The sequence below is a fragment of the Collinsella sp. UBA1693 genome, from assembly GCF_002320115.1.
GTDB lineage: Bacteria > Actinomycetota > Coriobacteriia > Coriobacteriales > Coriobacteriaceae > Collinsella > Collinsella tanakaei.
The window spans coordinates 1-57,671 of sequence record NZ_DCJT01000011.1; the positions used below are offsets into that span (position 1 = coordinate 1).

Annotated in this window: 51 protein-coding genes, 1 tRNA gene, 1 pseudogene and 1 riboswitch (1 of these 54 running past the window's edge); of the genes and pseudogenes, 44 read left to right on the forward strand and 9 right to left on the reverse strand. The window is 59.2% G+C overall.

Annotated features, from left to right (window positions below; all coding sequences use genetic code 11):
• Both ettA and B3H65_RS07500 read left to right on the forward strand, forming a co-directional pair.
• Positions 1 to 1,554: energy-dependent translational throttle protein EttA (ettA, locus tag B3H65_RS07495; protein WP_286684761.1), on the forward strand; the 1,554-nt coding region annotated here is incomplete at its 5' end.
• 44 nt (positions 1,555 to 1,598) lie between these two features.
• Positions 1,599 to 1,739 (forward strand): annotated as a pseudogene (locus B3H65_RS07500) (DUF2200 family protein); the annotation flags it as partial.
• Between the two features lie 132 nt (positions 1,740 to 1,871).
• Here the strand turns inward: B3H65_RS07500 and B3H65_RS07505 are convergent.
• Positions 1,872 to 3,485 (reverse strand): hypothetical protein, encoded by a 1,614-nt coding sequence (locus tag B3H65_RS07505; protein ID WP_286684762.1) that lies wholly within the window; start codon positions 3,483 to 3,485, stop codon positions 1,872 to 1,874.
• A 125-nt stretch (positions 3,486 to 3,610) separates the two neighbouring features.
• A complete protein-coding gene (locus B3H65_RS07510) occupies positions 3,611 to 4,573 on the reverse strand; it encodes a hypothetical protein (protein WP_286684763.1) in 963 nt (320 codons plus the stop codon).
• Between the two features lie 216 nt (positions 4,574 to 4,789).
• Here B3H65_RS07510 and B3H65_RS07515 point away from each other — a divergent pair, with 216 nt between their 5' ends.
• Positions 4,790 to 6,871 (forward strand): NAD(+) synthase, encoded by a 2,082-nt coding sequence (locus B3H65_RS07515; protein ID WP_286684764.1) that lies wholly within the window; start codon positions 4,790 to 4,792, stop codon positions 6,869 to 6,871.
• A 4-nt stretch (positions 6,872 to 6,875) separates the two neighbouring features.
• Here the strand turns inward: B3H65_RS07515 and B3H65_RS07520 are convergent, their stop codons facing one another.
• Positions 6,876 to 7,739, reverse strand: coding sequence for a MurR/RpiR family transcriptional regulator (locus B3H65_RS07520; protein WP_286684765.1), 864 nt, complete (start codon positions 7,737 to 7,739; stop codon positions 6,876 to 6,878).
• 211 nt (positions 7,740 to 7,950) lie between these two features.
• On the opposite strand from B3H65_RS07520, the gene B3H65_RS07525 reads away from it, so the two are divergent.
• The 8 genes from B3H65_RS07525 to B3H65_RS07560 all read left to right on the forward strand — a co-directional run bounded on the left by B3H65_RS07525 (position 7,951) and on the right by B3H65_RS07560 (position 16,258).
• The gene (locus tag B3H65_RS07525) at positions 7,951 to 10,014 is read left to right on the forward strand and encodes a fructose-specific PTS transporter subunit EIIC (protein WP_286684766.1); all 2,064 of its coding nucleotides are present in this window, start codon (positions 7,951 to 7,953) and stop codon (positions 10,012 to 10,014) included.
• Between the two features lie 109 nt (positions 10,015 to 10,123).
• Entirely contained in the window at positions 10,124 to 11,056 is a 933-nt protein-coding gene (locus B3H65_RS07530; RefSeq protein WP_286684767.1) for a 1-phosphofructokinase family hexose kinase, read from the forward strand.
• 134 nt (positions 11,057 to 11,190) lie between these two features.
• The gene (locus B3H65_RS07535; RefSeq protein WP_286684768.1) at positions 11,191 to 12,357 is read left to right on the forward strand and encodes a pyridoxal phosphate-dependent aminotransferase; all 1,167 of its coding nucleotides are present in this window, start codon (positions 11,191 to 11,193) and stop codon (positions 12,355 to 12,357) included.
• A gap of 169 nt (positions 12,358 to 12,526) precedes the next feature.
• The gene (locus B3H65_RS07540; protein WP_009140202.1) at positions 12,527 to 13,477 is read left to right on the forward strand and encodes an L-lactate dehydrogenase; all 951 of its coding nucleotides are present in this window, start codon (positions 12,527 to 12,529) and stop codon (positions 13,475 to 13,477) included.
• Between the two features lie 224 nt (positions 13,478 to 13,701).
• Complete coding sequence (locus tag B3H65_RS07545) at positions 13,702 to 14,262, forward strand: PTS sugar transporter subunit IIA (RefSeq protein ID WP_009140205.1); 561 nt, start codon at positions 13,702 to 13,704, stop codon at positions 14,260 to 14,262.
• A gap of 114 nt (positions 14,263 to 14,376) precedes the next feature.
• A complete protein-coding gene (locus tag B3H65_RS07550) occupies positions 14,377 to 15,381 on the forward strand; it encodes a nucleoid-associated protein (protein ID WP_286684769.1) in 1,005 nt (334 codons plus the stop codon).
• A 33-nt stretch (positions 15,382 to 15,414) separates the two neighbouring features.
• Positions 15,415 to 16,035: an SOS response-associated peptidase family protein gene (locus tag B3H65_RS07555; protein ID WP_286684770.1), complete on the forward strand. Its 621-nt coding sequence runs from the start codon at positions 15,415 to 15,417 to the stop codon at positions 16,033 to 16,035.
• A 19-nt stretch (positions 16,036 to 16,054) separates the two neighbouring features.
• On the forward strand, positions 16,055 to 16,258 hold the full coding sequence (locus B3H65_RS07560) for a hypothetical protein (RefSeq protein ID WP_117680236.1): 204 nt from the start codon (positions 16,055 to 16,057) through the stop codon (positions 16,256 to 16,258).
• Between the two features lie 138 nt (positions 16,259 to 16,396).
• Here the strand turns inward: B3H65_RS07560 and dapD are convergent, their stop codons facing one another.
• From dapD to B3H65_RS07580, 4 genes are all read right to left on the reverse strand, one after another.
• Positions 16,397 to 17,113, reverse strand: coding sequence for a 2,3,4,5-tetrahydropyridine-2,6-dicarboxylate N-acetyltransferase (dapD, locus tag B3H65_RS07565; protein ID WP_117680237.1), 717 nt, complete (start codon positions 17,111 to 17,113; stop codon positions 16,397 to 16,399).
• Between the two features lie 100 nt (positions 17,114 to 17,213).
• Positions 17,214 to 17,966 carry a 4-hydroxy-tetrahydrodipicolinate reductase gene (gene dapB, locus B3H65_RS07570; protein ID WP_286684771.1) on the reverse strand — a complete coding sequence of 251 codons (753 nt, stop codon included), beginning with the start codon at positions 17,964 to 17,966 and terminating at the stop codon, positions 17,214 to 17,216.
• A complete protein-coding gene (gene dapA / locus B3H65_RS07575; protein ID WP_286684772.1) occupies positions 17,956 to 18,846 on the reverse strand; it encodes a 4-hydroxy-tetrahydrodipicolinate synthase in 891 nt (296 codons plus the stop codon). Before dapA ends, dapB begins: the two co-directional genes overlap by 11 nt.
• Before the next feature lie 2 nt (positions 18,847 to 18,848).
• Positions 18,849 to 20,213, reverse strand: coding sequence for a diaminopimelate decarboxylase (locus tag B3H65_RS07580; protein ID WP_286684773.1), 1,365 nt, complete (start codon positions 20,211 to 20,213; stop codon positions 18,849 to 18,851).
• Positions 20,214 to 20,303: 90 nt separating this feature from the next.
• Positions 20,304 to 20,470: riboswitch (Lysine riboswitch) on the reverse strand.
• A gap of 275 nt (positions 20,471 to 20,745) precedes the next feature.
• Between B3H65_RS07580 and B3H65_RS07585 the strand changes: the two genes are divergently transcribed.
• The 20 genes from B3H65_RS07585 to rsfS all read left to right on the forward strand — a co-directional run bounded on the left by B3H65_RS07585 (position 20,746) and on the right by rsfS (position 42,591).
• Positions 20,746 to 22,038, forward strand: a complete 1,293-nt coding sequence (locus tag B3H65_RS07585) for a M20/M25/M40 family metallo-hydrolase (RefSeq protein WP_286684774.1) — start codon at positions 20,746 to 20,748, stop codon at positions 22,036 to 22,038.
• Positions 22,039 to 22,542: 504 nt separating this feature from the next.
• Positions 22,543 to 22,619, forward strand: a tRNA-Arg gene (locus B3H65_RS07590).
• A 41-nt stretch (positions 22,620 to 22,660) separates the two neighbouring features.
• A complete protein-coding gene (locus B3H65_RS07595) occupies positions 22,661 to 25,561 on the forward strand; it encodes an HAD-IC family P-type ATPase (RefSeq protein ID WP_286684775.1) in 2,901 nt (966 codons plus the stop codon).
• 96 nt (positions 25,562 to 25,657) lie between these two features.
• The gene (locus tag B3H65_RS07600) at positions 25,658 to 26,761 is read left to right on the forward strand and encodes a zinc ribbon domain-containing protein (RefSeq protein ID WP_278562308.1); all 1,104 of its coding nucleotides are present in this window, start codon (positions 25,658 to 25,660) and stop codon (positions 26,759 to 26,761) included.
• An 87-nt stretch (positions 26,762 to 26,848) separates the two neighbouring features.
• Positions 26,849 to 27,391, forward strand: coding sequence for a peptidylprolyl isomerase (locus B3H65_RS07605; protein ID WP_286684776.1), 543 nt, complete (start codon positions 26,849 to 26,851; stop codon positions 27,389 to 27,391).
• A gap of 39 nt (positions 27,392 to 27,430) precedes the next feature.
• Complete coding sequence (locus B3H65_RS07610; RefSeq protein ID WP_286684777.1) at positions 27,431 to 28,717, forward strand: tetratricopeptide repeat protein; 1,287 nt, start codon at positions 27,431 to 27,433, stop codon at positions 28,715 to 28,717.
• A gap of 102 nt (positions 28,718 to 28,819) precedes the next feature.
• A complete protein-coding gene (locus tag B3H65_RS07615) occupies positions 28,820 to 29,851 on the forward strand; it encodes a rod shape-determining protein (RefSeq protein WP_040362080.1) in 1,032 nt (343 codons plus the stop codon).
• 78 nt (positions 29,852 to 29,929) lie between these two features.
• Positions 29,930 to 30,853 carry a rod shape-determining protein MreC gene (gene mreC / locus B3H65_RS07620; RefSeq protein WP_117680244.1) on the forward strand — a complete coding sequence of 308 codons (924 nt, stop codon included), beginning with the start codon at positions 29,930 to 29,932 and terminating at the stop codon, positions 30,851 to 30,853.
• A 9-nt stretch (positions 30,854 to 30,862) separates the two neighbouring features.
• On the forward strand, positions 30,863 to 31,417 hold the full coding sequence (gene mreD / locus B3H65_RS07625; protein WP_286684778.1) for a rod shape-determining protein MreD: 555 nt from the start codon (positions 30,863 to 30,865) through the stop codon (positions 31,415 to 31,417).
• 17 nt (positions 31,418 to 31,434) lie between these two features.
• Positions 31,435 to 33,486, forward strand: a complete 2,052-nt coding sequence (mrdA, locus tag B3H65_RS07630; protein WP_286684779.1) for a penicillin-binding protein 2 — start codon at positions 31,435 to 31,437, stop codon at positions 33,484 to 33,486.
• Between the two features lie 17 nt (positions 33,487 to 33,503).
• Positions 33,504 to 34,712: an FtsW/RodA/SpoVE family cell cycle protein gene (locus tag B3H65_RS07635; protein WP_286684780.1), complete on the forward strand. Its 1,209-nt coding sequence runs from the start codon at positions 33,504 to 33,506 to the stop codon at positions 34,710 to 34,712.
• A gap of 26 nt (positions 34,713 to 34,738) precedes the next feature.
• Positions 34,739 to 35,635: a hypothetical protein gene (locus tag B3H65_RS07640; protein ID WP_286684781.1), complete on the forward strand. Its 897-nt coding sequence runs from the start codon at positions 34,739 to 34,741 to the stop codon at positions 35,633 to 35,635.
• Positions 35,636 to 35,709: 74 nt separating this feature from the next.
• Complete coding sequence (locus tag B3H65_RS07645; protein WP_117680248.1) at positions 35,710 to 37,587, forward strand: TIGR03960 family B12-binding radical SAM protein; 1,878 nt, start codon at positions 35,710 to 35,712, stop codon at positions 37,585 to 37,587.
• Positions 37,584 to 38,369: a TIGR03936 family radical SAM-associated protein gene (locus tag B3H65_RS07650; protein ID WP_286684782.1), complete on the forward strand. Its 786-nt coding sequence runs from the start codon at positions 37,584 to 37,586 to the stop codon at positions 38,367 to 38,369. The genes B3H65_RS07645 and B3H65_RS07650 overlap by 4 nt, the downstream gene beginning before the upstream one ends.
• A gap of 274 nt (positions 38,370 to 38,643) precedes the next feature.
• On the forward strand, positions 38,644 to 39,006 hold the full coding sequence (rplU, locus tag B3H65_RS07655) for a 50S ribosomal protein L21 (protein ID WP_009140226.1): 363 nt from the start codon (positions 38,644 to 38,646) through the stop codon (positions 39,004 to 39,006).
• 35 nt (positions 39,007 to 39,041) lie between these two features.
• Positions 39,042 to 39,299 carry a 50S ribosomal protein L27 gene (rpmA, locus tag B3H65_RS07660; RefSeq protein ID WP_009140227.1) on the forward strand — a complete coding sequence of 86 codons (258 nt, stop codon included), beginning with the start codon at positions 39,042 to 39,044 and terminating at the stop codon, positions 39,297 to 39,299.
• A gap of 102 nt (positions 39,300 to 39,401) precedes the next feature.
• A complete protein-coding gene (obgE, locus tag B3H65_RS07665; protein WP_286684783.1) occupies positions 39,402 to 40,799 on the forward strand; it encodes a GTPase ObgE in 1,398 nt (465 codons plus the stop codon).
• 1 nt (position 40,800) lies between these two features.
• The gene (nadD, locus tag B3H65_RS07670) at positions 40,801 to 41,454 is read left to right on the forward strand and encodes a nicotinate-nucleotide adenylyltransferase (RefSeq protein WP_009140229.1); all 654 of its coding nucleotides are present in this window, start codon (positions 40,801 to 40,803) and stop codon (positions 41,452 to 41,454) included.
• Positions 41,455 to 41,516: 62 nt separating this feature from the next.
• Positions 41,517 to 42,113 (forward strand): bis(5'-nucleosyl)-tetraphosphatase (symmetrical) YqeK, encoded by a 597-nt coding sequence (yqeK, locus tag B3H65_RS07675; protein WP_270480620.1) that lies wholly within the window; start codon positions 41,517 to 41,519, stop codon positions 42,111 to 42,113.
• Positions 42,114 to 42,123: 10 nt separating this feature from the next.
• A complete protein-coding gene (rsfS, locus tag B3H65_RS07680) occupies positions 42,124 to 42,591 on the forward strand; it encodes a ribosome silencing factor (RefSeq protein WP_286684784.1) in 468 nt (155 codons plus the stop codon).
• A gap of 53 nt (positions 42,592 to 42,644) precedes the next feature.
• Here rsfS and dinB read toward each other — a convergent pair whose 3' ends face one another.
• A complete protein-coding gene (dinB, locus tag B3H65_RS07685; protein WP_270480618.1) occupies positions 42,645 to 43,940 on the reverse strand; it encodes a DNA polymerase IV in 1,296 nt (431 codons plus the stop codon).
• Between the two features lie 190 nt (positions 43,941 to 44,130).
• Here dinB and rpsP point away from each other — a divergent pair, with 190 nt between their 5' ends.
• From rpsP to ppdK, 9 genes are all read left to right on the forward strand, one after another.
• Positions 44,131 to 44,475 carry a 30S ribosomal protein S16 gene (gene rpsP, locus B3H65_RS07690; RefSeq protein ID WP_009140233.1) on the forward strand — a complete coding sequence of 115 codons (345 nt, stop codon included), beginning with the start codon at positions 44,131 to 44,133 and terminating at the stop codon, positions 44,473 to 44,475.
• Positions 44,476 to 44,481: 6 nt separating this feature from the next.
• The gene (locus tag B3H65_RS07695; protein ID WP_009140234.1) at positions 44,482 to 44,787 is read left to right on the forward strand and encodes a KH domain-containing protein; all 306 of its coding nucleotides are present in this window, start codon (positions 44,482 to 44,484) and stop codon (positions 44,785 to 44,787) included.
• A gap of 4 nt (positions 44,788 to 44,791) precedes the next feature.
• Entirely contained in the window at positions 44,792 to 45,307 is a 516-nt protein-coding gene (gene rimM, locus B3H65_RS07700) for a ribosome maturation factor RimM (RefSeq protein ID WP_286684785.1), read from the forward strand.
• Positions 45,308 to 45,329: 22 nt separating this feature from the next.
• Positions 45,330 to 46,097, forward strand: coding sequence for a tRNA (guanosine(37)-N1)-methyltransferase TrmD (gene trmD, locus B3H65_RS07705; protein WP_286684880.1), 768 nt, complete (start codon positions 45,330 to 45,332; stop codon positions 46,095 to 46,097).
• 2 nt (positions 46,098 to 46,099) lie between these two features.
• Positions 46,100 to 46,657 carry a signal peptidase I gene (gene lepB, locus B3H65_RS07710; RefSeq protein WP_009140237.1) on the forward strand — a complete coding sequence of 186 codons (558 nt, stop codon included), beginning with the start codon at positions 46,100 to 46,102 and terminating at the stop codon, positions 46,655 to 46,657.
• 173 nt (positions 46,658 to 46,830) lie between these two features.
• On the forward strand, positions 46,831 to 47,724 hold the full coding sequence (locus tag B3H65_RS07715) for a glycine--tRNA ligase subunit alpha (protein ID WP_009140238.1): 894 nt from the start codon (positions 46,831 to 46,833) through the stop codon (positions 47,722 to 47,724).
• Entirely contained in the window at positions 47,724 to 49,811 is a 2,088-nt protein-coding gene (glyS, locus tag B3H65_RS07720) for a glycine--tRNA ligase subunit beta (RefSeq protein ID WP_286684881.1), read from the forward strand. The genes B3H65_RS07715 and glyS overlap by 1 nt, the downstream gene beginning before the upstream one ends.
• Before the next feature lie 160 nt (positions 49,812 to 49,971).
• The gene (locus tag B3H65_RS07725; protein ID WP_286684786.1) at positions 49,972 to 50,829 is read left to right on the forward strand and encodes a pyruvate, water dikinase regulatory protein; all 858 of its coding nucleotides are present in this window, start codon (positions 49,972 to 49,974) and stop codon (positions 50,827 to 50,829) included.
• A gap of 197 nt (positions 50,830 to 51,026) precedes the next feature.
• A complete protein-coding gene (gene ppdK, locus B3H65_RS07730) occupies positions 51,027 to 53,771 on the forward strand; it encodes a pyruvate, phosphate dikinase (protein ID WP_286684787.1) in 2,745 nt (914 codons plus the stop codon).
• A gap of 121 nt (positions 53,772 to 53,892) precedes the next feature.
• On the opposite strand, the gene B3H65_RS07735 is transcribed toward ppdK, so the two are convergent.
• Positions 53,893 to 54,453, reverse strand: coding sequence for a hypothetical protein (locus B3H65_RS07735; RefSeq protein WP_286684788.1), 561 nt, complete (start codon positions 54,451 to 54,453; stop codon positions 53,893 to 53,895).
• Positions 54,454 to 54,734: 281 nt separating this feature from the next.
• Here B3H65_RS07735 and rplS point away from each other — a divergent pair, with 281 nt between their 5' ends.
• From rplS to B3H65_RS07755, 4 genes are all read left to right on the forward strand, one after another.
• Complete coding sequence (rplS, locus tag B3H65_RS07740) at positions 54,735 to 55,076, forward strand: 50S ribosomal protein L19 (protein WP_009140243.1); 342 nt, start codon at positions 54,735 to 54,737, stop codon at positions 55,074 to 55,076.
• 132 nt (positions 55,077 to 55,208) lie between these two features.
• Positions 55,209 to 55,997: a ribonuclease HII gene (locus B3H65_RS07745; protein WP_117680259.1), complete on the forward strand. Its 789-nt coding sequence runs from the start codon at positions 55,209 to 55,211 to the stop codon at positions 55,995 to 55,997.
• Between the two features lie 173 nt (positions 55,998 to 56,170).
• Positions 56,171 to 56,653 (forward strand): YraN family protein, encoded by a 483-nt coding sequence (locus B3H65_RS07750; RefSeq protein WP_009140245.1) that lies wholly within the window; start codon positions 56,171 to 56,173, stop codon positions 56,651 to 56,653.
• Positions 56,650 to 57,671, forward strand: the 5' portion of a protein-coding gene (locus B3H65_RS07755) for a YifB family Mg chelatase-like AAA ATPase (protein ID WP_286684789.1). 508 nt of this gene lie beyond the right edge of the window; 1,022 of the gene's 1,530 nt are visible here — the first part of the coding sequence; its start codon is at positions 56,650 to 56,652; the stop codon falls past the right edge of the window. The genes B3H65_RS07750 and B3H65_RS07755 overlap by 4 nt, the downstream gene beginning before the upstream one ends.

Here is a 57,671-nt window from a genome sequence, read left to right on the forward strand (position 1 = left end):
GGCAAGTCAACCTTGCTCAAGATCATGGCAGGCATCGAGGAAGTCTCCAATGGCGATGCCCGTCTTACCCCCGGCTACACCGTGGGCATCCTTCAGCAGGAGCCCCCGCTGGACGATGACAAGACCGTGATTGAAAACGTCCGCATGGCGTTTGGCGACATCCTTGCCAAGGTCGACCGCTTCAACAAGATCGGCGAGGAGATGTGCGATCCCGATGCCGATATGGACGCCCTGATGGCCGAGATGGGCCGCCTGCAGGACGAGATCGATACCGCCGACGGCTGGGATATCGACTCCAAGTTGGGCGTCGCCATGGACGCGCTGCAGCTGCCCGATTCGGATATGCCCGTCAACGTCCTTTCCGGCGGCGAGCGCCGTCGCGTCGCGCTGTGCAAGCTGCTCCTCGAGGCTCCCGACCTGTTGCTTTTGGACGAGCCCACCAACCACCTGGACGCCGAGTCCGTACTGTGGCTGGAGCACTTCTTGAAGAACTACCCCGGCGCTGTACTCGCCGTCACCCATGACCGCTACTTCTTGGATAACGTCGCCGAGTGGATCTGCGAGGTAGACCGCGGCCATCTGTATCCCTACAAGGGCAACTACTCCACCTACCTGGAGACCAAGGCAGCCCGTATCGCCGCCCAGGGCCAGCGCGACGAGCGCCTGGCAAAGCGCATGGCTGCCGAAATCGAATGGGTGCGCTCCAGCCCCAAGGCTCGCCAGGCCAAGAACAAGGCCCGTCTTGCCCGCTACGAGGAGATGGAAGCGGAGGCTCGCGCCAGCCAGAAACTCGATTACACCGATATCCGTATTCCCGTGGGTCCGCGCCTGGGCGCCAAGGTCCTGGTTGCCGAGCATCTGCACAAGGAGTTCGACGGCCGCGTGCTGATCGACGACCTCTCCTTCACCCTGCCGCGCAACGGCATCGTGGGCGTCATCGGCCCCAACGGCGTCGGCAAGTCCACGCTGTTCAAGTGCATCGTTGGGCTCGAGGAGCTATCCGGCGGCAACCTGGAGATCGGTGAGACCGTAAAGATTTCCTACGTCGACCAGAACCGCTCTGGCATCGATCCCGATAAGAACCTGTGGGAGGTTGTCTCCGACGGTCTGGACATCATGCAGGTTGGCGAGAGCGAGGTGCCCAGCCGCGCCTACGTTGCCAGCTTCGGCTTCAAGGGTTCCGACCAGCAGAAGCGCGCCGGTGTTCTCTCTGGTGGCGAGCGCAACCGCCTGAACCTCGCCCTCACCCTCAAGCAGGGCGGCAACCTGCTGCTTTTGGACGAGCCTACCAACGACTTGGACGTCGAGACCCTGTCCTCCCTGGAGTCCGCGCTGCTTGAGTTCCCCGGTTGCTCCGTGGTCATCAGCCACGACCGCATGTTCCTCGACCGCGTCGCCACGCATATCCTGGCGTGGGAGGGCACGGATGAAAATCCGGGTAACTGGTATTGGTTCGAGGGCAACTTCGAGGCGTACCAGGAGAACCGCGTCGCGCGCTTGGGCGAGGACGCCGCTCAGCCCCATCGCATTCGTCGCAAGCTCACCCGCGACTAGCGCTTTATTCGCGAGAGATTCGCTAAGACAAAACGGCTCCCAACCGCGCTCTCATTACTGGCAAGGTCTGTGGGGTCGCGGTGGAATCGATTGAGGACCCCCTTATGCGGGAGCTGCGCTATCTCGACAAGCTTGTGGACGAGTTAGCAAAAGGGCGCCCCCTGGAGAAGATCTGCCGTGCATAAAGATTGCTGCAGCAAACGGGAGCGCCCTGCTGTAATGGCGGGGCGCTCCCGGTCTATTGGTGCGAACTGTTCGCGACTGGTTTACAGCCACGCGGCATCGTCCATATAAATGGGCTCAAAACGATGAGCGGGCTACTCTGCGTCATCGCTATCTGCGACGGTGACCGAGTCGATGGCCCACGCGGCCCCCATGCCGGCTTCGCGACGCCTGCGAATGACTACATCCGCGGTTGCGCGTTGGCCGTTTTGCAAGTAGCAGATCGAAAACGTCGCCTTGCTCCTGCTCGCCTCGATGCTTCCGCGTTCGCGCGCGATAAGGCAGTATTCCGAAACAATGCCCATGACGTCGGCGCCATAAGGGTAGAGCATGGTAAGGGAGTGCAGCAGGGGACCGGGGCAGAAGACCTCGCTGCTAAAGTCCAGCGGAAAATCGCTTGGCAGCGCGGGTGCTACCGGTGCGGGTTCAGGTGCGGGCGTGGACGAGGAGTCGGCGGCGGGTGCGAGGGGCTCTGCCGCTGTCGCAGAGGGATCTGCTCCCTCTTGCGGCGTGGGCAGGGACGCGTCTCCCTTTGGCGTCTTGTCGGCGGCCTCCTGGTGAGCGATCTCGGCGTTGGGGGCATCGTCGGCCTCCTGCTCCAGAACGGGCTTTTCGCTTGGGGCCGTCTCGTTTTGCGCGGCATCGTCTTGGTGCTCGGCGTCCTCCATGGCGGCCATGTCCGCTTCCGCCTCTGCGCGGGCGCGGGCTTCCGCTTCGGCGAGTTCCCGTGCCGCCTCGGCTTCCTTTTGCGCGGCGCGCTCCGCGATGGCGGCGGCGATAACGGCGGCGCGGCGCTCGCGCGCGATCTGCGCGGCGCGTGCTGCGGCGGCGGTAGCTTCTTGCGCGGCGCGGCGGGCGGCCTGTGCGGCGGCTTTTTCGGCGGCGCACTTGGCTAGCTCTTCGGGCGTGGCTACCAGGGACGATTCGCCCTGCTGGCCCGTATAGGGGTCATAGGTGACGGTGAGGGCGATACGGGGGGAGTCCGCAGCGCGCTCTTCGGCGTCTTGCGCTGCGTTGTCGCCGCCGGGTGCGGCTTCAGACTCGGAAGCGTTTGCCCTTGCTGCGGTATCGTCCGCTTTGTCCTCGTCCTCGTCCTTTGCGGTATCTGCCTGGTCGGCTTCGATGCCTTCAAGCGAGAAGTTGGCATTGCGCAGGCGCGGGTCGCGGGTGGCGGCTTTCTGTGGTGCTGTGGGCGTTGAGTCGGCCGTCGCTGCATTGGACAGGGCGGCGCCTGACGCAGAGGCGCTGCTTTCGGCAGCGTTGCGATCGGGGAGGGCTGGCGCATCGTCCTCGTCCGTCATTGCGGCGGGGGAGTCGGATGGGGTCTCGTCGCGCTTCACGCGCTTGGGACAGCTTGGCTTGATCGATTTGTCGCCCTTCTTTTTCTTCCAGGGCTTGTTTCCCTTTGCGGGAGCCTTGATCTCGGGGGCGGCAAGTGCCTTGTCCCAATCCTCGCGGGGCAAAACGGTGGCGTAGGCTCGGCCGCCTTTAAACAAGGTGATCTTCACCACGTCTGCGCCAAGCGCCTCTAGAAGTTGCAAGGTGGAGTCAAACCCCAGGTCTTCGGCGGTCAGGCGGTCTTGCGCTAAAACCTCGTCCACACGGGTGATAAAGGTCTGCTTGCCGCAACCAAGCTGGTCGCGAAGCAGGCGGTACATAAAGAGCTTGTTGGCCTCGGTGAATCGAGGTGATGTGGATGTGCGCGGCATATGTGCTTCTTTCCAAACGGTACGATTGGAAAGAATCTTAACATCCACGGGCCATAGCAGGGCGCATCGCGGGCGATAAAAGCGACGCGAGCGCCTGTGGCGTTACATATTGTTGCTTGCGGCGCTTATTCGGCGGTGGTTCCGCTTGAGGTGCTCGCGCCGTCGGTGGTGCCGCTGCCGTTGGTGGTGGACGAGTCCTGCTTTTGAGAGTCAGACGAGGTTCCGCCTGCGGTGGAGTCCTGCTGGCTGGAGCTTCCGGTGTTCGTTGTGCCGTTGGTTGAGTTGCTGGACGAGGAATCGCTGCCGGTTTGCGCGGAGTTGTCGATCGATTCCTGGCCCTGCGAGCTATCGGCGGAGTCATCGGCCGCCCCGTTGGCGGTAGAGCTGGAATTGCTCGAAATGTCCGTCGTGGTGCCCGTTGCGGTCGAGGAGCTTGCCTCGGAATCGCTTTGCGTGCTCGCATCGGTTGAGGTGGTGCTCTGCGTAAAGATGGGGTTGGGGCGAGTGCCCAGGCCCTCGCCCGCCGTGGCGAGCATGATGGCGCCGCTCACCAAGGCAAGGCTTAGGGCGGCGATGGCTATGGAGGCTATGACCACCTTGCGCTGGGTGCCGGCTCGTTGCGCGGCGGCGCGTGCTTGCAGTTTTGTGGGGGCGACGCGGGCGCTGCGTGCGCTCGTGTAGGCTTGCGCGTAGGGGGTGTGCGCATTCATCTGCGTGGGCTCGGGTGCGCCGTAGGCACCCGCCGGTTTATGAACGGCGTCGAACGTCGCGTTTTGGAGCTTGCGAGCCCCCGCCGATAGTGCGCGTCGATACAGCTGCGTGGCCACAATGGTGACCGCAGAGCTCACGGCGGCGCCAATGACCGAGCCTGCGATGCCTATCTTTGATGCCAACAGCATGGAGGTTGCCGCAGCGGCCGCGCTCGCGGCTATCTGGCCTATAGAGATGCCGTCGAACAGTCCCTCTTTTTTCGCGATGGGTTGCGTGCTGCCAATAGAGGCGTTCTCGCGCGGCCTGGTGTAGACGCTGTCGCGCTCGATCACGCGGGTTCTTTTCATATCGGTATATGTAGGAAAGTCGTTTGCCATTAATCCCCCTTATGAGTCGGGCGCCGTGTGCGGGCAATGAGGCAGCCCGGAAAAATCGTCCATATATTTTGTTACCGCTTGCACGAAATCTGAACGCCCCGCGCCCAGACAACAAAAAGAAGCGACACACAAGGAGAGCCTGTGGAGAATGCATTTCATTCCGCCTGCGCCTCGTGCGTATAATGAGTGGAGCTGATTATCTAGATGGGAGCCATCATGGACGAGTTGATCTTTGCAGGCGTGAGCGGGGCCGCGGGCGCCGGCGATGGTGACGGGTTCTTTCGCATAGCCGCGGCGACGCCCAAGATTCGCGTGGCCGATGTCAAAGGCAACGCGAAGGCGGCTCTTGACGCTGTACGCGAGGCTGCGGCGGCGGGCGTGGGCGCGCTGGCGCTGCCCGAGCTGAACCTTACCGGTTACACCGCGGGCGACCTGTTCCATGATCGGACGCTCTTGCGAGCGTGCGAGCGCGCTCTGGCATGGTTGCTGGCCCAAACCCGTGACCTACCCATCTTCTTCACCGTCGGCCTGCCCTGGGCTCAGGGCGAGAACGTCTACAACGTCGTGGCTGCGTGCTGCCGCGGCCGGCTGTTGGGCCTTACCGTCAAAAAGCATCTTCCCAACCACAGCGAGTTCTACGAGCGGCGTTGGTTTGCCCCCGCGCCGTTAAACGTCTCCTTTGTTCAGGTTCCTGCGGACATTGCCGGTGGACGTTGCGTGCCGTTTGGGTCCGGCATTGTGTATCGCTGCGCGGATGACGGGTGCTCGGGCGTGGTCATCGGTATCGAGGTCTGCGAGGACCTGTGGGTGCCCGAACCGCCGTCGACATCGATGGCGCTGGCGGGCGCGACCGTTATCTTGAATCCCAGCGCCTCGGACGAGGTCATCGGGAAGGCCGGTTACCGCCGCGATTTGGTGTGCGGTCAGAGCGCGCGCCTTTATTGCGCCTACGCGTACGCTGACGCAGGGGAGGGCGAGTCTACAACGGACCTAGTTTTCGCGGGCGATAACATCATTGCCGAGAACGGCAGCCTTCTGGCCCGTAGCGAATTGTTTTCCACGGGGATGGTAGCCGCCGACGTCGATCTTGACCGATTGGCGGCGGAACGCCGCTCCTCGTCCACATGGACGCGTCCGGTATTTGCGACCGGAGCGGTTCAGGAAGTCTCGTTCTCCTATGGCGCCGCGAGGCCTCGCGGCGATGAGCGCGCATGCGATGCCTCCGCGCCCGAGATCCATGAAGTGCCGTCGCTCTTGTATTCAGCGCTTGAAACCCTGCGAGTGGCGCCGCGTGCGCCGTTTGTTCCCGCGGACGACCGCGACTTGGCGCAGCGTTGCGAGACCATCCTCGACTTGCAGACGGTTGGCTTGGCCACGCGCCTGGCAAATACTTCTTCCCAAAACGCGGTCATAGGCCTTTCCGGCGGCCTTGATTCCACGCTTGCCTTGCTGGTATGTGTGCGCGCCTTCGATAGGCTGGGTCTTGCTCGCACGGGCATCATGGCCGTGTCCATGCCCGGCTTTGGCACCACGGGCCGCACAAAGTCCAATGCGCAGCGCCTGGCCGAGCAGCTGGGCGTGTCCTTCCGCGAGATTCCCATCGGCGAGGCCGTGCGCCTGCACTTCTCCGATATCGGCCATGATCCGGAGGTCCAAGACGTAACCTATGAGAACTCGCAGGCGCGCGAGCGCACTCAGATCCTGATGGATTTGGCAAACGAGCTGGGCGGCTTTGTTATTGGTACGGGCGACCTCTCTGAGCTGGCGCTGGGCTGGGCCACTTACAACGCCGACCACATGAGCATGTACGGCGTCAATGCCAGCGTGCCCAAGACACTTGTCCGCCATCTGGTTCGCTACGCCGCCGACGTGTTTGGGGGAGAGATCGCCGAGGTGCTGCTTGACGTGCTCGACACGCCGGTATCGCCGGAGCTTTTGCCGCCCACGGGCGACGATGAGATCGCACAGCGCACCGAAGACCTTGTTGGCCCCTATGAGCTACACGACTTCTTCCTGTACCACATGCTGCGCTTTGGGTTTGCGCCGTCAAAGATCTTCCGTATGGCATGTCGCTCTTTTGAGGGCGTCTACAATCCAGCGACCATTCATGCATGGCTGCGCACGTTCTACCGCCGCTTCTTTGCCCAACAGTTCAAACGCAGCTGCCTGCCCGATGGTCCCAAGGTGGGCAGCGTGACGTTGTCGCCGCGCGGCGATTGGCGCATGCCCAGCGATGCCTCTTCACGGTTGTGGCTGGACGAGGTCGATGCCATAGACGTCGACGGTATCGAGCTGTAGAGAGCTACTCCATCTCCTTATCCGGTTGGATCAGCTCTTCGTATCCGCTGATGGCGTCTCGTGCGTGCGGGATGACCGTCAGCAAGAAGCTGTAGATGACCTCGATGATGAGGGTCGCGGATATTTTAGAAAACGTGAAGTCCACGGTGGTGAGCAGGGCTTCATAGTTGACTGCCCTAAGGACTATGTCTGACATGCGGGCGAGGGGAGAGGTGGCGTCGCCGGTGATGAGGATCGCCGTGGCGCCGCCTTGCTTCGCAGCATGAAGTATTTTTTCAAGTCGCTTGGACTTGCCTGAATTTGAGATGAGAAACAGCACGTCGCCCTTGCGCATGCTGAGCGCCAACGACGTAGAGCTTTCGGTGATGGTGGTGGCGACGCTGCGCAGGCCCAGCTGGCCAAATTTGATAGCCGCGTCGATGGCGACGGCGTTGGTGTTGCCAACCGCCGCAAACAAGATCATGTCGGCACGGGCAAACAGGTCCACGACGCGCCTTAGGGTCTTCTCGTCCAAATAGTCGAGGGTCGATTCTATTTCGCGTATCTTCGCGTGCTTGATGTTGGCAATCGACTGCGGGACGTCGTCCAAAGAGACCTCGCGGGTAATCTGCGTGTTGCCGCCTTGAATTGCAAAGTCATGGGCTAGCGAGAATTGAAAGGCGCGGTAGTTTGCAAAGCCCAGTCGCCTGCAGAAACGCGATACCGACGCCTCGGAGGTGGAGCTTGCCGCAGATAGCTGCGCGCTGGTCATGCGGGGCGCCCTATCGGGGTTGGCGAGGATGAAATCAACGATGCGTTGTTCACTGTCCAGAAAATCCCTGGTTGAGGTAATGAGCGCGAGCGCGCTTGGTTGGTCTGCAGTCGACACGATTCTCTCCTTACAATCTCCCTGTCTACAGCATAGCCCCAAAGTGCAGCGCAATTGCGAAGGAGTAATGAAGCAACCTTACATAACCGCTCGCAGGCGTAAAAATGCCTTTCACGCATGATACACTGCGTGAAAGAAACCTATCAAATGTGCTCATGTAAAGTAGGGTTATCAGATGCACCGCCGGTGCATGGAAGTTAAGGGAGGGAACATGGCAGAGAAGTACGACATTATTGCTGCCACGGGCTGCCCAACGGGTATCGCCCACACCTTCATGGCGAAGGAGGCGCTTGAAAAGGCCGCGGCCGAGCGAGGGCTCACCATCAAGGTCGAGACCCATGGCCAGGTCGGTATCGAGAACGCGCTGACCCCCGCCGAGATTGCCGCGGCTCGCGCCGTGGTGGTCGCCGCCGACAAAGACGTCAACGCCGAGCGCTTCGCCGGCAAGCCCATGGTTTCCGTGGGTGTTTCGCGCGCCATTTCGCAGGAGGCAGCAGGCAAGCTGATCGACGACGCCCTGGCCGCCAAGGCGGACCCCAATGCCGTCGCCGCCGTTGCGCAAGAGGCTCCCAGCGCGGAGAAAGAGAGCTTCGGCCATCAGCTCTACAAGCACCTCATGAACGGCGTTTCCCACATGCTGGTGTTCGTCGTCGCCGGCGGCGTCCTTACCGCCGTCTCCTTCCTGTGGGGCATCACGTCTTTTGATTCCACCGCTTCGGATTACAACACGTTCGCCGCCATGCTTAAGACCATCGGCGGCATCGCTATGAACCTTATGGTTCCCGTGCTGTCCGCTTATATCGCCGAGTCCATCGGAAAGCGCCCCGCTCTGGTTCCTGGTTTCGTCGCCGGTATGATCGCCATCCAGGGCCTGCCCGTTTCTGCTGAGACCGGTCTTATCGATGCCGGAGGTTCCGGCGTGGGCTTTGGTTTCCTGGGCGGAATCGTTGGCGGTTTTCTTTCCGGTTACGTCATCTTGCTGCTGGAGAAGGTATTCGCTAAGCTGCCCGCTAACCTGAACGGTCTCAAGGCGATCTTCCTGTACCCGCTGTTCTCCACGCTCATTGTTGGCCTTGTGATGCTGGGCATCTCCGGCCCCATGGTCACCATCAACAACGGCATGATGGACTTCCTTCGCGGCCTGCAGCACGCCGGCGCTATTCCCTTGGGCATCGCCATTGGCTGCATGTGCGCGGTCGACATGGGTGGTCCGGTCAACAAGGCTGCCTATGTAACCGGCACCATGCTGCTGGGTGCCGGCCTTGAGGCTGGCGTCGGCACGTCCGAGTACGCTGACGGCACCGCGTTCATGGCCGCCGTCTCCGCCGCCTGCATCGTTCCGCCGCTGGTTACCAGCTTCGCGGTTATCGCCGGCAAGAAATACTTCTCCCAGGAAGATCATGACGCCGGTATCGTCAACATCATCCTTGGCTGCACTCACATCACCGAGGGCGCCATCCCGTTCATGACTAAGAACATCTGGCCCGTCATGCCCATCATGATGGTCTCCTCTGCCATCGCCTCCGTGCTAACCTTGCTGTTGGGCGTCCACGTCCCCGCTCCCCATGGTGGCTTCCTGGTGCTTCCCGTGGTTGACGGCGGCCTCCAGTGGGTTCTCGCCATTCTCGTCGGCACCGTTGTTGGCGGCATTCTGTTCACGGCATTCAAGAAGCACGAGTGGACTCGTGAGCAGGCAGCCGCCGCTCCCTCCGTTGCACCTGCGCCCGCCGCTGCGCCGGCCGTCGCCTCCGAGGCTTCCAAGGCCGAGCCGGCCGAGGTCGAGCAGGCTGCCAAGGACAAGGCTGACCAGGCGGATGCTGCCGGTGACTTTGTTAAGGCATCCAACGTCTTCTGCGACCAGAAGGTCGATGGCCGCGATGCCGCGCTGAAGTTCATCTCCGACAACGCCGTTGCAGCCGGCATCGCTGACGACGCTGACACGCTGCTCGCCGCGTTCCTTAAGCGCGAGGCGGAGGGCACCACGGGTATGGTCGATGGCTTCGCGATTCCGCACGCCAAGACCGATGCCGTCAAGCAGGCTTCCGTCATGGTTCTCAAGGCCCCTGAGGGCGTCCCCGGATGGGATACCATGGACGAGGCGCCCGTCACCTGCGCCATCGCGCTGCTTGTTCCCGAGGCAGAGGCCGGTACTTCGCACCTGCAGATTCTCTCCAAGGTTGCCATGGCGCTTACGGACGATGATTTCCGCGCCGCCTGCAAGGACGCGACCGATCCCGCTGCGGTCGCTTCCCTTATCAACGAGCGCCTGGTCTAAGGCCTCGCCGCGGGCTCGCATTAGAGCCGTCCGCTGACGTTTCGCCCGGGCCGGTGGTTTTCATCGGTCCGGGTTCTCTTTATCACCTGTATGTGACGGGAGGACTCACATGATCTACACCCTCACGGCCAACCCCGCGATCGACTACAACGTTTCTTGCGACCACTTGGATGCCAACACGGTCACCCGTACCCGCGATGCGGTTTATTCGCCCAACGGCAAGGGTCTCAACGTCTCGTTCACGCTTGACCACTACAACGTGCCCACCGCCATCCTGGGCTTCTTCGCCGGCTTCTCCGGTAAGTTCATCGTCGAGGGCGCGCGTGAGCGTGGCGTCGAGGTGAAGCCCGTGTGGACCGAGGGCATCACGCGCGTCAACGTCTTCCTCAACGCCGGCGAGGGCGTTGAATACAACATGGTTAATGCCGGCGCCGCCATCACGCCTGCAGACGAGGACGCCATGGTCGAGCTCATCTCCTCGCTCGAGGACCTTGATTGCCTGGTCATCTCAGGTTCCCTGCCCCCTAATACCTCCAATGGTTTTTTGCGCCGTGTCCTTGAGACCGTTCGCGCCAAGAGCTCCAGCTTTGTTCTGGATATCTCAAGCACGCAGCTTGTCGATTTGCTTGAGCTTGAGCCCCTGCTTATCAAGCCCAACGACGACGAGCTTCGTGATATCTTCGGCCTGGACGTGCAGCCTGGTGACGATGGTTCCGCCGTCTCCGCCCTAGCGGATCTGCACCGTCGCGGCGCCCAAAACGTACTGCTCACGCTGGGTGGCGCGGGCGCGTACTTTTCCAACGGCGAGCACGTGTGGTTTGCCCATAACATCCATAAGGTAAAGGTGCTTTCCACCGTCTGCGCTGGCGACTCCTCGCTTGCGGCGTTCCTTTCGATCTGGGGTTTTGAACCCGATCGCGTGGAAGACGCCCTCAAGCGCTCTATGGCCACCGGTGCCAACGTGGTCGAGTGTCCCGGCCTGGGTGATTTTGCCCATGTGGACGAGTACCAGGGTTACATCGAAGTGCGCCTGGTTAAGTAGCTGCTCGCCTGTGCGTTCGCGATAGGTTTCGATATGGGCCGCCTTGCCAAGTGCGGCGGCCTACGCCTTGACGCAGGTGCATAATGGTGAGGATGTATAAATGTCGATATCCCATCATGAGAGGGGATGTTTCCATGCAATTCTCTTCCAGGCTCGATCGTTTTGGTGACGAGGTGTTCGCTGCCCTCAATGCACGTAAGGTTGCTCTCGAGGAGGCGGGCCGCACTATCTACAACCTATCCGTGGGAACACCCGATTTCGCTCCGTATGATCATGTCGTTGACGCGCTCATCGATGCTGCGCGCGATCCCCAGATGTGGAAGTACAGCCTGCGCGATCTGCCGGAGATGAAGCAGGCGGTGTGCGACTACTACAAACGTCGTTTTGACGTTGATGGGATCACGCCAGATATGGTCTGCTCGGTCAACGGTACCCAGGAGGGCGTGGGGCACTTTGCGCTCGCCTTGCTCGATCCGGGCGATGTTGTGCTGGTCCCCGATCCCTGTTACCCCGTCTTCGAGGCGGGCGCCAAGCTCGCCGGCGCCGAGCTCTCGTATTATCCGCTTAATGCCGAGCACCATTTTTTGCCCTACGTCGCCGGCATCGATCCGGCCGTTGCCGATCGCGCCAAGTATATGATCGTGTCGTTGCCCGCCAATCCGGTTGGTAGCGTGGGTACCCCGGAGCTATACGAGGAGATTATCGCATTCGCGCGCGAGCACGACCTTCTCATCGTCCACGACAACGCTTATTCCGATATCACCTACGATGGTCCGCGCGGAGGCAGCTTCCTTTCGTATCCCGGCGCGCTTCAGGTTGGAGTCGAGTTCTTCTCGCTTTCCAAGTCTTTCAACGTCACCGGCGCTCGCATTGGTTTTCTTGTGGGCCGAGCTGATGTTGTCGCCGCGTTCTCTAAGCTTCGCAGCCAGATTGACTTTGGCATGTTCTTGCCGTTGCAGAAGGCCGCCATCGCTGCGCTAACAGGTCCGCTCGAGCAGGTTGAGGATCAACGCTTGGCATATCAGGAGCGTCGCGATGCGCTCTGCGCCGGTCTTGAGTCCTTGGGTTGGGAGCGTCCCAACGCGCATGGTTCCATGTTCATCTGGTGCAAGTTGCCGGGCGGTCGCACGGACTCCATGGCGTTCTGCGAGGAACTTATGGACAAGGCAGGTGTCATAGTTACTCCGGGGGCCAGCTTTGGGCCTTCGGGCGAGGGGTACGTTCGTATGGCGCTGGTGCTTCCGCCCGACCGGATTGCGCTTGCTGTCCAGGCGATACGCGATGCTGGTATCGTTGGTTAATGTCAGCTTCAAACTTAAGATCTATTGTCAATAAAAAATCGGTGTACGGCACTGATAAACTAGTGTAAGCGCGTTAAAATATTCATTGTCTACTGTTGCAGGAATTCGCGGCTCGCTATCTCACAGTCTATGCTTGCCTTAGTTTCTGCTTGAAGGGAAGGAATCTCCCATGGTTAATGACAGGAAAGTCGCTATCGTCGGTTGCGGTTTCGTTGGTTCGTCCTCCGCGTTCGCGTTGATGCAGAGCGGTCTGTTCAGCGAGATGGTGCTCATCGACGTCGATCGCGATCGCGCTGAGGGTGAAGCCCTCGATATCAGCCACGGCGCCCCCTTCGCCAGCCCCATGAAGATCTATGCGGGCGACTATAAGGACGCTGCTGACGCCGCCATCATCGTAGTCACCGCCGGTGCCGCCCAAAAGCCCGGCGAGACCCGTTTGGACCTGGTGAACAAGAACGTCAACATTTTTAAGTCGATTATTCCGCAGATTCGCGAGGTCGGCTTCGAGGGCATCCTGCTCATCGTCTCCAACCCCGTCGACGTTCTCACCTATGCCGCCATCAAGATGAGCGGTCTGCCCGAGAGCCGCGTTATCGGTTCCGGCACCGTGCTCGACTCCGCTCGTCTTAAGGACGCCCTGGGCGCGCACCTTGGCGTCGACCCCCGCAACGTTCACGCCTATATCATCGGCGAGCATGGTGACTCTGAGCTCGCTGTTTGGTCCAGCGCCAACGTCTCCGGTGTGCCGCTGCATGATTTCTGCGAGATGCGCGGCCACTTCGATCACGAGGCTTCCGAGAAGCGCATCGCTGACGAGGTCAAGAACGCTGCGTACGAGATCATCAACAAGAAGCACGCAACCTACTACGGAATCGCCATGTCCGTGAAGCGCCTCTGCACCGCCATCATGCGCGACGAGAAGCACATTCTGCCCGTTTCGAGCCTGATGGTCGGCGAGTACGGTTTGGAGGATATCGCTATCTCCATGCCCACCATCGTTGGCCGCAACGGCGTCGAGTGCCGCGTGCCCGTCTCCTTGGACGAGGACGAGCTCGCCGAGCTGCATCGCTCGGCCTCCGCTTTGAAGGACGTTATCGACCAGGTCGACTTTAACGCGTAAATCGTTTAGAACCGCATTGAATTGCCCTTGCAAGACTCCGTTGCGTTCGTGCGGCGGGGTCTTTTTCGTTTCCGCCTCATCTGGCGATGCAAGGAGGCGGTCATCCGCGTTTGTTGGATGATTGCTGGGTATTGCGGCCAGTTTTGCGTCTTGCTTGGGTAATATGTAGCTACTGGCGAGGCGGGCGGTAGGCCTTTGTCTCATTACCCTGCAGGAGGCTGCATATGATTCTTGTGGACAAGATCAAGAAGAGCCTGGGATTCTCTTCCGAGACGGTGGAGCATCCCAGTGCTACGTTCGCAACCAGGCCGGATTCCATCTACGCCCCCATCTCGGGCGTTCTGGTAGAGCTTTCGGAGATTGACGACGACTCCATTTCGTCCGGCTTGTTTGGCCGCGGCTACGGCATCGTCCCCGTTGGTAACGTCATCTACGCTCCCGCTAACGGCCGCATCGCCGCCACCACGGTCAGCAACCACTCTATCGGTCTGCGCACCGATAACGGCATCGAACTTATCATTCACGTTGGTATCGACACCGTCAAGATGGAGGGCAAGGGCTTCAACCGCCTGGTTGAGTCCGAGCAAGAGGTCAAGGCGGGCCAACCCATTCTCGTTTTCGATGACGACGCTATCAAGGCCGCGGGCTACGATGACGTGGTTACGGTTATCGTTACCAGCCCGTCGCTGCTTGATAAGGTGAAGCTCGTCGGCCAGTCCAACACGCTGTTCGCCGATCATCCGTTGGTCAAGATCGGTGACCCGCTCGTGGTCGTCAAGGCCTAACGGCGTGCATGGAGTCCAAGGGCTTCTCGTTCATTCATATCGATTGGGAGCGCCCCTGCCTTACGGGTACGGCGGCGCTCCTTTTATGCGTATCAACGGGTAGTTAGAGGTTACATGAAAGTCAATCACGCCATCTTGCATATTCTCGATTTCGAGTCGGCCGTAAACGTCATGTCGCAGCGCGAGCTCGACCTGGACACGCGGGCGGTGAGGTCCTTTGTCACCTCGCACCTGCGTCGCGCCCGTACTTCCGGTGATAACAAACGCGGGGCGTTCGCCGAGAACAGCGCCTTTGCCGGCGAGCTCAAGGGCTTCTTCTTTGGCGAGCGCGACTTCATCGATTTGTCCCAGCAGATCGCGGAATTTGTCTCCGGTGAGCTTGCAAAGGCGGAGAAGGTTGAGTCGACCGATGTCTTTGTGGCGGATTTTGAGGACGATGACGACGTCCGCTGGTTCGCCGTCATGCTTATGAACAGCCGCATGGCGTTTATGCACGAGGTAGCGCGCGAGGGCGGCGAGGTTCGCAACGATATCACCCGTCATTACGCGATTCTGCCCAGCCCTTCGCAAAAGGTGGCATCGTTCGCGTTGGTTCGCGCCAGCACCATGGACGTTTATTTCCAGGACAAGAAGCGCAAGATCGCCGGCGAAGATACCCTCTTGATTCCCGACGGCCTGCTGCAGTGCGAGACAGGGGTTTCCGGCAAAGAGGTTATCGATGCCGTGACGCGCGTGGTGGAGCAGGTGGCGGAAGAGCATGGCGCCAATACCGCGGTGGCCCTCGCCAAAGCGAAGGCTGCTGTTGCCGAGGCAGTGGAAGAGGACGAGGAGCTTCCGCCGTGGGATATTGTGGACGAGGCGTTTGAGGATGAGCCCGTTATGCGCGACGCCATCAAGGCGAGCCTAAAGGAGGAGCGCCTGCCCGAGCGCGTTCCGGTGGAGCGCGCGCAGGTTGAACGCGCGGCGGTCCGCAACCATAAGATCCGTACCGACACCGGCATAGAGATCAGCTTTCCTGCGGAAATGGTCGACAACCCGGATTACATTGAGTTTGTGAACGAGCCCAATGGACTAATCTCCATTTCTCTGCGCAATATCGGCAGTTTCGAGAACCGATAGGCGTTTGACTCGGTGTCGGGGGTGGGAGGCTCTATGTGTGTTCGCATGTGCCCTTTAAGCTTTGAGGAGGCCCGAGATGCGCTCGAGGCCCGTAAGCAAACGGGCAGGGCGAGGGTGAAGCGCGCGGACGAATTCGATGCCGATTTCGATGCGTATCCCGGCGCTCGCGTTCCCGCCTATGTGCCTGGTCCAGACGGCAATCTTGTCACCGTGGCCCTTACGTGGGGTTTTTCGCTTGAGGGTAAGAAAGGATCCGTCTACAACACGCGCATAGAGTCCGCTTTAGAACAGCTTCGCCAAGGGAGGCGCGGCATGTGGGCCAACGCGATAGCTCGTGGGCGATGCCTGGTTCCCGTTTGGGCATTTTACGAGGGACACCGCACAGAAACCGAATTGAGCGAGAAGACGGGAAAGCTCGTTCGCCGTCAGTACAGGTTTAGGCTGCAGCATGCCGGCGCGTTTTTGCTAGCCGGCGTTCAGCAAGAAGGCCAGCTATCCATCGTTACTACCCAGCCCAATGCAGCCGTCTCTCCCGTGCATGATCGTATGCCGTTGGTGCTTGGGGCGGGGGAGTCGAGCATCTGGTTGGGTGCAGATTTTGCAACGCTGGCGGACAGGTCGGCGATTCAACTTACTGCAATTCCCGAACACTGATGAGTGCGTGGAGGTTTACGTGAACGATAGAGCAAGGGAATCTAAAGGCGGCAATCTGTGGGTAATTGCTTTTGACAAGGAGACCGGTGAGCGCATCGACTTTGTTAGTTGCCCCAAGGGTCAGGTTCCCGCGCACACGATGATCTTCGAAATGAAGGGCTATCGCGTGGAGGTTCTAGACGGTGATGAGCTTGATAAAAGAATCTCCCAAGGGCTCAGGTGACTTAGCGAGGGTTCGTGGGGTCCTCCGTGCACGGCAAGTGACAAGGGCCAACGAAAAGCCCCTCCGTTTGCCTGCGGGATGCTTCGCGAAGCGCGCATCCCAACAGCAAACGGAGGGGCACCTTTTGCGTGTTTGTCCTTACAGTTGACGCAGGCCCTCTTCCAGGCCTGTCTTGCTATCGGTCTTATCATCGCGTTGCTTAATCACGCGAGCGGGAACGCCGGCGACAACGGTGTTATCGGGAACGTCCTCGACAACGACAGCGCCCGCTGCGACAACCGCGCCTCTGCCAACGTGGACGCCTTCGAGCACCACGGCGTTGGCGCCGATCATGACGCCGTCCTCGATAATCACGGGTGTGGCGCTTGCCGGCTCGACAACGCCCGCGAGTACGGTGCCCGCGCCAATGTGGCAGTTCTTGCCCACCGTGGCGCGGCCGCCCAGGATGGCACCCATGTCGATCATGGTTCCATCGCCGATGACAGCGCCGATATTGATGACGGCGCCCATCATGATGACGGCGTTGTCGCCGATGGAGACGCGATCGCGAATGATCGCGCCGGGCTCGATGCGCGCGTTGACGCTCTTGGTGTCGAGCAGGGGCACGGCGGAGTTGCGGCCGTCGTTCTCGACCTCGTAGTAATCGATGGAGTCGGCGTTGTCCTGCAGGATGCCGGACAGCTCGCCCCAGTCACCGAAGATGATCTTGCCCTTGCGGCCACCGAAGACATGCGCGCCCTTCCAGTCAATTCGCTGACCGGGCTTTTCGCGAACATACAGCTTCACCGGCGTCTTCTTCTCCGCGCAGCGGATGAAATCGATGATTTCTTGGGCGTTCATCTGGGTGTTGTCCATGGTGTTCCTCTCTTTGCAAGAATCTGTACTGGTTTGAGTGCCTGGTCGATGGCGTCCCCTGCCGGTTGGTTTGGTCTGCGGGAGGGAGCTTGCCGTGAAATTAGTCGAACATGACCTGGTCAAAGGTGTAGAAGCCGGGCTGACGCATCGCCATCTTGAGCGCTGCGGCAAGTGCGCCGTTGACAAATATCTGGCGGCTGCCGGCACGGTGCGTAAGCGTGACCTCTTCGTCCGGGCCAAAGAAGGAGACCGTGTGCACGCCCGCCACGGTGCCGCCGCGAAGAGAGTGCATGCCGATCTCGTGCGGGTCGCGTGCACCGCACATGCCGGAGCGGCCAAACACGGGGGAATACTCCCCGCGGCCGGCGGCTGCCTGGGCATCCATAACGGCATCGAGCAGCAGATTCGCCGTTCCGCTGGGCGCATCGACCTTTTGGTTGTGGTGCGTCTCGCAGATCTCCACGTCAAAGCCGGGGAGCTCGCGGGTTGCCTGGGCCGTGAGGTGGCGCAGGGCCGCAACGCCAATGGAGTAGTTGCCCGAGTGCAGGACCGCGGCGAGATTGCCCAGCGCGCGCAGGCGCTCCATCTCGTCCACAGAATAGCCGGTAGTGCCGCTAACCAGGGCGCAACCGCAGCGCTTGACGTAGGCCTCGACCGCGGGCAGGGTCGCGACGTTTGAGAAGTCGATCAGTACGTCCGCTGCGGGCGCGGCTTGAGTCCGTTCAAGGTCGAATCCGATTTGGGCCACTACGTTAAAGACGGGGTTTTGATCTGCGTCGCGCATGGCCTCTGCTGTCTGGCGAATGAGCGATCCCATGCGGCCGTTACCCATGATGGCGATGTTAAGCAACAAGACCAGCCTCCTTCAAGGTGGAACGCAGCGCCTGGGCGGCGCCGTTTGACATGGCGGTAAGCGGCAGGCGGTAATTCGCCTCGATCATTCCCATCTGTGCCAGGGCCTCTTTGACGGGAATGGGATTCACCTCGCTAAACAGCCCGTGGATAAGGGGGAGCGCGGCGAGCTGCAGGCTGCGTGCGGTCTCAACGTCGCCATCTAGGAAGGCCGCGCACATGTGGTGCACCTTGCGCGGCTGAAGGTTTGCCCATACGGATATGGTGCCGCTTGCACCAAGCGACATCAGCGGTACGGTGAGCGCATCCTCGCCCGAATACATGCGGAAATCATCGTTGATAAAGCGGGCGGCGCCGGCGGCGAATCCCACGTTGCCGGAAGCCTCCTTGAGGCCCATGACGTTTGGATGCACGGCGAGGCGCTCGATGTTGCGCAGCGAGATGGAGCAGCCGGTGCGGCCGGGGATGTTGTAGAGGATGCAGGGGATGTCCGCTGCATCGGCGACCTTTTTGAGGTGCTGGTAGATGCCTTCCTCGTTGCTTTTGTTGTAGTAGGGGGTGATGATGAGCAGGCCGTCTGCTCCCAGTTCTTGATAGGCCAGGCTTTTCTCTACCATGGTCTGCGTGCAGTTGGAACCTGATCCGGCGATTACGGGGATGCGGCCCCCAACCTGCTTGACCACGGCCTGGACCACGGCGTTGTCCTCTTCATGCGTCATGGTGGATGATTCGCCCGTGGTGCCCAGGATCAATAATCCGTCCGTTTGGTTCTGCAGGTGGAAGTCCACTAGGTGCGACAGGGCTTCGAAGTCGATTGAGCCATCGTTCGCAAACGGCGTCACAAGGGCGACGATTGATCCCGTGAGTTCGCGTGCATCCATGGTTACTCGTCCTTTCCGCCGCAATCGCGGCAAGCGTTGATCAGGGCGCGTCCTTCTGGCAAAACGTCCAGGGTCGCAAAGTAGTCATCCGGCCGTTCGGCGCGTCGAATGAGTTCGTCGGTGCCATCGGAGCGCAGCAGCACCTCGGCGGAGCGCAGGCGTCCGTTGTAGTTGTAGCCCATAGAGTGTCCGTGGGCACCGGTGTCGTGAATCACCAGCAGGTCACCTATGTCTATATGGGGCATGGCACGGTCGACGGCGAGCTTGTCGTTGTTCTCGCACAGGTTGCCCACAATGTCGTAGACGGCGTCTGCGGAGGCGTGCGTCTTGTCCGGACCACCTGGCTGGCCCACTACGGTGACGTGGTGATAGGCGCCGTACATAGCCGGGCGAATGAGGTTGCATGCGTTGGCATCTACGCCAACGTAGTGCTTGTAGATGTCCTTGGTGTGGATGGCGCGCGTGACCAAGCAGCCATAGGGGCCCATCACAAAGCGGCCCATCTCAGCAAAGACGGCTACATCGTCCATGCCCGCTGGAACCAAGATCTCCTCATAGGCGCGGCGAACGCCCTCGCCGATGGCACGGATGTCGTTTGCCTGCTGTTCGGGACGATAGGGGATGCCCACGCCGCCGGAGAGGTTGATAAAGCCAACGCGGCAGCCGGTCTCCTCCTGCAGTCGGCGCGCGAGGTCGAATAGAATGCGCGCGAGCGCAGGGTAGTATTCATTGGTTACGGTGTTGCTTGCAAGAAAGGCGTGCAGGCCAAAGGTTTCGGCGCCCTTTTCCTTTAGCATGCGGTAGGCGTCGAAAAGCTGCTCCTCGGTCATGCCGTACTTGGAGTCGCCGGGGTTATCCATGATGCCGTTTGCGAGCTGGAACAGCCCGCCCGGGTTGAAGCGGCAGCTTACGATCTTGGGGATGGAGCCGGCCGTGCGCTCAAAGAAGTCGATGTGGGTGATATCGTCAAAATTGATGGTGGCGCCAAGCTCGCTTGCAAGCGCGAAGTCCGCTGCGGGCGTGTTGTTGGACGAGAACATGATGTCAGACCCCGTGATGCCCAGCGAGCGGGCGATCATAAGCTCGGTATCGCTTGAACAGTCGGCGCCGCACCCGTATTCGCGCAAGATGGAGATAAGCCGCGGGTTGGGATTGGCCTTTACGGCAAAGTACTCCTTGAATCCCGGGTTCCATGCAAAGGCGTCGCGGATGGCCTCCATATTCTTGCGAATGCCCGCCTCATCATACAGATGGAAGGGGGTTGGATAGCGCTGCACTAGGCTTTCGAGCTGTTCTTTTGTGGCAAAGGGCTGTTTGGCCGCATAGGCGCGGTCCAGGTCTTCTTGGTTTTGCTGATGGTCTTCCATCTGTGGCCTTCCTGTGCGGCACGGGGCTTGTTCGCAGTCCTCGTCCGCGCACGGGGGGGCATGAAATACCGCCCCGGCGACCAAGAAATCACTTCGAATAGCACCCCTGCATGCTTGCAGACAGTCCCGGACGTGTTTCGCACGGGCCCACCCAAACCTCCGCGCCCGGAGGTAGGATTCGGCGGGTTTGCCCCCGCACGGGGTCGACGCCTGCCGGCTCGCCCGCGCATCTTCGCGCCCGCGCCTCTATCGAGTGGAGATACTTTATCATGGCGAAGCGTCTATTTGGCGCAATAGTTGGTTCGTTACCGTTTTAAAACAATTCGATTCCAAAGAGCGTCCGTGCGGGCACCCGCCCCGTATAATGGCGCAACGTTTTGCTGATGGGCCGCGCGTGGCGCGGTCTTATAAAGACGACCGCAGGTGCTATTGGTAACGGTTGTATGCGGCTGCTGCGGATTTCGCAACCGATGTGGATTGTGCGGTCGATGCAGGCGATGGGGAAGATGCGGATCAGGAAGGGGCTTTGAAGATGAGTGCATGGATGCTTGGCGCTCCCGTTGACACCGTGGCGGGTGCGGACGCGGAGTGGATTCTTGGGGAGCTGCGTCGCCATCGTCAAGCGTTGCACCGCATACCGGAGCTCGATTTTGAACTTCCGCGCACCATCGAGTACGTCCGTCACCATTTGGACGGCCTTTCCTGCGAGGTCTTTGAGCCCTGCCGCTCTTGCGTGTGCGCGTACTTTGATGCCGGATGCGATTCCACCGTCGCCGTCCGCACGGATATGGACGCCCTTCCCATCACGGAGCGGTCCTGCGCGCCGACACCCTCGGAAACCCCGGGGCACATGCACGCCTGCGGCCATGATGCACATATGGCCATGGCACTGACGTTTGCCAGCGTGGTAGACCGCGCGATCGCTAGCGAAAGCGCCTTCGTTGCGGATGACGCGGGGACGTGCGGCGCGGGGGAGCGCGAAGACGGGGGATGCGAAGCCCAATCCTCGTCCAAAAAATGCGCCGCACCCGCCTCTAACGTGTTGTTTATCTTTCAGCCTGCGGAGGAGACCACGGGCGGCGCCAGGTCCGTCTGCGAATCCGGCGTGTTCGAGCGCTATGGAGTGAGCGCGATCTTTGGATTCCACGTATGGCCCGACCTGCCGGCGGGCACGGTGGCGTCTCGTCCCGGCCCGCTGTTCGCCCGTTCCAGCGAGACGCACATCGACATCAAGGGCGTGTCCGCGCATATCGCCACCACCTACGGTGTCCCTGACGAGCAGACCCATGATGCGATGCTTGCCGCCGCTCGTTTTGTCGAGGGCGCGCGCCGTCTGATGATGCAGTTGGGCGAGCGCGAGTACTGTATCGCCAAGTTTGGCCTGCTGCGCGCCGGCACGGTGTGCAACGCGGTTGCGGACGACGCCCATATCGAGGGCAGCCTACGCGTGTATTCCGACCAGCTGTTCGACGCGGCACGCGACGGCGTGCGCTCCTGCCTGGAGGACGCCTGTGTCTCGACCGGCTGTACCTACGAGGTCTCTTTTGCGTCGGGCTACCCGCCCGTCATCAATGATGCGGCGCTGTTCGAGCGTGCCCGCGCGGCGGTTCCCCATATGATGGAGCTTGATTCTCCGTCGCTCACCGCCGAGGACTTCTCTTTTTACCAGCAGCGTATCGCTGGGCTGTTTATGCTGCTGGGCGTTGGGGCGTGCCCGGCGTGTCCCGGCGGAGCCACGTCCTCGCTGCATGCGGATGACCTTTACTTCGACGAAGATCCCCTGCTGGCAGGCGTCGATACGTATTGCAGGCTGTTGGGGTTGTGACCGATCGCGTAGCCGTGTCCGCGTTTCGGCTTCGTGCGCGCCGCCGGGCTTATGGAGCCGCCGGCGCCTGACCGCAGCGGTGGCGCTGTACCAAATACCAAATAATGGCTTAGTGCGGAGGTTGGGACAAATAGTCGCTTAGTGCGGTCCCGAGTGCGACAAATAATGCGTTAGTGCGGAAAGGGCGACATATAGCAAGGGTACCTTATGAATAGGGCTTTTATATCGGCCAAGCTAGAAGGCCTGGGCGATGCCGTCTGATGAATAGGTAAAGCTCGTCAGGCCCTCTCCAGTCCGCACTAACGCACTATTTGGCCAAACCTCCGCACTAACGCGTTTTTTGACACACCGCCCTTCACGAACTAAGGCGTTATTTGGCACAGCGGCCCGCGCCGCCGACGTCCGCGCCACGCCCGCCTCGCACCCGCGCCACGCACGCGGATCCACGAACGCAAAAAAAGTACGTCTCGCGCTATGCCGTTTGGGTATAATCATTTTCACCGTGCCCCGTTAGCTCAGTGGATTAGAGCGTCTGCCTCCGGAGCAGAAGGCCGTAGGTTCGAACCCTATACGGGGCACCATTCCTTCTTTTCGTTTGACTTGCTCAATCATTGGATGGTGTATGTCTAGCTCCTCGTTCGACCCCTCTTTGCTCGATGCGAAGGCGGAGGAGGTGCCGCAGACTCACCCCACAGAGCTTCGCGGCCTTACGTCCGCCCAAGTGGAAGAGCGCATTTCCCAGGGCAAGATCAATCTCAACACCGATCTTAAAACCAAATCCATCAAAGAGCTGTTCATAGAGAACCTCTGCACGCTTTTCAACCTCATTAACCTTGTCCTGTCTATTTTGGTTCTTGTCACCGGGGCCTTTAAGAACCTCACGTTTTTGGGCGTGGTGTTCTTGAATACCGCCATCGGTGTCGTCCAGTCGGTTCGATCTAAACGCATGGTCGATAAGCTCACCCTGCTCGCTACCAAGCGCGTCGTCGCCATCCGCGACGGGGAAGAGGTCGAGCTCGACCTTGACCAGATCGTATTGGACGATTTGGTACGCCTTGGCCGTGGCGACCAAATTCCCGCGGACGCCGTCGTGGTTTCCGGCGACGCCCAGGTAAACGAGAGCCTGCTTACGGGTGAGAGCAACCTAATTCGCAAGCAACCCGGCAGCAGTCTCATGAGTGGCAGCTTTATCGATTCCGGTATGGTGTTCGCGCGTGTTATCCACGTTGGCGCGGACAACTACGTTGCCAAGATCAATAACGAGGCCAAATACGTCAAGAAGGTCAATTCGGAAATCATGAACGCGCTCAACGCGATCGTGCGCTTCGCCAGCGTCATCATGATTCCGCTGGGCCTTGCGCTGTTTGTCTCAAGCGTGCACGAGTCTTATATCAAAACCGCTCCTCAGGACCTTACGATTATGTCCTGGCTGTTCTCGGGGCAGGCGCCGTGGCACTCCATCTCCGATGCGATTCTCACCACCGTGGGCGCTCTGCTGGGCATGATCCCGCAAGGCTTGGTCTTGCTCACCTCGTCCGTTCTTGCAATCGCCACCATCCGGCTGGCGCGCCGCAAGGTGCTTGCCCAACAGCTCTATTGCATCGAAACCCTCGCTCGCGTCGATGTGCTGTGCTTGGATAAAACGGGCACTATCACCTCTGGGCGCATGCAGGTTGAGGGTACCTATCCCATAGCTGTGGGCGAGTTTGAGGGCGAAGCCAAACATGGCGTGCCCGCGGGCGTATCCGTTCTCGATTTCGCCCTCGCCAACATCGCGCAGGCCACATCCATGGACGCTAATGAGACCTGTAAGGCCCTGCTCGACCATTACAGGGATTCCGGCGTGCCCATCAAGGAGCCTCGCTCCGTTATACCGTTCTCGTCAGCGAAAAAATGGAGCGGAGCCTCTTTTGACGAAGGTTCCTTCATCATGGGCGCGGCCCAGTTTGTACTCTCTCCGCATGCGTTCGCGTTGGTCGAGAGCCGCGTCGCGACTCTTGCCGATACGTGCCGCGTGCTTGTGGTTGCCTGCGTGGACGGGTTTACGGACGAGGGCGACATGATAGGCGAGGCCCGGCCCGTTGGCTTCGTCACCATTCGCGATGAGATTCGCTCGAGTGCCGCTGAGACCATCCGCTATTTTTGCGAGCAGGGCGTAACTCTCACCGTTATTTCCGGTGACGATCCCAGGACGGTTGCGTCCATCGCGCGCGTGGTGGGAGTTCCCGGCGCGGGGCAGTTCGTCGACGCCACCACGCTCGATACGCCCGCCAAGATCGACGCCGCCGTGGACCGTTATCACGTTTTTGGCCGCGTCACCCCGCAGCAAAAGCGCGAGCTCGTGGTCGCGTTAAAGAAGCGCGGGCACACGGTTGCCATGACCGGCGACGGGGTCAACGACGTTCTCGCGCTCAAAGAGGCCGATTGCTCGGTCGCCATGGCCGCCGGTTCCGATGCGGCGCGCAATGTTGCAGAGATCGTCTTGGTCGATAACGACTTCGCCTCTATGCCCGCGGTTGTGGCAGAGGGCAGGCGATCCATCAACAACCTGCAGCGCTCCGCCGCGCTCTTCCTCACCAAAACCCTGTTCTCCATGGGCTTGGCGGCGCTGTGCATCGCTTTTCCCCCGTATCCCTTCCAGCCCATCACCATGACGCTGATCAACTTCTTCTGCATCGGCTTCCCCAGTTTTGTGCTGGCGCTCGAGCCCAACAACTCGCGCGTGAGCGGATCGTTCCTCATCAACGTGCTTAAGAAGGCGCTTCCCGCCGCTGCCGCCGTCGTCATTTCGTCCGTTGCCTGCATGGCTGCTTCCACGCTGCTTGGTTTGGACGAGTACCAGTTGTCGACTTTCTGCCTGGTCGCAACCTGCTCGGTGGGCGCGGCCCTTATCTGGCGCATTTCCTGGCCGTTTACGCCGCTTCGCGCCGCCGTGTTCGTTTTTGTGGTCGCGGGTATCGGCGTAGGCATCACGTTGTTCCCTGATTTCTTCTCCATCGCTGCGCTCACGTGGGGCCAGGCGATCGTGCTCGCCGCCATTGTTGCGGTCGGTTGCCTGCTGTTCTTCAAACTGGCGGATCTGTGCGAGACCTCGCTTGAGAGGCGCACCCGTTCTGCTACAGGTTTCGGCCGAGGTGTTCGCGTTAAACTCGGGCGCCGCGGTAAGAGCGTTTCGTCCACCGGCTCGGCGTTCAGACGCGCCGTGCAGACGGGGCGCGCCCGCGTGGAGCGCAACCGCACCCAGCGTGAACTCAAGCGCGCTCAATCGGAGGCTCTGCGCGCGGTCGAGACGGGGCATGAGGCTGCCGTGCCGGCAAAACAGGTCGAGCCTGGTCGGCCCGCTTTGACACGCGCCACGCAGCAGCGCGCGGCGTCGCGCGCATCATCGGTTGCCAGGGCGTCCGCAAGCTCTATGAAGGTTGAGAAGTCTTCGTCCGGCATCACGGTCAAGATGCCCGCAAAGGGCGCTCGGCGCCTCAAGGGCAAGCCGCGGCCCAAAAAGGACGACAAGGAAATCTCATAGCGTCGCGTGGTTTTCTCGTAGCCGCGGCTAAGATGGTTCTATCCTCATGAGAGCGTATATTGGCTACGGCTTGGTTCCTATGCGAAGGGTTACAACGTGATCTGCCCCCATTGCTTCAAGACAATCGAAGATGACGCTTCCTTCTGTCCGCATTGCAGCACGTATGTAGGCGGCGCGGAAGTTTCCGTGCACGATGAGTTTGTATTTTGCGAGGGGTGCGGTGCCAGGCTTTCCGCGCATGATCGCACCTGCCCTAAGTGCGGCCGTCCTGCGCCGGGCATTCTATCTACCAAATCCTCCTCGTCCGATCTCGCCGCCGGTAAGACCGCGAGCTTTCCGCGTCTAACGCAGAGCATGATCGAGTCCGAGATGCCCTCGCCCCGTCCGTCTGCCCCCACTGCGGCGCAGGTTCTCTCTGACTCGATGGATCCGTCCGCGACCAATGTTTTGCGCGCCTCCGACATCGAGGCCGCTGCGGCCTCGCCGTCTTCCGATGTCGATCCCTACCATAAGCCCAAGAAGCGCTACGTCAAGCCGCTCGTCTGCTCTGCTCTCGCAATCGCCCTGGTGGGCGGCGGAGCCTATTTTGTCATGGAGGATCCCTTGGGCGTGATGCCCGGGTTCTATCAAGCGTTTGAGGAGGCTGCTCGCGATATGTACCCTAGCCGTCAGCTTCCGCAAGGCTCCTCGCCCGCGTCTTCTGAAAGCCAGGCGTCGACGCAGCCCGTGGAGATGACGGATGAGCGCGTCTTTCAGATCCTGAGCTCGTCTTACAACAAGATCGTCTCTGCGTATGACTCCCTGGGCACCATAATCGATGATTACGAGTACGGCTTTATCGCTAATGACAAGTCCGTTCGCCAGGATAAGTCCTCCAGCGCGTATGCCGCCCGCGACGCGCTTGATCAGGTTGTGGACGAGATCGGTCAGCTTGATTTGGACGAGGATTCCGTCTACTACGAGGACGCGCAGCGTCTTATCCAACTTGCGGGATGGGCGCGTACGCGCGTCGATGTGTACTGCGCCTCATGGGATATCTCCTTGGCCGTACCGGAAGGGGAGAAGCCCTCTGCCCATCAGTCGGATATCTTGGCGCCGTTGAGGGACCGCACGCAAGAGGATTCCGAGGCGCGTGATTCCTACTACGCCAACGTGGTTCAGTGGAAACCCGTTGAGAAAGACGGCGCTTCTGCGGAATAATCCCGCTCGCATGCCGAATTCGTGAACAAGCCGCCCTTTTGCTAAAATTGCAAGGATGACTATTTCTTGACGGCGGAAGGGCTGCTCATGTTTGGTAAGAAACTTCACACTCCCGAGTATACGCTTGCTGGTGACGAGGTCGCCGTCATCGAGACGTCCCAGGGTACCATTCGCGTGCGCCTGGACGGTGAGGGCGCACCCATCCACGTCGCTAATTTCTGCGAGCTTTCTACCATGGGTTTCTATGATGGGTTGAAGTTCCATCGCTATGTTCCCGGCTTTGTCATCCAGGGCGGCTGCCCCAATACCCGCGACATGACGCGCAACGAGGTCGCTCGCGGCCTCGAGGGCCCCGACGGCATGCCCGGCACCGGCGGCCCGGGCTATTGCATCAAGGCCGAGTACCTCACCAACCCAAATAACAGCCATGAGGACGGCGCGCTTGCCATGGCCCGTTCCATGAACCCCGATTCCGCCGGTTCCCAGTTCTACTTCTGCCTTGGTCCGCAGCACAACCTTGATTCCGGCTACACGGTGTTTGGCAGCACTATCGAGGGCAAAGACGTCATTTCCAAGCTGCGCGCCGGAGACGAGATTGTCCACGTCGAGATTGTCCACGAGGCACGCTAGGCGCATGCCCGGCACCAAGCTATAAACGAAGGAGCATATATGAACGCACAGCTTATGGACCAGGCCCGCGCAGCGTACCGTGCCGGAGATTTTTCCTCCGCCGCCCAGCTATTCGCCTCTGCCAAGACTGCTGACGAGATTTGCGGCGAGGCCGATCACCTTCGCGGTAACTCTTTGATGAGGCTCGGCCTTTTCCAGGATGCTGCCGACGCCTATTCCGCCGCTTTGCGCGATGCTTCGTATGGAAAGTCCGGCGCTTTGCTAACCAATCAGGGCAAAGCTCTCGCCGCCGCCGGCGACCTTGCAGGGGCCGCGAACAGCTTCGGTCTTGCCGTGCAGGATTCCTCCTATGCGACCCCGTACAAGGCGTACATGGGCCTTGGTAACGCTCTGTTGAAGAGCGGTAACCCTACGGACGCCGGCGTGGCGTTCCGCTCCGCCGCCATCGACGGCGCCAATCCCGCTCCGGCTGCCGCATTGATGAATCTCGGCGACTGCTTCCTGCTCATTTCTCGTCCCGAAGATGCAGTCGAGGCCTACCGCACCGCACTTGACTTCGTCGGGCCTCACGATGATCCGCGCGCTATCAACGCCGGCCTCGGCCAGGCGCTTGCTGCCGCCGGTCGTTACGCTGATGCTATCGAGGCATTTGGCCGCGCCACTTCAGACGGTATCTATCAACTTACGCCCGAGCAGCAGCAGTCGCTCGCCACGGCGCAGGACACCCTGTCCGCCCAGCGCTCCATGGCTCCTACCGTTCCGCAGACCACCGGCGCCTATGCTCCCGGCGTCGACCCCCTCGATCCGCTGGGACAGTCCGGCAACCTTATTCCCGATCCTTCCGATACCGGTTTCTTCACCCTTTCGGAGTCTGAGATGATTCAGCAGGATAAGAAGGAGATGAAGGTCCGCCGTCGCCATCGCCATGTCGGCCTTAAGATCTTCCTGGTCATTTTGCTGCTCGTTCTTATCGTCGCCGGCGGACTTGGCTTTGCCTATACCCGCGGATATGGCTACCCCACCCAGCAAGATACGCTTACCAAGCTGTTCGAGGCGGTAACCAACGGAACCGAGACCGACCCCTATCTTGCCCCTGGCCTTTCCGACGACGCTAAGTCCGTGCTCGTTTCTTCCATTCCCGAGGGCTCCGTCCCCACTATCCAGGGTCTCGATAAGTCTATGACCGAGAGCATCGCGACCGTGTCCGTCGAGCTTTCCAAGGGCGGCAGCATGGATTACACCGTTGATTTTGTTCGCGAGGGCATCGGCTGGGTCGTTTCCGGCATCTCCATTGATTTCGGTGACGCTGACTCCGCGTCTGAATAGATGGTAACTTTTTCGAATCGCACCGTCGTTCTCAGCGTCTCCATACGTCAGCGCTACACTTCTTTGGAACCCTAACCTTTTGGAGTGACCTTGTTTTCATTGATGGATATGTTCTTCGGTCAGTATGATGGCGACCTTGCCATCGACCTTGGAACCGCCAATACCCTGGTGTCCGTTCGCGGCAAGGGCATCGTCATCCGCGAACCTTCCGTGGTCGCAATCGATAAGAATGACGAGCGAATCCTTGCCGTCGGCATCGAGGCCAAGCGCATGCTGGGCCGTACTCCGGGCAATATCGTTGCCGTTCGCCCTTTGAAGGACGGCGTTATCGCTGACTTCGATGTGACGGAGGCTATGCTTCGCTACTTTATCGATAAGGCCTCTGAGAAGCGCTATCCGTGGACGCCGCGTCCCCGCGTTGTTGTCTGCGTCCCCTCCGGCGTTACCAGCGTTGAGAAGCGTGCCGTCTTTGAAGCGACCATTCAGGCCGGAGCTCGCCAGGCTTACCTCATCGAGGAGCCCATGGCCGCTGCGATCGGCGCCGATCTTCCCGTCGAGGAGCCTACCGGATCCATGGTCATCGATATCGGCGGCGGCACTACCGAGGTCGCGGTCATCGCCATGGGCGGCATCGTTGTTTCGCAGTCTATCCGTGTTGCGGGCGATGAGTTCGACCAGGCGATCCTCACCCATGTTCGCGATGCCTATAACCTGGCAATCGGCGAGCGCACTGCCGAGGATATCAAGATCAAGGTTGGTTCCGCTGTTCCTCTCAAAGACGAGCTCGACGTCGAGGTGAACGGCCGCGACGTTATAAGCGGTTTGCCTAAAACGGTTCGCATTGAGAGCGAGGAGATTCGCAGGGCGCTTAACAAGCCGCTGGACGAGATGTCCAAGGCTGTTAAGGACGCCCTCGACGCCACTCCTCCCGATCTTGCGAGCGACCTTATGTACTACGGCATTCTCCTTACCGGCGGCGGCGCTATGCTGCGCGGTCTCGATGTGCGCCTTCGTGATGAGACGGGTGTTGCGGTCAACGTCAGCCCCACCGCTCTCGATAACGTGGTCAATGGCTGCGCGCGCGTACTGGAGGCGAATGCCTTCGACGGCGGCTTTGTCCAGAGCAACGCGTAAAGGGGCGTTATCGTTTTGCCTCGATCCAACAAGAAGCGCTATACATCGACGCTGAACAATAGAAGACAGTCATCGGGAATGCGCCCGTTTGTTATTTGTTGCCTGGTCTCCCTATTGCTGCTCACGTTTTACGTGCGCGAAGGGGAGGCCGGCGTCATTCACTCGATTCGCAGCGGCGTCAACACGGTCGCTACGCCCGTGAGGATGGTCGGTGCCGTGGTGGCGACGCCGTTCAACGCGATCGGCAACGTTTTCACAAACCTTTCGGCGCCTCAGGAGACGCTCTCGGAGCTTAAGAAGCAAAACGAGGAACTCACCTCTGAGCTTGCCCAGCTTACCGAGGCCGAGAAGACCGCTGAACGACTCGAGAGCCTCTTGGGTCTTCAGTCCACTTACAACTTGCAGTCCACTGCCGCCCGCATAATCGGCACCACCGGTGACGCCTGGTCTCAGACGGTGACGATTGACAAGGGCTCTGCCAATGGATTTGAGATCGGCATGCCTGTTTGCAACTCCGGTGGCGTAATCGGGCAGATCATCGAGGTTTCCGCCGCAACGTCTACGGTACGCCTTATCAATGACGAGAATTCCGGCGTCTCCGCTATGGTTCAGAGCACGCGCGCGCAGGGAATTCTTCAAGGTCAGCCCGATGGCACGCTCATGTTGAGCTATGTCCCCGCCGATGCCGATGTTAAAGTCGGCGACGTCATTATCACCTCGGGTCTCGGTGGGCGTTTTCCCAAAGGACTTCCCTTGGGTACGGTCTCTTCGGTTAGCCGCGCTGCCAACGCGACCTACTACACCATCGTGGTCAGGGCCATCTCGACTGCCGAGAGCAATGAAGAGGTGCTCGTCATCACGTCTCTGACCGATGAACAGGCTGCTTCTTCCGAGGACGTCGCCGCCGCCAATACCGCTGCCCAGGGGAATGGCGTCGCCTCTACCCAGGATGCTTCCGCTGATTCGGCTGACGCATCTGCCGACGGCTCTACTAAGGAATAGGAGGGGACCTTGGAAGTTCGCGATCCTCATCGCCAGCGCCGCTCACTTGCTATCGCGTGCGCTGTCGCTGCCGTGCTTCAGCTTGCCTTGGCGCCCCAGTTTTCTTTGTTTGGCGGCGCTTTCAACTTCATGCTCGTCTTTGCCCTTTGCATGTCGATGGGAAACGAGATCGGCTCGGCCGTGTTGATCGGCTTCTTTTCGGGCCTGTTCTACGATATGACGTCGGCGGCTCCGGTGGGTTTGATGTCGCTGCTCCTCACCATTGGATGCTTTTCGCTGGCTACCGTATCCCGCGGCGTCTCGGGAAACGTGTCCACGGATACGATGCGCCTAATCGCGGTCGCGATTCTGGCAATTAACGTTGTCAATGGGGTCGTGCTGTTCTTCATGGGCGTTGAGGGCGGTTTTGTTTCCGCCGTGCTCGTTCACGGTCTTGCCTGCACCGTTCTCGATACGATAGCCGCTCTTCCTTTTCTTGTGCTTGTTGGTGCGTCGGAGCCAAAAAAGGGTTTCTCGGCACGCACTAAGGGTACACGGTTCAAGAATTACAAGAGCCTGAAGTAAAAAGGGGGTGATCGTGCATGGATGCCCAAATGGTCGTCATCGTTGCTGGAATCATTCTCTTTGTCGCGGTTATCGGTTCGTTGCTGTTTCTACGCGGCTATTCCAGCAAGTTCACGTTTGATACAAAGAACGGTACCAGGCCCCGCGCCTCAGAGGGCGAGGGAAATACCCCCGGCGTAGCCATGAAGGGGCGTTTCCAGATTTTGACCGCCGGCGTTGGCGCGGTATTTGCCGCGGTCGCGGCGAAGCTGTGGAGCATGCAGATGGTCTCCTCTGATTATTATGAGGGCCTATCTCAGGATAACCAGACGCGTACGGTCACCACGCCCGCCCCGCGCGGTCGCATCCTCGACCGAAACGGCGTAGAGCTTGTCACCAACCGTCCATCTCTTGTGGTGGGTGTCTATCGTGATTTTGCGGACGATGCCGTTGCCGTAAGGCATCTCGCTAACGTGCTGGGCATACCTTATACGGCAGCGCTGCGCAACATTCAGGACTACTCGCAGAGCGCGCAGAGCCTGCATACCGTTGCATCTGACGTTCGCTTGTCGACGGTCGCCTATATCCAGGAGCATGCGACCGAGTTTCCCGATGTCCATGTCTACGAGCGCACCGAGCGCGTTTACCCCTATGGAACGCTTGCGTGCCACGTGCTTGGCTACACCGGTACCATTACCAGCGACCAACTCGCTGCGCAAGATGAGCTCGAGGAGAACGGTGAGACCTCTGCGAACGATATCGAGTACCAGTCTGGTGACATCGTTGGCCAGGCGGGTGTCGAGACGCGCTACGAAAGCCTGTTGCAGGGAATCCGTGGCGAGCAGACGGTAAAGGTCGATGCCTCGGGTAACGTCACCGCCGAGGCGGGGACAGTTCCGCCGCGAGCCGGTAGCGATGTCAAGCTCACGATCGACCTCCAAATCCAGCAGGCCTGCGAAGAGGGTCTCAAGCGCGCAATGGAAAAGGGCCAGGCCTCTGGTTATAAGGCGAACGCCGGCGCGTGCATCTGCATGGATTGCACCAACGGCGAGATCTTGGGCATGGCGAGCGCCCCCTCGTTCGATCCGTCCGTATTTATCGGTGGCGTCTCGAGCGATGACTGGTCTAAGCTCAATGGCGATGACGGCGGGCGACCCATGATCAACCGCTGCGTTAGCGGCCAGTATATGTCCGCGTCTACCATTAAGCCCTTCAGTTCGCTCGCTGCACTTGAGTATGGCGTCTACACCTCGTCCCAAACGTCTAATTGCCCTGGTTGGTGGACTGGCCTGGGCGATTCCGCCGGCCGTTGGTGCTGGGACCACGCAGGTCACGGCACGCTTGGCCTTCAAAAGGGAATCACGCTGTCATGCGACGCCGTCTTCTACGATATCGGCAAGGCTTTTTATTATGACGAGAAGAACCCCGAAGGCCTTCAGGAGATGTTCAAGCGGTGGGGCCTTGGCTCCCTTACCGGCGTGGATCTTCCTAGCGAAGCCGAGGGGCGCGTGCCCACGGCCGAGTGGAAGAAGGAGTACTTCAGCAGCTGGTCTGATGAGGAGCGCTCGTGGAACCCGGGCGACATGCTCAACATCGTCATTGGACAGGGTGACATTTTGGTTACGCCGCTGCAGATGGCGACCGCCTATGCCGGCATTGCCAATGGCGGCAAGGAGTACGTGCCCCATGTATTCCTTTCTGCGGTTTCGCGCGACGGCGATGGCGATGCGGCGAGTTACCAGGTCAAGGAATTGCGCGATGTCCAGGTGAACAACAAAAGCGAACTCGACCTGGTTCACAACGGACTCGAGGGGGTTATTTACGAGGCGAGTTCGTCCATGGCAAACCACTTTAGCTCTCTGGGCGTTCGCGTAGCGGGCAAGTCTGGTACCGGTCAGAAGACGGGCGATGACGACTACTCCTGGTTTATCTCCTATGCACCGGCAGACGAACCCAAATACGTTGTCGTCACACTGGTCGAGCAGGGTGGCTTTGGCTCCACTTCCGCCATGGTGGGAACAAGGTACGTGCTCGGCGTCATCTACGACGCTCCGGACTCTATGGCTGTCTCCGGCGGCAGCGGCGACTAGGAAAGGAAATGATGGCCATGGCAACAGCCGCCCAAGGGCGCTCGTCTTCCGCGAGCAGCCTCAAGCGCGTCAACAAAAAAGTGGTGTCCTCGCGCAACTCCTTTTCCCAGCGCGTGAATGTTCCGGTTCTGGTCGCTACATTGGGATTGGTTATTTACGGCATCTTGGTGATCTGGACCGCCTCGCTGTCCATTTCAAATGCCTCCTTTCCGCGCCACCTGGTCGGTGTTGGCTTGGGAGCCATTCTCAGCATCCTTGTTTGGAGGACTGATCTGCGTGGATTGGCGAATATGTCGACAGTGCTTTTGGTGCTCGATATCATCGTCATCTTCTCCCCGTATATACCGGGCCTTTCTTACAACGCTAAGGGTATGACCGGCTGGGTTCAGATCCCTTTGATAGGGTTGACGTTTCAGCCGGTTGAGCTCGCGAAGATCATCACTACGTTTTTTATCGCTGGTTTGGGCGCGCAGTATAACGGCCACATCGATACCGTACGCGATTACGTGAAGCTGTGCGGCATGCTCGCCGTTCCATTTTTGTGCGTACTGGCGGCGGGAGACCTGGGCAGCGGCCTTGTGGTCTTTGCCGGCGGCGCCGTTATTATCATGATGAGCGGCGCCAAGAAGGAGTGGGTTCTCTCGACCATAGCCATCCTTATCGGCTTGGTCTCGCTGCTTTTAGCGGCCGACTCGGTTGTCGATGCCCTGCTTGGCAAGGACGTCCTCATTAAGCAGTATCAGATGAATCGCTTGCTGGTATTCATCGATCCTTCCGCGGATACCTCTGGAGCGGGCTACAACCTTATGCAGTCGCTTATCGCCGTGGGTTCGGGCGGCTTTTTTGGTAAGGGCATCGGCAACGCGACTCAGGCTGCAGAAGGCTTCTTGCCCGAGGCCCATACCGACTTTGTGTTCGCATTGCTGTCTGAGGAGTTTGGATTTGTGGGCGCAATCATCCTTTTGGCTTTGTTTGTACTGCTTATCTTCTCGAGCATTCGCGTTGCCATAAAGAGCGATTCGCTCTTCCTTAAGTTGGTCGCCGTGGGCCTGGTGGGCATGTGGACGTTTCAGATCTTTGAGAACATCGGTATGTGCATCGGGCTCATGCCCATTACGGGCATTCCGCTTCCGTTTATCAGCTTTGGTTCCAGCTCCATGTTGATGCAGTTCACCATGGTAGGTATCATCCAATCCATTTGGAGCCATCGCTCCAAAGCCGCGTAACACATGTTAGGAGACAGGAGGCTGCCATGCGAGTTCCCGTCGATAAGGTGGCAAGCGCCGTTAAGATGGGCGCTGCTGCAAAGCGCGAGCAAGATGTTCCCGTTCGCGTCGCCGTGTTTGTTGATGCTACCGCGACGCGCTTTCTCATCGATACCGTGCGCCACGCGTTGGTTCCCTCGACCACGTCTGGATTGGTGCGGGTTGACCGCTTGGGCGAAAATCCCGTCGCTATCAAGCCTGACACCGATGTGGTCCTTGTTCTTTCTTGCGGGTCGGACCGCCTGCAAAGCGCCGTCCAGGAGCTTGTGGTTGGCGGAGCGCCCGTGTGCGTCCTATGCGAATCGAGCGTCGAGGCTCCCTTTATCCAAAGCGATACGCCCGTGCTGGGGTTGATTGCTGCGCAAGATGCCGACCACCTGCTTGGTCAACTCTCTGAATGGATTATGGACCGCACGGATAAGCAGACTGCCTTTGCTGCCTGCTTTGCCTTTATGCGGCGCGCCGCGTCTAATCGCGTGATCGCTTCTACCGTTGCGGCCAATGCCCTTACGGGGGCTTTGGTATTTATACCGGGCGCCGATTATCCCGTGATGACACTGGCTCAAATAGGCATGCTCTTCCAGCTTGCGAGTGCATACGATAAGCCTATACGCTTGGAGCGCGCATACGAAGCCGCTGGCGTGGTCGTTTCCGGCTTGGCGGTGCGTGCCGTCGCACGGCAACTGTCGAGCCGCGCCGGGTATGGCGCGTTTGCGGTCAAAGCGCTGTGCGCGGCTGCCGGCACCTATGCTATGGGGCGCGCGCTGACGTTGGTCTACGAAAGCGATATAGATTACGAGCCCGTCAACCGCGTTGTCCTGGGTGTTGCCGACCGTGTTCGCCAGGCATTTGCTGGAGGAGCCGAGACGGCCAGGCAGGAATAGGGGAGTCGTTTGCCGCCCATCCCGTTATCGTCCAAATCATCGTCCTGATAAAACTGCAATAAAAAGGAGGCAGCGTGCGCATTCCCTATGAGGATCGCTTCGCAGATCTTGAGCCCCTGCTCGCTCGCGTTGAGAAACCTAGCCGCTATATCGACCATGAATGGGGAACCCTATCGAAGGACGACGCGGATTATCGCGCGTGCCTGATTTATCCCGACACCTATGAGGTTGGTCTTCCCAACCAGGGTATCGCCATTTTGTACAACGTGCTCAACAAGCAGGAGGGCATCTCGTGCGAGCGCGGATACGTGCCTTGGGTGGATATGGCCGATGCCATGCGCGAGGCCGGGGTCCCCTTGTTGTCGCTTGAGGGCGCGGCTCCTGTCGCGTCTTTTGACGTGGTGGGTTTTCATGTCCCACACGAGATGGCGTGCACCAATTACCTTGAAGCGATGGATCTTGCGGGCATTCCGTTTTATTCTGCCGATCGCGGGGAGGACGACCCCATCATCATCGCTGGTGGTCCTTCCGTTTATAATCCGGAGCCCCTTGCGCCGTTTTTCGATGCGATTTTGATCGGTGAGGGCGAGGAGTCCATTGTCGAGGTCTGTCGCGAACACCAGCGCCTGCGCGATGCCGGGGCCACCCGTCAAGAGATCCTGCGCGGTCTTGCCCGCGTTGCGGGTACCTACGTTCCGAGCCTTTATGAGATTAGGTATGACGAGCCCTGCACGGAGCACGGGTATGCGGTCCCTCGTGAGGGGGAGGATGTTCCCGAAGTCGTATATAAGCGCGTGGTCGAGGACTTTGGCGCTACCGACCCGCTGAGTCAGTCTGTCATTCCGTATGCCCAGCTGGTTCATGACCGCCTGTCTGTCGAGGTTTTGCGCGGCTGCGCCCGCGGTTGCCGATTCTGCCAGGCGGGCATCACGTACCGCCCGGTGCGCGAGCGCTCGGCAGACCAGATTGTCTCCGCGGTAACGCGTGGCCTGGCTAAGACCGGCTACGACGAGGTGTCGCTCACCTCGCTCTCGACCACCGATCATTCTTGCTGCGAGCAGATCCTGTCACGCCTTAATCGCCGTCTTGAGGATACGGGAATCTCCGTTTCCATTCCCTCTCAGCGCTTGGACTCCTTTGGCGTGAACATGGCGCTGCAGGTTGCGGGCGAGAAAAAGGGCGGCTTGACGTTTGCGCCCGAGGCGGGTAGCCAGCGCATGCGCGATGTCATCAACAAGGGCGTTACCGAGGAAGACCTCGAGCGCGCGACGCGCGCCGCGTTCGAAGCGGGTTGGCGTCGTTGCAAGCTCTATTTCATGATGGGGCTTCCTGGGGAACGGGACGAAGATATCGTCGCGATCGCCAATCTGGCCGACCATGTGCTGGACATTGCCCGCGAAGTGGTTCCCAAGGGCCAACGCGGCGGTATTTCCGTATCTATCTCCGTTTCCGTTTTCATTCCCAAGTCGTCCACGCCGTTCCAATGGTGCGCTCAGACGCCTGATGATGAGGTCAAGCGCCGCCAACAGCTGTTGCTGAAAAGCGTCAAGAACCGTGCCGTTCGCGTGCATTACCACGATGCCGAGACGTCGTTGCTCGAGGCCGTCCTCTCCCGCGCCGGCCGCGATATGGCTCCGGTTATCGTGGACGCGTGGCGTGCCGGCGCCCGCTTCGATGCGTGGACCGAGCAGTTCTCGCTTGAGCGCTGGGAGCGCGCCGCGGAGAGCAACGGCATCGACTTGCGCCATATCGCCAGGACTCCCTTTGACCTTGATATGCGCCTTCCGTGGCAGCATGTGAGCCCGGGTGTATCCCAGGGCTTTCTTAAACGCGAATACCGTCGCGCCCTTGACGGCGTAACCACCCCCGATTGCACCCGCAGCTCCTGTGCGGGCTGCGGTATCTGCCCCACGCTTCATGCTGAGAACGTTTTGGTAGGTGAGCGCTCGTGAGCGATCAGAATCTCCCGTCCCTCTTCCGCTTGCGCGTCCGTTATATCAAGCACGGGCGCCTGGCGTATCTCGGCCACCTCGAGGTCCTGCATACCATCGAGCGCGTAATCCGTCGAGCGGCGTTGCCCTATGCTGTTACGCAGGGCTTTTCTCCGCACATGCGGGTGGGATTCTCCTCCGCGCTCCCCGTTGGCACTAGCTCGACATGCGAATACTATGACGTGTTCTTGACTGAGCTTGTGCCTCACGCAGAGGCTTTGCAGCGCCTGGTCGCTGCCTCGCCTGAGGACCTTATGACTCAGGAGTGCGCCTACGTCGATGTTCGCACGCCCGCGCTCACGGCGCAGATAACGCGCGTGGGGTATAGGGTGGGGCTTTTCTGCCGTGAATCAGCCTCCTTTGAGGCGAGTGATATCGAGCGGGGTCTGGACGCCGTCGCTCGGCTTGGGCAGATTCCCTATGCGCGCGGAAAAAAGAGCAAGGTGATGGATATCGAGCGCACGTTGGTTGGTTACCAGGTGGCTCCCGGTGCGGCTTCGGGCGATTTCATCGTCCAGCTCGATACGCGCTGCGATAACGAGGGTGCCTTGAGGCCCGAGATTCTGCTTGCCGCGCTCGATCGCTTCCTGTTGGGCCAGGAGATTTCGCCCGAGGAGCGCCCCATTGTTTCCACCGGCATCCAGGATCTTGTGTCCATCAAGAGTTATCGCGTGGAGCGCGTGTTTCAGATGGTGGAGGATGAAAACGGCAGCCTGGTAGACCCCCTTGCGGCTCGTCGCTAGCTTTGCTGGCTGACGGAGGGCGCGGGCGGGTTACCGTTCAAGCTGGTCATTTTATGTAGCCGCACCATGTATACGGGCTTTGAGCTATAGTTAACACCTGGCGCAGCGTCGTCCAGCTCGCATCATCCGTATGCAGGTGCAGCGTCAATCCAGTGAAACAAGGGCAACTTGTGAATACGCTGGGGAAATGTTCCTCGTCTTTGTTGACGGGTTAAGATTCCCCTGCTACTATATTCGGCTGTTGCACTAACTGATGCATGAAGGGCAAGAAACAATGTACGCAATCGTAACAACGGGCGGCAAGCAGTATAAGGTCGCCACCGATGATGTTCTTACGGTCGAGAAGATCGAGGGCGAGGCCGGTACCAAGGTCGAGCTCCCCGTCATCTTCCTGAACGACGGCAAGAAGATCATCACGGATCCTGCCAAGCTCGCAAAGGCTAAGGTCACTGCTGAGATCGTCGACCAGTTCAAGGGTGAGAAGCAGCTTGTTTACAAGTTCAAGAAGCGCAAGCGCTATCACAAGCTTCAGGGTCACCGTCAGCAGCTCACCAAGCTGAAGATCACCAAGGTCCAGGCTACTTCCCGCGCCAAGAAGGCCGTTGCCGAGGACGCCGCTGCTCCCGCAGCGGAGTAACTCCACCCAAGAACTGTAGAGAGTAGGTATCAGACATGGCACACAAAAAAGGTCTTGGTTCCTCCCGTAACGGCCGCGACTCCCGCGGTCAGCGTCTCGGCACCAAGCGTTTCGACGGTCAGTTCGTGAAGACCGGCGAGGTTCTCGTCCGTCAGTGCGGCACCCACATCCACCCCGGTGAGAACGTGGGTCGTGGCAAGGACGACACCCTGTTCGCTCTGGCCGAGGGCAAGGTCAAGTTCACCCGTGGTGCTAAGCATCGCGTGAATGTCCTTCCCGTGGTTGAAGCCTAAGTCCCTTCACAGCATAGGCAAATAGGGAGGCCCTCGGCTGTAGCCGGGGGCCTCTTTTGATATGCTCAGGGTAGTTTTACCGATAACGAGGAGGATACGCAGATGTCCCAGTTTACCGATATTTGCCGCATCAATGTCAAGGGCGGCGACGGCGGCGCTGGCTGCATGTCGTTCCGCCGAGAGGCATATGTTCCCAAGGGCGGTCCCGACGGCGGCGACGGCGGTCATGGCGGCAACGTTATTGTCAAGGCTGACGCGCAGCTGTCCTCGCTGATTGATTACCGCTTCAAGCATCATTTCCGTGCCGAGCGCGGCACCCACGGCCAGGGTTCGCGTAAAGACGGTAAGAACGGCAGCGACCTTATCTTGAAGGTCCCCATGGGAACCGTGGTTCGCGAGATCGACGGCGAGACCATGGAGCCCGCCTATGAGATCGCCGACCTTACCCACGACGGGGAGAGCGTAGTTGTTGCTCCCGGCGGTACCGGAGGACGCGGCAATCCTCATTTTGTCACCTCGACGCGACGTGCGCCCGCTTTTGCCGAGAAGGGCGAGCCGGCGATTGAGCACTGGATCGAGCTCGAGATGAAGTTGATGGCCGATGCTGCTCTCGTGGGCATGCCCTCGGTCGGCAAATCCTCGCTTATCGCCCGCATGAGCGCCGCTCGTCCGAAGATCGCCGATTATCCGTTCACTACTCTTGTCCCCAACCTGGGCGTTGTTCGCGCGGGTGAATATTCCTACGTGGTCGCAGACGTCCCCGGCCTTATCGAGGGTGCAAGCGAGGGCCGCGGCCTGGGCCACCAGTTCCTGCGCCATATCGAACGCACCGCTTTGATCTTGCATGTCGTCGATATCACCGGTGGTTTTGAGGGGTGCGATCCGCTTGAAGATTACCGCATCATCAATGACGAACTTGCCGCCTATGCTCCCGAGCTCGCAGTGCGTCCGCAGATTGTTATCGCGAACAAATGCGATGCCAGCGGCATGACCGAGCGAGTCGCCGAGCTTAAGCGGGCGGCTTTGGATGACGGCCACGCATTTTTCGCCGTCTCGGCTCTTACCGGCGCCGGTCTTCAAACGCTGATGCTCGCTTGCGGAGAGCAGGTGGCCGAGCTTCGCCGCGAGCTTGCCGAGACCAGCGACGCCCCAGAACTTGATGAGGGCAAGTGGGAGCGCGAGCGTCAGGCTCGCGACCGTCGCTTCAGGGTTGTACGCGAAGATGGCGTAGCATGGCGCGTGGTCGGTCGCGGCATCGAGCGCCTGGTTGTTCAAACCGACTGGGAGAACGAGGAGGCCGTTATCTACCTTCAGCATCGTTTGGGTCGTATCGGCGTGGATGATGCTTTGGTCAAGGCGGGCTGCAAACCTGGCGACGAAGTCCGCATCGTGGGCTATGCTTTCGACTTCGAGGGTGCTGGCGACCTTGACGACGACGATTATGAAGACGACGTCGATTACGAGGCTCTTGCTCTAGATGACGAGGATACGGAGGAGTAAGATGCCCGCTCGAGCCCCGCAGCGCCTTCCCGAGCTTGGACTTGATCCGCAGCACGAGTACCGCCTTGGCATCATGGGTGGCACGTTTGATCCCGTGCATTACGGACACCTGGTAACTGCAGAGCAGGCTCGCGAGGCGCTTGACCTTGATTTGGTCCTCTTTATGCCCGCGGGCAGCCCCGCGTTCAAGGATGATGAGGTGGTGACGAGTGCTGAGGACCGCTACGCGATGACGGTGCTCGCCACTGCGGCAAACGCTGACTTTATCGCCAGCCGTTTCGAGATCGATCGCGACGGAACCACCTACACAGCCGATACGCTCAGGGCGCTTCGCGCGTATTATCCAGATAACGTGAAGCTGTTCTTTATCACGGGCGCCGACGCGATACTTGATATCGTGACATGGCATGATGCGGAATCCATTGCGGGGCTCGCCACGCTAATCGCCGCTACTCGGCCTGGATACGATATCAACCAGGCATGTGAGAGGGTCGAGGCATCCGGCATCTCGTTCGACGTTCGTTATATCGAGATTCCGGCCCTTGCCATCAGCTCTACTAACATTCGGCAGCGCGTTAGCGAGGGTAAGAGCGTTCGGTATCTCACCTCGGAATCCGTAATAGGTTATATTCGCAAGAACGGCTTGTATCGATAGCGTCGGTACCCATCTTGCGGCGACGCGCTGCTTGCCGTTGCCTTGCTTGAAAGGAGGGTCGCGTGCCCCAAGATCAGATTGAGGAGCTTGAGCGAATCAAGGCGCTGCTCGAGGAGCGGATGGTGTCCAAGCCCCGTCGTTATTCGCATTCGCTCGGCGTCGCCTCGTGCGCGGCGTCGCTTGCCAAAACCTATGGGGTCGACCAGTTCGATGCTGCGGCGGCGGGTCTGCTACATGATTGGGATAAGGTTCTCGACGATCATGAGCTGCTGGTCCGCGCTGCTCACATGGGCATCGAGGTCGCCGGTTCGCCCTCCATGGCCGTTGGGCTGCTGCACGGCCCCGTTGCCGCGCTCGAGCTCCCCGAGCTTTTCCCCGCGCTCAATCCAAGCGTGTTCCAGGCGATCGCACGCCACACGGTAGGCGCTGTAGATATGACGCCGCTCGATATGGTCGTCTTTATCGCAGATGCGATCGAGCCCGGTCGACGTGGTGACTACGCTATCCGTCTTCGCGAGATGGTGGGCGAGGCTTCCTTGGGCGAGCTATTCTTCCAATGTTTCTCCCAAGGACTTTCCTACGTCATCTCTACCGGGCGCTATATGTATCCCACGGCAATTACCATCTATAATCATTACGCGTGCGCGCGTTCTCATTAGAAAGGCAGCTATGTCAGACCAGATTGCAAATCAGGACGTTGAGAAGACCGAAGTCGATGGGCAGGGTGTAAACGAGAGCTACACCGCCAGACCCGAGCGCGCGGCAGCATCGCTTTCAAGCGCCGGCATCGATGCTCGTGCGGTTGCGGAAGTCGCTGCCCAGGCAGCCTATGATAAGAACGGCGATGATATCCATGTTCTCGATCTCACCGAGCTTTCCGATGTGTGCGATTACTTCGTTATCGTCACGGGTAGCAATACGCGCCTCGTCGATTCAATCGTTGATGAGATCGAAGAGCAGGTTGCCAAGAAGTGCGATGAGCATCCGTTTTCGATCGAGGGACGCGACGAGCGCTCCTGGATCTTGATGGACTACGGTTCGGTCGTCGTTCACGTCTTCACGCCCGAGGCTCACGACTACTATCGCTTGGAAAAGCTGTGGGGCGACGCTCCGGTGCTGGACCTCGTTCTCGACTAGGTCCTAAAGTTTAATTTTTACACTTGGCGGGACGTCGGGAGACGTCCCGTTTGCTATTTCCATTTATCACGGTTGACTAGGTCGGAATCAAATCGGGTCGCGCGTCCATAACCTACGGCCGCATCGCCAAAGCGCTCGCGAACAGCGTCCAGGGCGATTGAAAGATCGCGTCTGGAACTCGCCACCGCACCCCGTTCGTCGACCTCGCAGAACAGATCCGTCTGGATTCCGCCTTCCAAATCGAATCCGCTAAGACCTATGCCGGCCAGCCTCACGGGCATGCCGGGCGACCAAATGCTGTCGAGCAGCCCTGTCGCCACCGGGACAAAGATATTCTCGTCATCGGTGGGATGAGCGAGTTTGCGCTGGGCGGACCTGCCGCTTCCATAGGAGTATTTCAGCTTGAGGGTGACGGTACGGCCGGCAAGCCCCTTTTTGCGCAGCCTTCTGCCCACGGACTCGCCCAACACAGCGATGGCCGCCTCGATATCTCCTCGGTCGGTGAGGTCGCGGGCGAACGTTCGCTCGTTGCTGACCGATTTCACGTCCTCGGGATCGTCTACGCGCGCGACCGCGCTTCTCTCTCGCCCCTGCGCACGCCGCTTTATCAGTTCTGCGTTGACTCCAAAAATGGGGCGAAGGATTGAGGGCGAGGCCGAGGCGAGCTGGCCAAGCGTGTGGATTCCTGCTTTTGATAGCTCGTGTTCGGCTCGTTTGCCGATTCCGCTCATAGCGCGGACGGGGAGGGGAGACAGGAATCCCTGTTCGGTTCCGGGCAGGACAACGGTGAGCCCTCGCGGCTTGTCGCGCTCGCTTGCTATCTTGGCGACGGTTTTATTGCAGCCCAAGCCTATCGAGCATGTCACGCCCAAGCTCGAAACGCGTTTTGATATTCTTCGGGCTATGTCTATAGGGCTTTCCGAGCAATAGCGGCCCGGCGTGATGTCAAAGAATGCCTCGTCGATGGAGACGCGGTCGACGAAGGGCGTCTCATCAACGAGAATCTGCATTACAAGAGCGCTTACCTCTCGATAACGATCGAAATGGCCAGGTGTCCAGATTGCTTGCGGGCAAAGGCGTTCCGCTTGCGCTGAGGGCATGGCGGAATGCACGCCAAAGGCTCTTGCCTCGTAGGAAGCGGTCGAGACAACGCCGCGCTGAGTCGAGCTTCCGCCCACGATGACGGGTTTGCCGCGCCATTGCGGGTGGTCGAGCTGCTCAACGCTGGCAAAGAACGCGTCGAGGTCCATAAGGCCAATTGCCGGACCGTCCCAGCCACCGAAGAGGCCGGCGGTGAAGACTGCGGCATCGAAGCCGCGGTCGCAATCGTATGTGTGTTCGATATCCATGAGGCAAGTATAGCGCGTTTTGTTGAATATGCTTGCATTTTGTCATTTCCTGCGTAAGATAGAAAAACGTCTGCGGCAATTTCGAAGAAGTTCCTGTGTAAGGACTTCACCTGCTCCCGCCGTTGGCGTAGAATATTCAGTCGTTTGTTTATCGTTGCAGCAGAAAGCTGCTTGGTTGGAGGAGTTTGCATTGGCAGTCAAGATTCGCCTTGCCCGTCACGGCTCTAAGAAGCGTCCGTATTACCGTGTTGTCGTCGCCGACGCCCGTTCGCCCCGCGATGGCCGTTTCATCGAGGAGGTCGGCCGCTACAATCCGCTGACCACCCCCAAGACCATCAGCCTCGATCTTGAGAAGATCGCTGACTGGCAGGTCAAGGGCGCTCAGCTCACCGATGCCGTCGCCGCTCTGGTGAAGGCCGCTAACGAGGGCGAGAAGGCTGCCGCCGAGCCCAAGAAGTCCAAGAAGCAGCTGGCCAAGGAGGCCAAGGCTGCTGAGGAGGCCGCCGCTGCCGCTGCCGAGGCTTCCGAGGAGTAATCCAAGGTGTCTTCTGAGATCAACACCGAACTCGATGAGATCGTCGAGGGCGCCGATACCGAGGCCCTGCTCTCCGACCGCATTGCGGACTTGGTTGAGTATCTCATCGTGAATATCGTTGATGACGTGGATTCCGTCAGCCTCGAGGTCATCGATGGCGCAGATTCCTCCACTATCGAAGTGACCGTTGCCGAGGGTGACGTCGCTAAGGTCATCGGGCGCCACGGGCGCACCATCAAGGCCATTCGCACGCTTGCGCGCGCGTTGGCTGCTCGCCTCGGCACTTCTGTCGAGGTAGAGGTTCTGGGCTAGACCTATGTCCAGCCAGTATAGAAATATTGCCCGCGTGCTTAAGGCGCATGGGTCTAAGGGGGAGGTCACCGTGGCACCGCTGCGGGGCCTTCCTCTTCTTGTAGAACCGGACATGGAGGTCGCGCTCACGCCTCCCGCCCTTAATCGCGATAGGTTTGTGACCGTTGACGCCGTTAGCGACGATGGGGACACTGCCCGCGTTCTGTTCTCCTGCTCGTCTTCTATCGATGATGCCGAGGCTCTCCAAGGGTGCTTTATTTTGGCGCATGAGGAGGACATCGAGCTTGATGAGCTTACTGCGGCGTTTGAAGACCTCATCGATCGCGAGGTGATCGACCGCCGTCGCGGTTCGCTCGGCCGTATCGTCGAGGTTATGGAGACCCCGGCTAACGATGTCTGGGTTATTGACGGGGGACCTTACGGCGAGGTCCTGATTCCCGTGGTTTCCCATGTTGTATCGTCGATCCCCCAGGATGGACCCATCCTCGTCCAAATTATGGACGGACTCATTAACGAGTAACGAGAAGAGAGGCATGCTGCGGATGCTCATTGAGACGCTTTCTGTTTTCCCAGAGATGTTCGAGCCCGTGATGTCCACCTCCATTCTTGGAAGGGCGCGTTCTCGCGGCCTGTTCGACTTTAAGGCACATGATTTGCGTGATTGGACGCATGATCGGCATCGCACGGTGGACGATGAGCCATATGGTGGCGGTGCCGGTATGCTCATGAAGGTCGAGCCTATCTACGAGGCCATCAGCGAACTCAAGTCACAGTCGGATTTGTGCCCTCCGCGCGTTATTTTTTTCACGCCCTGCGGCGAGCCTTTTACACAGCATGTTGCCGAGCGCCTCGCGGGCTGCGAGCGCCTATTGTTTGTCTGCGGTCGCTATGAGGGTATGGATGAGCGAGCCTATTCGCTTGCTGACGAGCGGCTGTCTATTGGTGATTACGTTCTTACCGGCGGTGAACTCGCCGCTATGGTGGTAACCGACGCCGTGGTTCGTCTTATACCGGGAGCGCTCGGCGATTCTATGAGCAGCGTAGACGAGTCCTTCGCTACCGGTGAAGATGGCGGGCTTCTGGAGTATGAGCAGTACACTCGACCCTCATCCTTTAATGGCATGGACGTCCCGCCCATCCTGCTGTCCGGCGACCATGCTAAAGTAGACGCCTGGCGCCGCCGAAACGCCATTGAACGCACGTGCCGCTGGCGTCCCGATCTTATCGAGTCCGCTGGCCTTACCGAGCAAGAGTGTGCGTTTGCTCTCGACCTCATTGCTCGGATGCACCCTCATGAGGAAATGGAGTAGCCGTGGAACAGAAGCCTTCCGTTTTCAGAAGCATTCTCGAATGGGTTGTCATCATCGCGATCGCCCTGGTTGTTGGTTTCTTCATCAGAACGTTTGTCGCCATGCCCTTTGTGGTTCCCACCGGATCGATGGAGCATACCATTGAGATTGGAGATCAGCTGGTCGCTGAGAAAGTGACGCTTTCTTTGGGTCAGCCCGTATCTGCAGGCGACGTTGTGGTTTTCACCAACCCGGAGACCGATTCCGATCATGATTTCCTTGTCAAGCGAGTGATCGCGACTGAGGGGCAGACCGTTACGTTTATCGGTGGCCGTGTTTTTGTCGACGGGGAGGCTTTGGATGAAGACTACACCGTCGGCAAGACGTATCCTTTGGATCAGCAGGCGGTCGATGTCGATCTAGACTATCCCTATACGGTTCCCGATGGCTGCGTCTGGGTAATGGGCGATAATCGCGAGAATTCGGCTGACTCTCGATATTTCGGTGCGATCCCGCAGGACAGCGTTGTGGGCGTTGCGTTGTTCCGCTACTGGCCCCTTAACCGCATCGGCGGAATCTAGGGCTCATCGTCCAAAAGCACTTAGCGACCCGGCTGGAGCTTCTGCTTCGCCGGGTTTTTCTTTTTAATGAGAATCGTAAAAATATCGCAGCTTGGAACCCTTATGTTACATACGTGTGCAGTTGCGCTAGAATAAATGGTTGTTTTATCCAACGTCGAGGAGATAGCAGGTTCATGAACGCTTCAGCTCTTTCCTTCCAAGACATCATCCTGAAGCTCCAGCATTTCTGGGCTTCAAAGGGATGCGTCGTCATCCAGCCGTATGATTCAGAGGTGGGCGCGGGCACGTTCCATACTGCCACGCTGCTTCGTTCGCTTGGTCCTAAGGACTGGCGCGCCTGCTATGCCCAGCCTTGTCGCCGCCCTGCCGACGGCCGTTACGGCGAGAATCCCAACCGCATGCAGCACTATTATCAGTTCCAGGTCTTGATCAAGCCCTCTCCGGAGAACTCTCAGGAGCTCTACCTTGAGTCGCTGTCGGCTATTGGCATCAATCCTGACGAGCACGATATCCGTTTTGTGGAGGACGACTGGGAGAGCCCCACGCTGGGCGCCTGGGGACTTGGCTGGGAGGTCTGGCTCAACGGCATGGAGGTCACGCAGTTCACCTATTTCCAGCAGGTGGGCGGTCTTGAGGTCGATCCCGTTCCCGTGGAGATCACCTATGGCCTGGAGCGCCTGGCCATGTACATCCAGGGCGTCGACTCCGTGTACGATCTTGTCTGGAGCCGTTCTGAAGATGGTTCCGTTGTAACGTACGGCGATGTCTTCCTGGAGAACGAGCGCGAGTTCTCTAAATATAACTTCGAGGTCGCTAACGTGGAGCTTATGCGTTCCAAGTTTGACGAATTCGAGGCAGAGTGCCATTCCTGCCTAGAGGCGGGAATTCCGCTGGCGGCATACGATTGCGTTCTCAAGTGCTCCCATTCCTTCAACATTCTCGACGCGCGCGGTGCCCTCTCCGCTACGGAGCGCATGGGCTACATCTTGCGCGTCCGCACCATCGCCAAGGCCTGCTGCGAGGCATGGCTGGCTGCTTCCACCGCAGATGCATCTAAGGAGGCTTAATCGTGGCTACACGTGATTATCTGATCGAGCTGGGCTGCGAGGAGCTGCCCGCTATTCCGCTGTACAAGGCGACCAAGCAGTTTGGCGACCTGGTTCGCGATGGCCTTGATGCCGCCGGTCTCGCCCACGGCGACGTCCGCTCTATGAGCACCCCGCGTCGCATCACCGTCATCGTTTCCAATCTCGCCGAGGCTACCGAGGCTGAGTCGCTGAGCCTTCGCGGCCCGGCTGCCGCTATCGCGTTCGATGCCGACGGCAATCCCACTAAGGCCGCCCAGGGCTTTGCCCGCGGCAAGGGGGCCGATGCATCCGAGCTTGTTGTCCGCGAGGACGAAGGCCGCGAGTACGTTTTCCTTGACATCGAGAAGCCTGCCCGCCCTGCAAACGAGATTATCACCGAGGTGGTCTCCGCCTCTATCCCCAAGCTTTCCTGGCCTCGTTCTCAGCGCTGGGGCCGCGGTCATGAAACGTTTGGTCGCCCGCTGCGTTGGATCGTCTCCCTGTTCGGCGACGAGGTCGTTCCTGTTCGCTTTGCCGGCGTCGAGGCGGGTCGCACCACCCGCGGTCTTCGCGTGCTGCACGTCGAGCCCGCTATCGCCGACGTCGCTTCGTATGAGTCTGTTCTCGAGGACGCCGGCGTCATAGTCGATACCGACCGCCGTCGCCAGCTCATTCTCGATGGCATCAAGAAGATCGAGGACGAAAACGGCCTCCGCGCCGAGACCCCTGCGAAGATCTTCGACGAAGTCGTTAATCTGGTTGAGTGGCCTCAGGTCCTTATGGGCGCCTTCGATGAGGAGTTCCTCCAGGTACCGCATGAGATCATCTGCGAATCCATGCTGTCCAACCAGCGCTACTTCCCGCTGTATAACGCCCAGAGCGGTGAATTGACCCGCAACTTTATCCTTGTCGCTAACACTCCGCTCGACGTTGCCGATACGGTAGTCGATGGTAACGAGCGCGTCGTTCGCGCCCGTCTGTACGATGCCAAGTTCTTCTACGACGAGGACCTCAAGGTCTCCCTCGAGGATTTCCGTAGTCGCTTGGCACGCGTGGGTTTCCAGGAGAAGCTCGGCACCGTTCTGCAGAAGTCCGAGCGCGTCGAGCGCCTCTCGTCCGCAATCTGCGAGGTTGCCGGCCTTGATGCGGAGACTTCCGCGGACGCCGTTCGCGCCGCGCACTTTGCCAAGGCGGACCTTGTCTCCGGCGCTGTCATTGAGTTCACCAGCCAACAGGGCGTCATGGGCGCATACTATGCCAAAGCTGCTGGCGAGCACGAGGACGTGGCCATCGCCATGAGCGACCATTATCGTCCGCGCTTCGCAGGCGACGAGTTGCCTCGCAATATCGCCGGTTGCGTTGTCGCCGTCGCCGACAAGTTGGATACCATCGCCGGCATGTTTGCCATCGATGAGCCTCCTACCGGCTCCAAGGACCCCTTCGCGCTTCGTCGCAGCGCTATCGGCATTTTGAACATTCTTCGCGAGAAGCTCCACATCGGGTATGAGGAGCTCGTCCCCGCAGCGCTCGAAGCCTATGCAGAGCAGGGCATCGAGTTCGATGCGGGTGCCGTCTGCGCTTCGGTTTGCGCGTTTATCAAGGGTCGTTTGGAGCAGATGGCCCGCGACGAGAAGATCGACGCCGATACCGTCGCCGCCGTTTCCGCTGGTTCCGTGAGCGCTCCGGTTGATTACTTCGCTCTGGCGCACGCCCTTAAGGACGCCCGTGACAACGATGTGGACACTTTCGATAACCTTGCGACCGCCTATGCTCGCGCCAGCCATCTTGCAGATGCTGATCTCGGCGTCGATGTCGACGCGTCGCTTCTTGGCGATGCCGAGCGCGAGCTGTTGCAGGCATCCGACGCCGCCCAGGCCGCTGTTGACGTCGCATTCTCTGCCAAAGATTTCACTGCTGTCATCGCAGCCCTGGCCGGTCTCCGCGCGCCTGTCGACCGTTTCTTCGACGAGGTACTTGTTATGGATCAGGATGAGGCTTTGCGCACCAACCGCCTTCGGTTGCTCAACCGCTTTGAAGCCGTGTTTTCCGATGTCGCTAATATTGGAGAGCTCGCACGCAAGAAATAATCCGGACTGCTTGATGGCGGATTGATTCGCAATATGATTTACAGGGGTCGTCATCCGGCGGCCCCCGTTTTTTATCTACTCCGTATTTGCGGTCTTGCGATTCTGAGAATTTGCTACGGTAGGGATTAACCAATGCGATTCATGTAGAAAGGGCAGGACTATGTTGCATGAAGAGGCTCGTCCGCTCGTCCTCGTCGTTTCCGATTCCCTTGGAGACACGGCTTTTGCCGTTCTGCGCGCGGCTCTTGCTCAGTTCAAGCATGGTTCGTGTGAGGTTCGAAGACTTGCAAAGATCAATGATGTGGAGTTGCTCCGTGCTGTTTTGGACGAGTCGTCGAGCCGATCCGTTGTGGTCCTCCATACCATCGTAGACGTCGCGCTTCGTCGGAAGGTCGAAGGCCTCCTTGATTCTCGCTGCATTCCCATAATCGATGTGATCGGTCCGGCGCTCGACGCGCTCTCGATGGTTTTGGGGCAGAGCCCTTCTCAGCGGGTTGGCGCCGTCCATCAAACCGACGCGCGATATTTTGAGCGAATCCTGGCTATGGAGTACTTTGTCGCACATGACGATGGACGAAATTGCAACGATTTGTCCGATGCGGATTTGGTTCTTATCGGCGTTTCCCGCACCTCTAAGACTCCTTTATCAATGTATCTTGCATATCTTGGTTATAAGGTTGCCAACATTCCCCTTGCGCTGGGGATTGAGCCGCCTGCAGCTCTATTCGATGTTGACCCAGCCCGTGTGTTCGGTCTCGTCTCAACGGTCGAGGAGATTGCGCAGATCCGCTCTAGTCGCTTGGGTGATGAGGTTTCTCGCAGCGTAGCGGGGCGGTATGCCGATCCATCCATTATCTTTGAGGAGCAGCGCGCCGCCCGTGCGCTTATGGGAAGGATCGGCTGTATCGTCATCAAGACCGACCGCAAGGCCATTGAGGAATCCGCTGCCGAGATTATCGGGCATCTGGACTATGTTTTTAGTCAACGTTCTGTTCGAGAATGTGGTAGTGCTAAATAAATACCAGCTGGTATCACCACGGTATGACCACAAGTACGTCCGTTCGCCGTTAAAGATTCAACGCTTGCTTCGGTTCATACGTTCTTCAAAGCATTTTATGTATTTCTTCCTATCATGCACGATATCCGTCGGGTCCCCATACGACGCGGCGGTTTATTCGCATTGCTGCCGCGTTGCAGCTTGAGAAGGGGGTTTGTATGGAAACGGAAAAGTGCGTGTACAGATTTGGTGGGGCAGCGGATGGCGTCGACGTTACAGAGGGCGATGCCAGCATGAACTTTGTCCTTGGGGGTAAGGGGGCTAATCTTGCCGAGATGGCGCGCCTGGGTTTGCCCGTTCCTCCTGGCTTTACCATCACTTGCAAAACATGCATGGGATATGCGAATAGCGGCAACGAATGGCAGCAGGGCGTGCTTGATCAGATAGATGCGGCTACGCGCGATCTCGAAGAGCGCATGGGCAAGCGCTTGGGTGATCCCGATGATCCCCTGTTGGTGTCCGTGCGATCCGGAGCCCCGTTCTCCATGCCCGGCATGATGGATACCGTCCTCAATCTCGGTCTTAACGATGAATCCGTTCAAGGTTTAATTCGGCAGACCGAGAATCCTCGGTTCGCTTGGGATTCCTATCGCAGGTTTATCCAGATGTTCTCCAATGTTGTTCTTGGAGTCGATGCAGATCTGTTTGAAAACGCGCTGTCGAAACGGCGCCTGATCGCAGGTGTCCGGCAAGACAGCGACCTTTCCGCGGAGGATCTCTGTCAACTCGTTAGCGAGTTCAAAGCAATCTTCCGCGATAACGTCTCGGCCCTTCTTCATCCAGAGCTCGCCGATGCAGCCGGGGACGCTGCTTTCCCTGCTGATCCCGCGCTTCAGCTCCGTCTCGCCATCCAAGCTGTATTTGGCAGCTGGCTCAACGAACGGGCTTGTCTGTACCGCAAGCAGAATGGTATTTCCGATGACCTCGGAACAGCGGTAAACGTGCAGGCGATGGTGTTTGGCAACAAGGGTGAGAGCTCGGCTACGGGCGTCGCCTTTACGCGCAACGCAGCGGATGGAGCTAAAGAGTTTTACGGAGACTTCCTAGTTAACGCACAGGGTGAAGATGTTGTCGCGGGCATCCGCAACACAGAGCCTATTTCCCAACTTAAGGCTAATCCCACTTTCAAAGAAGCGGGGGAGCAGCTCGAGTCGATATTCGGCATCCTCGAGAGCCATTATCGTGATATGTGCGATATCGAGTTCACCATAGAGCAAGGTAAGCTGTGGATGCTGCAGACGCGTGTGGGCAAGCGAACCGCGGCGGCTGCGATCAAAATCGCTATTGATATGGTCGAGGAGGGGCTCATCACGCGTGAGGAGGCTGTTGGGCGCGTGAGCCCCAAGCAGCTCGATCAGCTGCTTCATCCGCAATTCGACCCCGCGGCCGATATCGAGGTGCTGGCCTGCGGACTCAACGCGAGTCCGGGAGCCGCGGTGGGGGAGATCGTCTTCTCGTCCGATGACGCTGTTAAGGCCGTGGCATCGGGCCGGCGGGTCGTCTTGGTCCGCTGGGAGACAAATCCCGACGATCTCAAGGGCATGACGGTGGCGGAGGGAATCCTGACCAGCCACGGCGGCAAAACCAGTCATGCGGCTGTGATCGCGCGTGGTATGGGGACGCCCTGCGTATGCGGCGTTGAGTCGTTCCAGATCGATGCGAAGGCAAAGGAGGTGCGCATCTCCGGCACGGACCTTGTGCTTCACGAGGGCGATGTCATATCGCTCGACGGAGCCCGGGGAATCGTCGTTTTGGGCGCGGTACCGCTCACCACGGCTTCATTGACCAAAGACCTTGATACTCTGCTCGCATGGGCGGATGAGATTCGTCTTGATGGCCCCGATGGCCGCGGATTCCACGTTCGCGTCAATGCCGACAACCCGAAGGATGCGGAGCTTGCCTTGAGCTTCGGCGCCGAGGCGATAGGATTGTGCCGAACAGAGCATATGTTCCTGGGCGATCGCAAGCAGATTATCCAATCGTTCATCCTGTCCGAGGATGCCGCCGTTCGTTCGGCTGCCCTTGCTCAATTGCTCGAGGTCCAGACCGATGATTTCCTCTCGATGTTCCGAACCATGAACGGCAGGGACGTCGTCGTCCGTTTGCTCGATCCACCGCTTCACGAGTTTTTGGACGATCCTCGTGAGCTCGCGGTTTCGATTGCCCGTCTCGAGGCGTCGGGTGCAGAAGGGGAGCGACTTCTCGAGGCTCGCTCGCTGCTTCGACGGATCGACGGGATGGCGGAGTCCAACCCCATGCTCGGCTTGCGAGGAGTGCGGTTGTCGTTGCTCTATCCCGAGCTTCCCTTGATGCAGGTAAGGGCCATCGCTAGCGCGGCGGCCGCCCTTAAGCGCGACGAGGGGCTGGACCCTAGGCCAGAAATCATGGTTCCGCTCGTGTCCGTTACTCGGGAACATGTGCAAGTTCGAGACGTTATTGAAGGCGTTATCGGTCAGGTGGAAAGGGAATATGGCGTGAAGCTCGAGATTCCCGTGGGCACCATGATCGAGCTTCCTCGAGCCTGTCTGGTCGCCGACCAGATCGCTAAGCATGCAGACTTCTTCTGCTTTGGAACTAACGATCTTACCCAGACGGTGTTCGGCTTCTCGCGTGACGATGCCGAGGCAAAGTTTATACCCGTCTACCTGCATAAGGGGATTCTTGACGTCAATCCATTCGAGACCATTGATGACGCGGTTCTTGAAATGGTATCGATGGCGGTGTCCAAGGGCCGCGAATCCAATCCCGCCATGAGCTACGGTGTCTGCGGCGAACACGGCGGAGACCCCTCGTCCATCAAGCGGTTCTTTAAGGATGCGAACGTCGACTACGTCTCCTGTTCTCCTTATCGCGTTCCTATCGCGAGGCTTTCTGCGGCCCATGCGATGCTCGAGCTAAGATAGGTGCTTAGCTGCCCGCATCCGGCGATGACGACTGAGCGCTGCCGGCAAGCATGATAAAGGGCCCGTGTTCCCAGAGGTATAAGGACGCGGACCCTTTTGCTTTTTGGATGGATGGCTGGCGCTACGCTTCTGCGGAAAGGTGCGTTCTCCCGTTGTCGCTGTGGATGGTGAACGGGTGCAAGATCAGTTCGATTCCAAGCAGCAGCACATGATGCTCGATATTTTCAAGTGGACTAGCAATGAGGAGCGTGCCGAGCACCACTTCTATGGCGGAGGAAAGCGCGAGCAGCGCGAAGGGCGCCCTAGCGCGAATCGCATGGAATGTCTCGTCTATCTCTCCGGCGGCCTTGCTTAATCCTATGAATCCCCAGACAACTCCTACCAGGGTGAGCAGGGCGGTTCCCTTTACCAGCAGCATTCCTCCGACCACGATCATGACGACGTCGGAACCCTGGCTGATGCTGCCGGCTTTCTTATTTGGATCTGTAAGGTCCGTAATCAAGTCCGCGGCTCCAACCGCGAGCATCAGGCCGCCCAGAAGATATGGTAGGAAGTTCATGATTCCTTCCAGCGCTAGTATGCAGGCGATCCCGATGAAAGGGAACAGCAGGGATGCAATGATCGCAGCCTTTCCAGGCGTTGGCTGCTGTTTGATTTCGCTGACGGAATCGATTCGTGCCATGATGGGATAGTTCCTTTCATATCTGCTGTCTAATTATGGTGACGGTTAGGTCGGATTGGCCGTCTGATGTATTGTTCCCGCATTTGGCATCGTATGTTCGTTATCATAGGTATATACATGGATACCCCTTGCCTTTCGTATGGTCAGCCATAAATGTGCAGATAAGGTGTTGGATGAGGTTCATCCCTTAGCTACCAGCGAAATGCTTATACTGAAATAGTTTGTTCAACCTATGTGTCGGCGTACGCGCGCGGCACCTCTAGAAGAGTAAGGATCGAAAGATGGATTACATCCGCGCAATCGAGCGCCAGCAGATCCGTGAGGACATTCCTCAGGTCCGCGTTGGCGACAACGTCAAGGTGCATTATCGCATCAAGGAAGGCGACCGCGAGCGTATCCAGGTCTTCCAGGGCGACGTCATCCGCATGAGCGGCGGCTCCTCCCGCGAGACCTTCACCGTCCGCAAGCTTTCCTTCGGCATCGGTGTCGAGCGTACCTTCCCGCTTCACAGCCCCAAGATCGCCAAGCTCGAGGTTATCCGTCACGGTAAGGTTCGTCGCGCCAAGCTGTACTACCTCCGCGACAAGGTGGGCAAGGCTGCCCGCATTCCCGAGAAGCGCTAAGCTTCATCCTTTTTTCAATTACGCGCACCTGGCCGCTCCGAAAGGGGCGGCCTTTTTGGTTGCATTACGCTTTCGTTTAACGGCGTTCGCGGTACCATGGAAAAGATGACGGTCTGCATCCAAGGAGTCCCAATGGCAAATATGACAAGTTCGGCCCCCGCCGCGCAGGTTGCGGCAGAGCTGGGGAGCGCTCCGTTTAATGAAATTCAGTTGCTTGTCGATCGTTATCGTGAGGACCCTCGCGTTCAAGTTCAAAAGGCCTGCGAACGCGCGTTGAAGCGCTGGAGCAAGGAGAAGGCGGAACACGAGCGAGTAGACGGCATGTACCGTCTCATGGATGAGCTTGGCGGCAGCGGTATCGTGGTCGGCGTGGACGAGGTGGGACGTGGTTCCGTCGCGGGGCCTTTGACCGTCTGCGCCGTCTGCCTTCCCTCCGATCCTAAGATTTGGGGCATCAACGATTCTAAGCAGTTAACTCCCGCAAAGCGCGAGGCCCTGGCTTCCAGAATCGCGCAGGAAGCGGTTGCGATCGGCATCTGTCACATATCTCCCGAGCGCATCGATTCCGTTGGCATGGCATCTGCTCTTCGCGAGGCCGTCGCGGGCGCCGTTGCCGATACCGGACTTGAACCCGATTGCGTTTTGATGGATGGAAACCCTCTGGGCGCGGTCCCCAACGAGCGCGATGTGGTTCACGGTGACGCGCAAGTGGCTTGTATCGCCGCCGCCTCGATTGTTGCCAAAGTCACCCGCGACGAGATGATGGTCGAGCTGGATGCAGAATATCCCGGATACCATCTGGCGCAATCAAAGGGCTACGCATCGCCCGATCATATCAAGGCCATACAGGAACATGGTTTGACCCCCATTCACCGAGTGAGCTTTTGTGGTAATTTCTTGCAGACAGGCACCCTTTTTTAATGGCGCCGGGCGCTTTTGCCCACGCTGGCGGCACGTTCTAGCTTTCGCTAGCATTGTTTTGCAATAAATCATCGCTTTACTTTCGGCATTTCTGGAAGATTCAGCCGACCTTGCGCGAGCTAATACGCCTCCATGCTTTCCGTTAATTATTTTCCAACGGAAAGGAGCGCGAAATGTCACGGCGAAGCAAGGACCGAGTTCCCGATCTTGGCGGTTTCGAGGACCTGTTGTCAGAGGATGCGTGCCTTGATGATGATAGGATGCTCGACGGCCTTACTACAAAACAACTGGGTAACGTTGGCGAAGCGATCGCGGCGCTCTATTTGAAGGAGCGGGGATACGACATTCTCGAGCGCAATTACCGTTGCCATGAAGGGGAGGCGGACCTTATAGCGCTCGATACGGTCGAGGGCGTCATCGTTCTGGTTGAGGTCAAGACGCGAAGGGTCCGTCATCTCGATGACGATGGGTATCCCGAAGAGGCAGTTAACGATAAGAAGCGCCGTCGGTATCGCCGTATCGCCGCAAATTATCTTATGGATCGCTTTCCCGTACCCGCGATTCGTTTCGATGTGGTCGCCGTTTCGGTTGCGTCCGGTCACCTTGCGGGCATCAGGCATATGGTAGGGGCCTTTGACTGGGAGGCGGAGCCGTGAGTTCTGATAGGCCCGGGTCGTTTGCCGTCCATGCTGCATGTATCAGAGGGGTCGAGGCACAGCCCGTTACGGTCGAGGTCTCATACGGCGGAAGCATACCGGGTATCACGATCGTGGGCATGGCGGACAGTTCGGTTCTCGAGGCGCGGGTGAGAATTCGCTGCGCCCTGGTTGCCTGCGGATTCGACGTTCCGCGTCGCGCGATCATCGTGAACTTATCGCCTGGCGATTTGAGGAAGACCGGTTCTGGATTCGACCTGCCCATCGCCGTTGCAATACTCGCCATGTCGGGGCAGATACCGCGCACGGGCCTCGATGATCGACTGTTTGTGGGCGAGGTGGGATTGGACGGCGAAGTCCTTCCCTGCAAAGGTGAGGTCGCCTACACCTTGCTTGCTCGAGAGGCGGGGCTTTCTCTTGTGGGGGCCTTGAGGCCGGATCATGTTCCCTTCGACGGCGTGGCGTCATCATATCTGGATAGCATAGGAGCGCTTCGCATGGGCGTCGATTGGGCTTGCAAGCCCTATCCCGTATCTCCCATATCGGAAAGCGTGGTCCAGCCTCGACTTGACTATGCCGATGTCGTTGGACAAGAGGTTGCTAAACGGGCGATCGCGGTGGCGGCGGCAGGCGGGTTGGGCATGCTTATGATTGGACCTCCCGGCTCTGGTAAGAGCATGCTTTCGAAAAGGATGACAACGATATTGCCGCCGATTGATCCCGTCGAGCGCCAGGAGGCCCTGTGCATCCATTCCGTCGCGGGAGATGGGTACGAGGGCCTTCTTGCGGGGGAAAGGCCGTTTCGTAGACCGCACCACAGCATCACCCCTGCTGGTTTGGTGGGAGGTGGAAGGCCGGTGCGGCCGGGTGAGGCGAGCCTCGCGCACGGTGGCGTTCTCTACCTCGATGAGCTCGGGGAGTTTCCCACGGGCGTCCTCCAGACGCTAAGGCAGCCTATTGAAGAGGGGTGCGTGCGCATCGCCCGTGTTGATGGCACATATATTTTTCCATCACGTTT

Coding starts and splice junctions, on each gene's coding strand:
- B3H65_RS07510 (WP_286684763.1), bottom strand. CDS start 4,573: ATGGCAAACGACTTTCCTACATATACCGATATGAAAAGAACCCGCGTG.
- B3H65_RS07735 (WP_286684788.1), bottom strand. CDS start 54,453: ATGGCACGAATCGATTCCGTCAGCGAAATCAAACAGCAGCCAACGCCT.
- B3H65_RS07580 (WP_286684773.1), bottom strand. CDS start 20,213: ATGGAAGACCATCAGCAAAACCAAGAAGACCTGGACCGCGCCTATGCG.
- rpmA (WP_009140227.1), top strand. CDS start 39,042: ATGGCACACAAAAAAGGTCTTGGTTCCTCCCGTAACGGCCGCGACTCC.
- obgE (WP_286684783.1), top strand. CDS start 39,402: ATGTCCCAGTTTACCGATATTTGCCGCATCAATGTCAAGGGCGGCGAC.
- dapA (WP_286684772.1), bottom strand. CDS start 18,846: ATGGATGCACGCGAACTCACGGGATCAATCGTCGCCCTTGTGACGCCG.
- mreC (WP_117680244.1), top strand. CDS start 29,930: ATGCGCCCGTTTGTTATTTGTTGCCTGGTCTCCCTATTGCTGCTCACG.
- rplU (WP_009140226.1), top strand. CDS start 38,644: ATGTACGCAATCGTAACAACGGGCGGCAAGCAGTATAAGGTCGCCACC.
- B3H65_RS07725 (WP_286684786.1), top strand. CDS start 49,972: ATGTTGCATGAAGAGGCTCGTCCGCTCGTCCTCGTCGTTTCCGATTCC.
- B3H65_RS07555 (WP_286684770.1), top strand. CDS start 15,415: ATGTGTGTTCGCATGTGCCCTTTAAGCTTTGAGGAGGCCCGAGATGCG.
- trmD (WP_286684880.1), top strand. CDS start 45,330: ATGCTCATTGAGACGCTTTCTGTTTTCCCAGAGATGTTCGAGCCCGTG.
- B3H65_RS07745 (WP_117680259.1), top strand. CDS start 55,209: ATGGCAAATATGACAAGTTCGGCCCCCGCCGCGCAGGTTGCGGCAGAG.
- B3H65_RS07595 (WP_286684775.1), top strand. CDS start 22,661: ATGTCTAGCTCCTCGTTCGACCCCTCTTTGCTCGATGCGAAGGCGGAG.
- B3H65_RS07610 (WP_286684777.1), top strand. CDS start 27,431: ATGAACGCACAGCTTATGGACCAGGCCCGCGCAGCGTACCGTGCCGGA.
- rsfS (WP_286684784.1), top strand. CDS start 42,124: ATGTCAGACCAGATTGCAAATCAGGACGTTGAGAAGACCGAAGTCGAT.
- nadD (WP_009140229.1), top strand. CDS start 40,801: ATGCCCGCTCGAGCCCCGCAGCGCCTTCCCGAGCTTGGACTTGATCCG.
- B3H65_RS07515 (WP_286684764.1), top strand. CDS start 4,790: ATGGACGAGTTGATCTTTGCAGGCGTGAGCGGGGCCGCGGGCGCCGGC.
- dinB (WP_270480618.1), bottom strand. CDS start 43,940: ATGGATATCGAACACACATACGATTGCGACCGCGGCTTCGATGCCGCA.
- B3H65_RS07505 (WP_286684762.1), bottom strand. CDS start 3,485: ATGCCGCGCACATCCACATCACCTCGATTCACCGAGGCCAACAAGCTC.
- B3H65_RS07550 (WP_286684769.1), top strand. CDS start 14,377: ATGAAAGTCAATCACGCCATCTTGCATATTCTCGATTTCGAGTCGGCC.
- B3H65_RS07585 (WP_286684774.1), top strand. CDS start 20,746: ATGAGTGCATGGATGCTTGGCGCTCCCGTTGACACCGTGGCGGGTGCG.
- rplS (WP_009140243.1), top strand. CDS start 54,735: ATGGATTACATCCGCGCAATCGAGCGCCAGCAGATCCGTGAGGACATT.
- B3H65_RS07635 (WP_286684780.1), top strand. CDS start 33,504: ATGGCAACAGCCGCCCAAGGGCGCTCGTCTTCCGCGAGCAGCCTCAAG.
- B3H65_RS07615 (WP_040362080.1), top strand. CDS start 28,820: ATGGATATGTTCTTCGGTCAGTATGATGGCGACCTTGCCATCGACCTT.
- B3H65_RS07640 (WP_286684781.1), top strand. CDS start 34,739: ATGCGAGTTCCCGTCGATAAGGTGGCAAGCGCCGTTAAGATGGGCGCT.
- ppdK (WP_286684787.1), top strand. CDS start 51,027: ATGGAAACGGAAAAGTGCGTGTACAGATTTGGTGGGGCAGCGGATGGC.
- B3H65_RS07715 (WP_009140238.1), top strand. CDS start 46,831: ATGAACGCTTCAGCTCTTTCCTTCCAAGACATCATCCTGAAGCTCCAG.
- B3H65_RS07530 (WP_286684767.1), top strand. CDS start 10,124: ATGATCTACACCCTCACGGCCAACCCCGCGATCGACTACAACGTTTCT.
- B3H65_RS07525 (WP_286684766.1), top strand. CDS start 7,951: ATGGCAGAGAAGTACGACATTATTGCTGCCACGGGCTGCCCAACGGGT.
- mrdA (WP_286684779.1), top strand. CDS start 31,435: ATGGATGCCCAAATGGTCGTCATCGTTGCTGGAATCATTCTCTTTGTC.
- B3H65_RS07535 (WP_286684768.1), top strand. CDS start 11,191: ATGCAATTCTCTTCCAGGCTCGATCGTTTTGGTGACGAGGTGTTCGCT.
- B3H65_RS07540 (WP_009140202.1), top strand. CDS start 12,527: ATGGTTAATGACAGGAAAGTCGCTATCGTCGGTTGCGGTTTCGTTGGT.
- B3H65_RS07750 (WP_009140245.1), top strand. CDS start 56,171: ATGTCACGGCGAAGCAAGGACCGAGTTCCCGATCTTGGCGGTTTCGAG.
- dapD (WP_117680237.1), bottom strand. CDS start 17,113: ATGGACAACACCCAGATGAACGCCCAAGAAATCATCGATTTCATCCGC.
- B3H65_RS07545 (WP_009140205.1), top strand. CDS start 13,702: ATGATTCTTGTGGACAAGATCAAGAAGAGCCTGGGATTCTCTTCCGAG.
- rimM (WP_286684785.1), top strand. CDS start 44,792: ATGTCCAGCCAGTATAGAAATATTGCCCGCGTGCTTAAGGCGCATGGG.
- B3H65_RS07605 (WP_286684776.1), top strand. CDS start 26,849: ATGTTTGGTAAGAAACTTCACACTCCCGAGTATACGCTTGCTGGTGAC.